Annotated in this window: 37 protein-coding genes and 3 tRNA genes (2 of these 40 only partly in view); 35 read left to right on the forward strand and 5 right to left on the reverse strand. The window is 43.3% G+C overall.

Annotation, left to right across the window (positions count from 1 at the left end; all coding sequences use genetic code 11):
* Positions 1-210, reverse strand: the start of a protein-coding gene (gene aat, locus F8R13_RS02490) for a leucyl/phenylalanyl-tRNA--protein transferase (RefSeq protein WP_152831744.1). Its footprint begins 558 nt before the window's first position; only the first 210 of its 768 coding nucleotides appear in the window; it begins with the start codon at positions 208-210; the stop codon falls past the left edge of the window.
* 137 nt (positions 211-347) lie between these two features.
* Here aat and dnaE point away from each other — a divergent pair, with 137 nt between their 5' ends.
* The 17 genes from dnaE (at position 348) to F8R13_RS02575 (ending at position 24,604) form a co-directional block, all read left to right on the forward strand.
* Positions 348-3,824 (forward strand): DNA polymerase III subunit alpha, encoded by a 3,477-nt coding sequence (dnaE, locus tag F8R13_RS02495; RefSeq protein ID WP_152831745.1) that lies wholly within the window; start codon positions 348-350, stop codon positions 3,822-3,824.
* Positions 3,825-4,054: 230 nt separating this feature from the next.
* Positions 4,055-6,016, forward strand: a complete 1,962-nt coding sequence (acs, locus tag F8R13_RS02500) for an acetate--CoA ligase (protein ID WP_152831746.1) — start codon at positions 4,055-4,057, stop codon at positions 6,014-6,016.
* A gap of 102 nt (positions 6,017-6,118) precedes the next feature.
* A complete protein-coding gene (locus F8R13_RS02505) occupies positions 6,119-6,424 on the forward strand; it encodes a DUF485 domain-containing protein (protein ID WP_152831747.1) in 306 nt (101 codons plus the stop codon).
* Positions 6,425-6,429: 5 nt separating this feature from the next.
* Complete coding sequence (locus F8R13_RS02510; protein WP_152831748.1) at positions 6,430-8,085, forward strand: cation acetate symporter; 1,656 nt, start codon at positions 6,430-6,432, stop codon at positions 8,083-8,085.
* A 118-nt stretch (positions 8,086-8,203) separates the two neighbouring features.
* Positions 8,204-10,099: a putative nucleotidyltransferase substrate binding domain-containing protein gene (locus tag F8R13_RS02515; protein WP_152831749.1), complete on the forward strand. Its 1,896-nt coding sequence runs from the start codon at positions 8,204-8,206 to the stop codon at positions 10,097-10,099.
* Positions 10,100-10,119: 20 nt separating this feature from the next.
* The gene (locus F8R13_RS02520; protein WP_152831750.1) at positions 10,120-10,764 is read left to right on the forward strand and encodes a 3'-5' exonuclease; all 645 of its coding nucleotides are present in this window, start codon (positions 10,120-10,122) and stop codon (positions 10,762-10,764) included.
* Between the two features lie 210 nt (positions 10,765-10,974).
* Positions 10,975-11,427: a ribosome maturation factor RimP gene (rimP, locus tag F8R13_RS02525; protein ID WP_371414878.1), complete on the forward strand. Its 453-nt coding sequence runs from the start codon at positions 10,975-10,977 to the stop codon at positions 11,425-11,427.
* A gap of 84 nt (positions 11,428-11,511) precedes the next feature.
* Complete coding sequence (nusA, locus tag F8R13_RS02530; RefSeq protein ID WP_152831751.1) at positions 11,512-12,999, forward strand: transcription termination factor NusA; 1,488 nt, start codon at positions 11,512-11,514, stop codon at positions 12,997-12,999.
* Positions 13,000-13,021: 22 nt separating this feature from the next.
* Positions 13,022-15,502, forward strand: coding sequence for a translation initiation factor IF-2 (gene infB / locus F8R13_RS02535; protein WP_152831752.1), 2,481 nt, complete (start codon positions 13,022-13,024; stop codon positions 15,500-15,502).
* 82 nt (positions 15,503-15,584) lie between these two features.
* On the forward strand, positions 15,585-15,959 hold the full coding sequence (gene rbfA / locus F8R13_RS02540) for a 30S ribosome-binding factor RbfA (RefSeq protein ID WP_152831753.1): 375 nt from the start codon (positions 15,585-15,587) through the stop codon (positions 15,957-15,959).
* 48 nt (positions 15,960-16,007) lie between these two features.
* Positions 16,008-16,904, forward strand: coding sequence for a tRNA pseudouridine(55) synthase TruB (truB, locus tag F8R13_RS02545; RefSeq protein WP_152831754.1), 897 nt, complete (start codon positions 16,008-16,010; stop codon positions 16,902-16,904).
* Positions 16,905-16,913: 9 nt separating this feature from the next.
* Complete coding sequence (locus F8R13_RS02550) at positions 16,914-17,735, forward strand: methyltransferase domain-containing protein (RefSeq protein ID WP_152831755.1); 822 nt, start codon at positions 16,914-16,916, stop codon at positions 17,733-17,735.
* On the forward strand, positions 17,729-18,220 hold the full coding sequence (locus F8R13_RS02555) for a Crp/Fnr family transcriptional regulator (RefSeq protein ID WP_152831756.1): 492 nt from the start codon (positions 17,729-17,731) through the stop codon (positions 18,218-18,220). The genes F8R13_RS02550 and F8R13_RS02555 overlap by 7 nt, the downstream gene beginning before the upstream one ends.
* A 132-nt stretch (positions 18,221-18,352) precedes the next feature.
* Positions 18,353-18,619 (forward strand): 30S ribosomal protein S15, encoded by a 267-nt coding sequence (gene rpsO, locus F8R13_RS02560; RefSeq protein WP_152831757.1) that lies wholly within the window; start codon positions 18,353-18,355, stop codon positions 18,617-18,619.
* 256 nt (positions 18,620-18,875) lie between these two features.
* A complete protein-coding gene (gene pnp, locus F8R13_RS02565) occupies positions 18,876-20,969 on the forward strand; it encodes a polyribonucleotide nucleotidyltransferase (RefSeq protein ID WP_152831758.1) in 2,094 nt (697 codons plus the stop codon).
* 169 nt (positions 20,970-21,138) lie between these two features.
* Positions 21,139-24,063, forward strand: a complete 2,925-nt coding sequence (locus F8R13_RS02570; protein ID WP_152831759.1) for an insulinase family protein — start codon at positions 21,139-21,141, stop codon at positions 24,061-24,063.
* Between the two features lie 13 nt (positions 24,064-24,076).
* Positions 24,077-24,604 (forward strand): hypothetical protein, encoded by a 528-nt coding sequence (locus F8R13_RS02575; RefSeq protein ID WP_152831760.1) that lies wholly within the window; start codon positions 24,077-24,079, stop codon positions 24,602-24,604.
* A gap of 37 nt (positions 24,605-24,641) precedes the next feature.
* Here F8R13_RS02575 and F8R13_RS02580 read toward each other — a convergent pair whose 3' ends face one another.
* Both F8R13_RS02580 and purB read right to left on the reverse strand, forming a co-directional pair.
* Entirely contained in the window at positions 24,642-25,811 is a 1,170-nt protein-coding gene (locus F8R13_RS02580) for a cupin domain-containing protein (protein ID WP_152831761.1), read from the reverse strand.
* Positions 25,812-26,067: 256 nt separating this feature from the next.
* Positions 26,068-27,465: an adenylosuccinate lyase gene (gene purB, locus F8R13_RS02585; protein WP_152831762.1), complete on the reverse strand. Its 1,398-nt coding sequence runs from the start codon at positions 27,463-27,465 to the stop codon at positions 26,068-26,070.
* A 578-nt stretch (positions 27,466-28,043) separates the two neighbouring features.
* Between purB and F8R13_RS02590 the strand changes: the two genes are divergently transcribed.
* Positions 28,044-29,315, forward strand: coding sequence for an Nramp family divalent metal transporter (locus tag F8R13_RS02590; RefSeq protein ID WP_152831763.1), 1,272 nt, complete (start codon positions 28,044-28,046; stop codon positions 29,313-29,315).
* A 187-nt stretch (positions 29,316-29,502) separates the two neighbouring features.
* Positions 29,503-32,076: a bifunctional aconitate hydratase 2/2-methylisocitrate dehydratase gene (acnB, locus tag F8R13_RS02595; protein ID WP_152832092.1), complete on the forward strand. Its 2,574-nt coding sequence runs from the start codon at positions 29,503-29,505 to the stop codon at positions 32,074-32,076.
* A gap of 71 nt (positions 32,077-32,147) precedes the next feature.
* Here acnB and F8R13_RS02600 read toward each other — a convergent pair whose 3' ends face one another.
* Positions 32,148-33,350 (reverse strand): GGDEF domain-containing protein, encoded by a 1,203-nt coding sequence (locus F8R13_RS02600; RefSeq protein ID WP_152831764.1) that lies wholly within the window; start codon positions 33,348-33,350, stop codon positions 32,148-32,150.
* 184 nt (positions 33,351-33,534) lie between these two features.
* Positions 33,535-34,464 carry a S49 family peptidase gene (locus F8R13_RS02605; protein WP_152831765.1) on the reverse strand — a complete coding sequence of 310 codons (930 nt, stop codon included), beginning with the start codon at positions 34,462-34,464 and terminating at the stop codon, positions 33,535-33,537.
* Between the two features lie 71 nt (positions 34,465-34,535).
* Between F8R13_RS02605 and uvrC the strand changes: the two genes are divergently transcribed.
* From uvrC to F8R13_RS02685, 16 genes are all read left to right on the forward strand, one after another.
* Entirely contained in the window at positions 34,536-36,368 is a 1,833-nt protein-coding gene (gene uvrC, locus F8R13_RS02610) for an excinuclease ABC subunit UvrC (RefSeq protein ID WP_152831766.1), read from the forward strand.
* 151 nt (positions 36,369-36,519) lie between these two features.
* Complete coding sequence (gene pgsA, locus F8R13_RS02615; protein WP_152831767.1) at positions 36,520-37,077, forward strand: CDP-diacylglycerol--glycerol-3-phosphate 3-phosphatidyltransferase; 558 nt, start codon at positions 36,520-36,522, stop codon at positions 37,075-37,077.
* A gap of 119 nt (positions 37,078-37,196) precedes the next feature.
* Positions 37,197-37,271, forward strand: a tRNA-Gly gene (locus tag F8R13_RS02620).
* A 2-nt stretch (positions 37,272-37,273) separates the two neighbouring features.
* Positions 37,274-37,347: transfer RNA gene (locus F8R13_RS02625), tRNA-Cys, on the forward strand.
* A gap of 76 nt (positions 37,348-37,423) precedes the next feature.
* Positions 37,424-37,510 (forward strand) — tRNA-Leu (locus tag F8R13_RS02630).
* Positions 37,511-37,864: 354 nt separating this feature from the next.
* Positions 37,865-39,985: a peptidase domain-containing ABC transporter gene (locus F8R13_RS02635; protein ID WP_152831768.1), complete on the forward strand. Its 2,121-nt coding sequence runs from the start codon at positions 37,865-37,867 to the stop codon at positions 39,983-39,985.
* A gap of 25 nt (positions 39,986-40,010) precedes the next feature.
* Entirely contained in the window at positions 40,011-41,357 is a 1,347-nt protein-coding gene (locus F8R13_RS02640) for an HlyD family type I secretion periplasmic adaptor subunit (RefSeq protein WP_172967674.1), read from the forward strand.
* A gap of 9 nt (positions 41,358-41,366) precedes the next feature.
* A complete protein-coding gene (locus F8R13_RS02645; protein ID WP_152831770.1) occupies positions 41,367-41,831 on the forward strand; it encodes a toxin-activating lysine-acyltransferase in 465 nt (154 codons plus the stop codon).
* Positions 41,806-43,143: a TolC family protein gene (locus tag F8R13_RS02650; RefSeq protein WP_152831771.1), complete on the forward strand. Its 1,338-nt coding sequence runs from the start codon at positions 41,806-41,808 to the stop codon at positions 43,141-43,143. Before F8R13_RS02645 ends, F8R13_RS02650 begins: the two co-directional genes overlap by 26 nt.
* A 107-nt stretch (positions 43,144-43,250) precedes the next feature.
* Complete coding sequence (locus tag F8R13_RS02655; RefSeq protein ID WP_152831772.1) at positions 43,251-43,868, forward strand: hypothetical protein; 618 nt, start codon at positions 43,251-43,253, stop codon at positions 43,866-43,868.
* 158 nt (positions 43,869-44,026) lie between these two features.
* Positions 44,027-44,743, forward strand: a complete 717-nt coding sequence (locus tag F8R13_RS02660) for a transposase (RefSeq protein ID WP_152831773.1) — start codon at positions 44,027-44,029, stop codon at positions 44,741-44,743.
* Positions 44,744-44,946: 203 nt separating this feature from the next.
* On the forward strand, positions 44,947-46,137 hold the full coding sequence (locus F8R13_RS02665; RefSeq protein WP_152831774.1) for a hypothetical protein: 1,191 nt from the start codon (positions 44,947-44,949) through the stop codon (positions 46,135-46,137).
* A gap of 3 nt (positions 46,138-46,140) precedes the next feature.
* Positions 46,141-54,162, forward strand: a complete 8,022-nt coding sequence (locus F8R13_RS11620) for a hypothetical protein (RefSeq protein WP_152831775.1) — start codon at positions 46,141-46,143, stop codon at positions 54,160-54,162.
* 159 nt (positions 54,163-54,321) lie between these two features.
* Positions 54,322-54,693 carry a DUF3302 domain-containing protein gene (locus F8R13_RS02675; protein ID WP_152831776.1) on the forward strand — a complete coding sequence of 124 codons (372 nt, stop codon included), beginning with the start codon at positions 54,322-54,324 and terminating at the stop codon, positions 54,691-54,693.
* Positions 54,693-55,649, forward strand: a complete 957-nt coding sequence (locus tag F8R13_RS02680) for an HlyD family secretion protein (RefSeq protein WP_152831777.1) — start codon at positions 54,693-54,695, stop codon at positions 55,647-55,649. The genes F8R13_RS02675 and F8R13_RS02680 overlap by 1 nt, the downstream gene beginning before the upstream one ends.
* 72 nt (positions 55,650-55,721) lie before the next feature.
* On the forward strand, positions 55,722-57,671 hold the 5' end (the start) of the coding sequence (locus F8R13_RS02685; RefSeq protein WP_152831778.1) for an EAL domain-containing protein. Its footprint extends 2,454 nt past the window's final position; 1,950 of the gene's 4,404 nt are visible here — the first part of the coding sequence; its start codon is at positions 55,722-55,724; the stop codon falls past the right edge of the window.

Genomic DNA, 57,671 nt, shown 5'->3' on the forward strand with positions numbered 1-57,671 from the left:
ATCTTCGCTAAACCAAGGAAATAAACCTTTGCTATAGGCGAGAAGCAACCATTCAGGAGATAGGTCTCCACCGACTGCCAGTAATCCATTCGGATCGGTCATGGCGATGTTTGTAGGTGGAAACATCACAGGAAACGGATCCAACCAAAAAGGTTGGGTGATGGGTTTGCTTCTGGGCTTGGTTTGTGAAGGATTTTGAGGGTCTGTCATATAATGTTGCAGGAAATATTCGCTGTCGCCGTTTTTAAATTCGCTTAAAATATAAAATGATAACCGATATAAAAAATCATTGTTAAGCCTCTCATGTTACGATTTGTTCGTTTTTAATTTTTGTTACTGAAGTATTGATGTCTCAATTTGTCCACCTACACGTTCACTCCGAATACTCTGTTGTTGACGCAACCTTAAGAGTCAAGAGAGCTGTTGCGCTTGCGAAGCAGCACCAGCAGCCTGCTATGGCATTGACCGATCAGCGCAATATGTTTGCTTTGGTCAAGTTCTATACGGCTGCGATAGGTGAGGGCATAAAACCTATTATCGGTGCAGACATTGAAGTGGAAGCTGAAGATGGCAATGTTTTTAAGGTGGTTTGCCTTTGTCAGAATGAACAGGGTTATCTCAATTTATCGCATCTGATTTCGATGGGGTACCTCAAAAACCAGAAGCTGGTAGACAATGATATGAAAGCGCTAGTGAAGCAAGAATGGCTTCAAGAGCGAAACGAAGGCTTGATCATTTTGTCAGGTGGTATACATGGTGATGTCGGTCAAGCCTTATTGGCAGAAAAGCCCAATCTGGCCGCAACCCGAACCACTTGGTGGCAAAAATATTTCCCGGATAGATTCTATCTTGAGTTGACGAGAACAGGACGCCCTCAAGAAGAACAATATGTTGCATTGGCGGTGGAAGTTGCCCATCGATATGACTTACCTGTGGTTGCAACCAATGATGTGTGTTTTGAGTCATCTGACGATTTTGATGCGCATGAAGTTAGGGTTTGTATCCATGACGGCTATGTTTTGGATGATCCGAATCGACCTAAACGTTATTCCGAACAGCAATATTTCCGCAGTTCTGAAGAAATGGTTGCTCTGTTCCAAGATATTCCCGAAGCCATCGAAAACACTGTTGAAATTGCCAAACGTTGCAATGTCGATTTGACCCTAGGAACCTATTTCTTACCAGACTTTCCTGTGCCGGAAGGCATGACGATGGATGAGTATTTTATCCAGTCTTCACAACAAGGTTTGGAAGAGCGTCTACAGTTTTTGTTCGGCCACCTTTCCGCAGATGAATTCAAAGAAAAACGTAAAGAATACGACGAACGCCTTAAGTTCGAGTTGGACATCATTTTGCAAATGGGGTTCCCTGGCTATTTCTTTATCGTTGCCGACTTTATTCAATGGGGTAAAAACCACCAGGTACCGGTAGGGCCAGGGCGAGGATCGGGTGCAGGTTCTTTGGTAGCCTATGCCCTGAAAATCACCGATCTTGATCCGCTCGAATATGACCTGCTTTTCGAACGTTTCCTTAACCCTGAACGTGTTTCCATGCCTGACTTCGACGTCGACTTCTGTATGGATCGCCGGGATGAGGTCATCGACTATGTATCCCGCCAATATGGGCAAGACCATGTTTCGCAAATCGTCACTTTCGGTACCATGGCGGCAAAAGCCGTTGTACGTGATGTTGGGCGTGTACTCGGATTAGGTTATGGGATGGTTGATGGTATCGCCAAGTTGATACCAAACGATCTGGGCATCAAACTGGCGAGCGCACTTGAGCAAGAAGAGATGCTTCAAGCTCGCTACGATGAAGAAGAAGACGTTCAGCAGTTGCTTGATCTGGCTTTGAAGCTTGAAGGAACCGTTCGTAACACCGGTAAACATGCCGGTGGGGTGGTGATTGGTCCCAAACCTTTGGACGAGTTTTGTCCAGTTTTGTGTGAGCCAGATGGCTCAAGTGTGGTTACACAGCTTGATAAAAACGATGTTGAAACTGCAGGACTCGTAAAGTTCGACTTCTTGGGGTTGAGAACCCTCACCATCATTGACTGGGCGTTGCAGTCCATCAATGAAGGCAAGCAGAAAGGCGATGAAGGTTTTGTTGAGATAGAGCGAATTCCGCTGGATGATATGGCTACTTTTGACCTTATCAAAACAGGGCGAACCACTGGAGTATTCCAGTTGGAATCTTCTGGGATGCAAAACTTGATCGTTCGCCTGAAACCGGACTGTTTCGAAGATATTATCGCTTTGGTGGCATTGTTCCGTCCTGGTCCGTTGGAGTCAGGGATGGTGGATAACTTCATCGCGCGTAAGCATGGTCGAGAACAGGTTTCCTACCCGGATGCACAGTACCAACACATGTCGCTTCAGCCAATTCTAGAACCAACCTACGGGGTTATCCTCTATCAGGAGCAAGTCATGCAGATTGCTCAGGTATTGGCGGGTTACACCCTGGGGGGCGCCGATATGCTTCGTCGTGCGATGGGTAAAAAGAAACCCGAAGAAATGGCAAAACAGCGTTCTGTCTTTCAAGAAGGCGCCATCAAGAACGGTGTTGACGGCGATCTTGCCATGAAAATCTTTGACCTGGTAGAGAAATTTGCCGGGTACGGGTTCAACAAATCTCACTCTGCCGCTTATGCCTTGGTTTCTTATCAGTCTGCATGGCTGAAAACGCATTATCCAGCCGAGTTCATGGCTGCCCAGGTTTCTTCTGATATGGATAACACCGATAAAGTCGTTCACATGGTGAACGAGTGTTATCAGATGGGCTTGGAAATTGATGCGCCCGATATTAACTTGGGGCAGATTCACTTCAAAGCGGTTAAAGGCGAGAGAAGGTTGCGCTATGGATTGGGAGCCATCAAAGGCGTCGGAGAATCTGCGCTTGAAGGCATGATTCAGGAAAGAGAGCAAAATGGCCCTTTCAAAGACTTATTTGACTTCTGTATGCGAGTTAACAAAAAGGTCAATAAACGCGTTATTGAAGCCTTGGTGGTTTCAGGTGCATTTGACGGCTTGCACGACAATAGAAATGCGATGTTGGCATCTATTGGCATGGCATTGCAAAAAGCTGAACAAAAGCAAAAAGACGAAGAGGCAGGGCAGGCTGACCTCTTTGGCGATAGTGCGGCTTTTGAAAGTGAAAATGCCTCTGAATTGGTCAAAATAAACGAGATGCCCGAAAAGCAGCGGTTGAAAGCGGAAAAAGATGTTTTGGGGCTTTACCTCTCCGGGCATCCTATTGCTGCCTACCGTGAAGAACTCTCGAAACTGGTCGATGCCAACCTGGCAGATTTAAAGCCTGAAAAATGGGCTAAGAAATGGGTGGCTGGTTTGATCGTTGAGTCGCGAGCCAAGGTGACAAAAAGCGGTAGTAAGATGGGTTTTGTCTCTTTGGATGACCAAACCGCTCGATTGGAAGTGGTGCTAAGGCCTACGGTGTTTGAGTCCAGTAGAGAGATTCTAGAGCCTGACAATATTGTTATGGTGTATGGCGAGATTTCTGAGGATACCTTTAATGGTGGCATCAAGTTGGATGCCGAGCAAGTTGTTACATTGGCAGAATCGCGCATCGAAAAAGCCAGGGCCATTAAAGTGCTTGTTCACAAACCAATGAATGTTTCAGAAATTCATGAATTACAAAGCATTATGTTACCGTCACGTTCTGAACAAGGATTACCGTTGGTGGTGGATTATCAGAATGGAAATGCCAAGGCGCAGCTGATTAGTCAAGAAGGGTTTATTTATTATCCGGATGATGCGCTGTTGGAGGCATTAAAATCTAACGGTTGGCAGGCGGAAATCGTGCTTTAGAAGAAAAAAATCGCTACAATAAGCGCTTTTTATGCACACCCAAGCGCTATGGTGGCTGTTTTTTAATGTCTGAGGCGATATTTTGGGGTTAACAACACCGTATTACCGTATTTGGGTGATAAAGAATTTTAATTTCTAAAGTCATGCTAACCGTGTAGTATGGCTCAAAGCTAAATAACTGGATTACCGAGTCAGGTAAATGCGACTTAGGTAGAGAAAAGGGAGAGGAAATGTCCAACAATATTGAATCCATTTTGCATGAAACACGTGTGTTCTATCCAACTGAAGCATTTAAGGCACAAGCCAATGTGAATGATGAGATTTATGCAGACCTGATGAAAAGAGCAGAAGAAGATCATGATGGTTTCTGGGCAGATATGGCAAGAGAGAAGCTGAGCTGGTCAAAACCTTTTACTGTTACTTTGGATGATTCAAAAGCCCCTTTCTATAAATGGTTCTCTGACGGCGAACTGAACGCTTCTTATAACTGTATTGATCGCCATTTGGCGGAAAAGCAGGACAAGCTAGCGATTATCTTTGAAACAGATGATGGACGTGTTGAACAGTTTACCTATAAAGACTTACATGATGAAGTGAGCCGTTTGGCAAACGCTTTGACCGCGCAAGGCATTCAAAAAGGTGACCGTGTTGTTATCTATATGCCGATGATTCCTCAAGCGGTGTTTGCGATGCAAGCCTGTGCCCGTATCGGCGCGATCCACTCTGTAGTATTCGGTGGCTTCTCGGCAGAAGCTTTGAAGGATCGTATTGAAGATGCTTCTGCACGTATGGTGATTACCGCAAACGTGAGTGTTCGTGGTGGTAAGTCCATTCCTCTTAAAGCATCAGTTGATGAAGCCTTGGAGAAAGGCGCTGATTCTATTCGTAAGGTCATCGTCTATAACCGCACCAAAGATGTAGTTCCTATGAAAGAAGGCCGCGACATCTCTTGGCATGATGCGATTGCCGGTATGAGCAATTATCACGATGCAGTCATGGTGAATGCTGAAGATCCTTTGTTCCTGCTTTACACCTCTGGTTCGACAGGGAAACCAAAAGGTATTCAGCACAGCACAGGTGGTTACTTGTTGAACGCGCACATTACCAACGAGTGGGTGTTTGACCTTAAAGACAGTGACGTTTTCTGGTGTACGGCTGATGTGGGCTGGATTACAGGTCACACCTATGTTGCTTACGGTCCGCTATCGGTTGGCGCAACGATTGTAATGTTTGAAGGCGTGCCAACTTACCCTGACGCTGGACGTTTCTGGCAAGTCTGTCAAGATCACGCGGTAACGGTTTTCTATACAGCGCCGACGGCCATTCGTGCACTGATGAAGTTCGGAGATGACCTGCCAAAACAATATGACTTGTCAAAACTGCGTCTACTGGGAACGGTAGGGGAGCCTATCAACCCTGAAGCTTGGATGTGGTATCACACAATTATCGGTCGTGAAGAATGTCCGATTGTCGATACCTGGTGGCAAACTGAAACAGGTGCGAACATGATTGCACCGCTCCCAGGCATTACACCATTAAAACCTGGTTCATGTACCAAGCCGCTTCCTGGTATCGATGCGAAGATTGTTGATGAAGAGGGGAATCCTTTGACTCATGGCGAAGGGGGTTATTTGGTTATTGATAAGCCTTGGCCTTCTATGTTGAGAACCATCTGGAATGATGATGAGCGTTTTGTCGATACCTATTTCGCCATGTTTAAAAACAAATACTACGTTGTCGGTGACAGTGCTCACTTGGACAATGATGGTAACTACTGGATTATGGGACGTATCGACGATGTTTTGAATGTTTCCGGTCACAGATTGGGAACGATGGAAATCGAGTCGGCATTGGTGTCTCACGAAAACGTTGCGGAAGCAGCGGTTGTTGGTAAGCCTCACGATGTCAAAGGGGAGTCGGTATTCGCATTCGTCGTATTGAATATTGATATTCCAGAAGGCGAAGCTCGCGGTGAGTTAATTCAAACATTGAGAAATCACGTATCAAAAGAAATTGGACCGATTGCAAAACCGGATGATATTCGTTTCGGATCCAACCTGCCAAAAACACGTTCTGGAAAAATCATGCGTCGTCTATTAAGAAGTATCGCCAAAGGTGAAGAAATCACTTCCGATACTTCAACGCTTGAAGACCCAACAATTCTAGATCAATTCATGCAACAGCATAAATAATTGATTTCGATAAGAAGAAATCTGCCGGAATAGAGGAATACCCAACCTGGCAGATTTTTCTGAACCTTGTTCTATAAGTGAATACATCAAAGGAGGGAACTGATGGAACAGTCAAAGATAGAGAAGATTAAAAGTCTTCCGCAATATCACCAACTGGTGAAAGAACGCTCTAGCTTAGCTTGGAAACTATCCATTGCCATGCTGGTCGTCTACTATGGTTACATTTTGTTATTGGCATTCGATCCTGCATTCTTTACGCAAATCGTCAGCGGTCAATATGTGTCAATTGGTTTCCCAGTTGGTGTCGCAATCATCATTTTTTCCTTTTTATTGACAGGTTACTACGTTAAAAAAGCGAACAGCGATTTTGACGAACTAACGGCTCAAATCAAGAAAGAGGTGGAGTAATGACGATGAATCTATGGAAAACTTTCCTTGGCTTAGCAGCACTTTTGTTAATGCCAACCATTGCTTTCGCTGCGGGTGATATGCAGACAGACGGTACCAAGTCTGAAACAAATGTCTCTGCGATTGCCATGTTTGTCGTGTTTGTCGGTTTGACGCTTTACATTACTTATTGGGCGGCGAAACGTACTAAATCTGCAAAAGATTTCTACGCTGCGGGTGGTGGAATTACGGGTCTTCAAAACGGTTTGGCGATTGCCGGTGACTATATGTCCGCCGCGTCTTTCCTCGGGATTACCGGTATGGTTTACCTAAAGGGTTACGATGGTTTGATCTTCGCTATCGGTTTCCTTGTTGGTTGGCCGATCATCCTTTTCTTGATGTCTGAACGTTTAAGAAACTTGGGTAAATATACCTTTACTGACGTTGCAGCTTATCGTTTCCAACAAAAACCAATCCGTATTCTTGCGGCATTCGGTGGGGTAGCGGTTGTTATCCTTTACCTGATCGCGCAAATGGTGGGTGCGGGTAAACTGATTGAACTGTTGTTCGGTTTGGACTTCTCTTATGCTGTTGTTATGGTTGGTGTACTTATCATCGCTTACGTTTCTTTCGGCGGTATGTTGGCAACAACTTGGGTACAAATCATCAAAGCGGTTCTATTGCTTGGTGGTGCGACATTTATTGCATTGATGGTAATGGTCAACATGGGCTTCAGTTTCGAAACTCTGTTTAAAACAGCGGTTGATAACCGTGGTGGTAACATGAATATCCTGTTCTCGGGCGGATTCGTTTCTGATCCGATTAACGCGATTTCATTGGGTATTGCCTTGATGTTCGGTACAGCAGGTCTACCACATATCCTAATGAGATTCTTTACAGTACCTGATGCGAAAGAAGCACGTAAGTCTGTATTCTATGCAACTGGTTTTATCGGTTACTTCTACATTCTTGCGTTCATTATCGGTTTCGGTGCGATTGCATTGGTAACAGCTGATATGTACATGCATGCTGGCAAGTTGATTGGTGGTAACAACATGGCGGCTATCCATTTATCTCACGTATTAGGTGGTGATGCTTTCCTAGGCTTCATTTCTGCGGTTGCTTTCGCAACAATCTTGGCAGTTGTATCTGGTCTAACATTGGCGGGTGCATCAGCAATTTCGCATGATATCTATGCAAACGTTATCAACCCTAATGCAACTGAAGAACAAGAAACAAGAGTAGCGAAAAGAGCCACTTTTGTGATTGGTGCTTTGGCGATTATTTTCGGTATCGGATTTAAAGATCAAAACATTGCTTTCGTTGTAGCACTTGCATTTACAATCGCTGCGTCAGCAAACTTCCCAGTATTGATTATGTCAATGTTCTGGGGGAATATGACAACACGTGGTGCGGTAATCGGTGGATGGTTAGGTCTAATCTCTGCTGTGGTGATGGTTGTTCTTGGGCCTGTTGTATGGACACAAATCCTACACATGGGTGAAGCGATCGTACCTTACAAGTTCCCAGCACTATTCACGGTTGCGATTGCGTTTATCGGTATTTGGTTCTTCTCTATTACTGATAAATCAGAAAGAGCACGTGCTGATAAAGAAGGGTTTGAAGCGCAATTTATTCGCTCTCAAACGGGTATCGGCGCTGAAGGTGCTTCGAGTCACTAACATGTTATCCAGTTTATCTTATGGATTCATGAAAATGACTTAACATTAAGGGAGGCTTTTTAGCCTCCTTTTTTGTATCGCCATTTTTTTGAGAGATTAATGTAATAGGGACAGTGTTATGAATAATAGCCCAGTCGTCAACTTACTCCAGCAGTTAGAGCCGTTTTCTAACTTATCAGAAGATTCACTACAAAAAATGTCATCCACGATGGATGTGGTTTATTTTCCTCAAGATTCAAAATTTAATATTCAATTCAGTGAGAATCCTGAGGAAAATGCATCACTTTACTTTGTTATCAAAGGGCGTATTGCCGAGTTTGATGAAGAAGGTCGTCAAATAGCCTTATATCTCCACCATACTTTTTTTGGAGAGTCGGTTTTACTGAAAAAGATTAAGCAAAGTCATTATGAAGTCAAAGAAGAAGCGATTGCTTACCGATTGCATGGTGATGACTTTATGGAATGGGTCAAGCTGCCTGAGTTGGCTAACTACTTCTTTAACTCCATTACCGATAAGCTGGAGCAGATGCATAAGAGCAGGCAGATGGCATCCTCCAGTGAAGCGTTGATGGGGTTGGTGGTAGATGCGCCTATTAAAGCGCTGAATGTCCTTTCCTCAAGCGCAACAGTCAAAGAAGCTATAGACCAAATGGCCACCACCCAAGTTGATGCTTGTTTGGTGAGTCATGATATGGCAGGCCAACAAACGGCTACCGATGTCATGAGTGCATACGGTATTGTCACGGCGATGGATTTACTTCGTGCAATTTCCAGTGAGTCAGATGCACTTAATCAGCCAGTCTCCAGTTTTACGCGTGCTCCGGTTATCAGCGTGCACCATCATGACTATTTATTCAACGCACTCTTGAAAATGACTCGTTACTACGTGAACCGACTGGTGATTAGAGATGATAAGGGTCCTGTCGCAATGCTTTATCAAAAGGACCTCATGGGCCACTTTGCGACACAATCCGGTCTTGGGATGTTGACTCTTGAGAGTGTTTCCAGCCTTGAAGAAATTGAAAAAGTATTGCAGCAGGTTGATGATTTGATTGTGAATCTGAATACCCGCGGCGTCAAAACACATTACATTGCAAAACTGGCGACAGAGGTTTACCGCAAAGTGTTTCAAAAGGTGTTTGAACTTTTGTCGCCCGATGCCGCTCTGTATGAAGGTTGCTTTATTGTCATGGGTAGTGAAGGGCGAGCTGAACAGGTAATGAAAACCGATCAGGATAATGCGTTTATTCTGCCTGATATTGATGCGGATACCTTAAAAAGAATCAGACCCTTTGCCGAACGCATGACCGAGACCCTGATACAGTTAGGCTTTCCGAAATGTCTGGGCAATGTGATGGTATGCAATCCCATGTGGTTTCAACCCTTGACTGAATTCAAGAAACAACTCAAATCGTGGATGGACGCTCAAGATGAAGCCAGCTTTATGAATTTGTCGATTTTTATTGATGCAGAGGGAGTGTTTGGCGATGAAACACTGTTGAATGACTGCAAGCAATTGGTCTTTGATTGGGCAAACACTTACCCTCAGTTCTTGAGGCACTTCGCGAAACCGGTGCTTCAATTTGAAACCCCCGTTAATTTCTTTGGGCGTTTGGTGTTGGAAAAGCAGGATCAGCAGGATTTGCTGGACTTGAAAAAAGGCGGTATCTTCGCCATCGTTCATGGGGTTCGTTGTTTGGCGCTGGAGTTCGGGATTCCTCAAGCCAATACACACTGGCGAATCAAAGCACTTATGGAAAAGGGGTTCTTTTCAGAAGAGTTCGGTTATGAGTTGGGAGAGACGTTGAACTTTTTCAATACCTTGAGGCTGGAAAATATGATCTCCCTTAAACAGGCGGGCACCAGTGAGCAGGTATTCACGAATAAACAAAATAAAATACAAGTTACGCACTTATCCACGCTTCAGCAAGATTTACTGAAAGATGCTTTTGATGTTGTGAAGCGCTTCAAGAAGATGCTGAACCAACACTATAAATTGGATGCGTTGCTTTAAGCTCGCCAGGATGGTGATGTATGAATCGCTTTAAATCACTCAAACACATACTGGTCCGCCAGTGGCAACAATATCGCCTAAAAGAGTTTGAGTTCGACTTCTTGTTTGATCCGGTTCCGGAAGATGAATATGTTTGTTTTGATTGTGAAACAACCGGGCTGAACCCCAAAAAAGACAAGATACTGACACTCTCGGCGGTCAGAATCAAAGGCAACAATGTACTAGCAGGAGAGTCTTTGGATTTGGTGGTTCAGCATTCCGGGCAGATTCATGAGGACAGTATAAAAGTTCACCAACTCAGACATTTAGATGTGCAGGGTGGTGTCGATGAAATAGAAGCGATGCGGCGATTTCTCTATTTTATCGGCAGTAGACCTTTGGTAGGCTATTACCTTGAGTTCGATATCGAGTTGGTCAACAGGCTGATTAAGCCTTGGTTGGGCATCGCGCTACCTAACCCGCAAATTGAAGTGTCAGAACTGTTTTACGACTACCAACTGAAGTCACAATATCATTCGCCTTATATGCCGAATATTGACCTGTCGTTTGAGCGAATACTTGAGCAATTAGCCTTGCCAAATTTAGGGCAGCATAATGCAAAGAATGATGCAATGATGACGGCCTTGGCTTTTCTTAAGTTGAAATCGCTTTTGGCAAGAGAATAAAACTTAAACAAAATAAGGATTTGCATTGAAAACAGCGGTTGAAGCCCTTATAATGTTGCCAGTTTTTTAAATCTGTTTAACAGAGAAATTTAGAAATTTAGGATCAAGCGGATGGCTTATTTTTTCCGTAAGTTTCTAAGATTTCTGTGCTGATACCATTTAAAAACCCCGTTTTACGGGGTTTTTTGTTTTTAGAAATAAGGAAAGTGTGTGACGTTAGAGGACAAAATCGAGCAACTTCTAAAACCAACGGTTGAAACCATGGGCTTCGACTTTTGGGGATGTGAGTATTTGCCGGCTGGTCAGCATTCGACATTAAGAATCTACATAGACAAGCCTGAAGGGGTGACGGTAGACGATTGTGGCAGTGTTAGCCGACAAGTGAGTGCCATTTTGGATGTTGAAGATCCTATCTCTAGTGCGTATATGCTGGAAGTGTCCTCTCCTGGACTCGACCGTCCACTAATGAAGCCTGAACAGTTTCAGGATTATGTTGATGCAGTGGTTCAGGTTCGCACATCAATGGCGGTCATGGGGCGCAAACGTTTCAAAGGCAAAATGGTTCGGGTTGAACAAGATGGCATTGAAGTAGATGTGGATAACGAAATTTATCCTATTCCTTTCAATATGATTGAAAAGGCCAATGTCGTACCAGAATTTTGATGGGTTTGTGGGTCACAAACGTGTCATGCATTTATTTTAAATTTTAAGGTTGAATATTAACTCCTATTTTTGAGGAAAACTGAAATGAGCAAGGAAGTTTTAGCCGTTGTTGAAATCATGTCTAACGAAAAAGGTGTAGATAAGGAAATTATCTTCGAAGCGATCGAAGCTGCGCTCGCTACTGCCACTCGTAAAAGTCATAATGACGAGTTAGATGCTCGTGTTTCAATTGACCGTCACACAGGAGATTACGAAACCTTCCGTCGTTGGGAAGTTATAGAAGATGATGTACAAATCGAAGAAAACGTCGGTTGGTACATGCGTCAAATGGATGCGGTTGAAATGGAGCCACACATCGAGCCAGGCGAGTTTGTAGAAGAACCAATGGAGTCGATTGAGTTTGGACGTATCGGCGCGCAAACTGCTAAACAAGTTATTATTCAAAAAGTTCGTGAAGCGGAACGTAAGAAGGTTGTTGAAGAATACGTTAAACGTGTTGGTGAAATCCTTACAGGTCAAGTCAAAAGAGTTGATCGTGGCGATGTGATTTTGGATTTGGGTGACAATGTTGATGCAATCATTCCACGTTCTGAGCTGATCAATCGTGAAGTGTTCAAAATGGGTGATCGTGTTCGTGCTTACGTTCAAGAAGTAAGTTACCGTCCGCGCGGACCTCAAATTATCATGTCTCGTGCTGCTAAAGAAATGTTGATCGAGCTGTTCAAAATCGAAGTACCAGAAATTGGTGATGATTTGATCGATATTATGTCTGCAGCGCGTGATGTTGGATTACGTGCAAAAGTCGCTGTTCGAGCTAACGACCCTCGCTTAGATCCGATCGGCGCCTGTGTTGGGATGCGTGGCGGACGTGTTCAAGCAGTGACCAATGAATTGAATGGTGAGCGTATCGATATCGTGCTTTGGGATCCAAATGATGCACAGTTCGTTATCAATGCGATGGCGCCTGCTGAAGTTACTTCAATCATGGTTGATGAAGACAAGCATGTAATGGACTTAGCGGTTGACGATGAGCAATTGTCTCAAGCGATTGGTAAAAACGGTCAAAACATTCGTTTGGCAACTGAATTAACCGGTTGGGAACTGAATGTCATGAGCCAATCTGACATGGCTGCTAAACATGAAAGTGAATCTAAAGATCAAATTGAACTGTTCATGAACGGTTTGGATGTTGATGAAGAGTTGGCTGAAGTTTTGGTTGCGGAAGGATTTACTTCTCTTGAAGAAGTGGCTTATGTTCCAGCGGTAGAAATGTTGGAAATTGAAGGTTTCGATGAAGAAATCGTCACAGCACTGAAAGAAAGAGCAAAAGACGCTCTATTGACTCAGGCTATTGCCGATGAAGAGAAAGCGGCACTTGCTGAGCCAGATGAAGATCTGAAAAGCCTAGATGGTATGACGCCAGAAATGGCAAAAGCATTGGCTTCTAAAGGCATTAAGTCTCAAGAAGATTTGGCTGAGCTTGGCACAGATGAACTGATGGAAATGATTGAGATTGACGAAGAGGCGGCTGGAGAATTGATTCTCAAAGCTCGCGCCCCTTGGTTCGAGTAAAACCCCGGGAGGCAAAATATAGATGTCACAAGTATCCATAAAACAATTTTCAGAAACACTGAACCTTTCTGTAGAAAGATTACTTTCGCAGTTAGAAAATGCAGGTGTATCTGGTAAAAAAGCGTCTGATTCATTATCAGAAGAAGAAAAAATGACGCTTTTAACTTATTTGAAGAGCTTGCACGGTGATTCAACGGAAGCACCAGCGAAAGTAACGCTTAAACGTAAGAAAGTACAAACTTTGAACCTGTCTTCCGGTTCTGGTAAGCGAACGGTGAATGTTGAAGTGCGTAAAAAACGTACTTATGTTAAGAAACCTGAACAAGCTGAAGAAACGGTTGAAGAAGTGGTAGAAGATCTACCGGCAGTTGAAGAAGTGGTTAACGAAACACCTGTTACTGAAGAGGTGGTTGCTGAAACAACTGAAACTAAAGAATCTGAAACGCCTTCAGTTGATGAAGTCGCTGCGCCAGAAGTCGTCGGTGACATTCCTGTTGTGGAAGAAACCGCTGCTGAGAAGAAAGCGAAGCACGACAAGAAGCAAAAGCATGTTGAGCCACATAAGAAAGTGGACACTGCGGATGACTTAAGACATAAGGGCAAGCCAAAAGTCAAAGAAAAACAGCAGAAGAAAAACTTGGCATTTACCGGCGGCGAAGAGCAAGAGTTTGGTCGTAGACGTCATAAAGGGCACCATAAAAAATCTGCACAAAGCAATGAGCACGGGTTCCAAAAACCTGTTGAGAAGCGTGTGCATGAAGTGCCAATCGGCGATTCGATCAAAGTATCTGAACTGGCGGATAAGATGGCGGTTAAGGCAACCGAAGTTATCAAAATGATGATGTCTTTGGGAACCATGGTAACGATTAACCAGGTACTTGACCAAGAAACAGCACAGTTGGTTGTTGAAGAAATGGGACATAAAGCGGTTTTGGTGAACGAAAACCAAATCGAAGACGATGTTATGAACCAGGAATTCAGCGACAAGGTAGTTAAACGTTCTCCGGTAGTGACCATTATGGGTCACGTTGACCATGGTAAGACCTCGTTGTTGGATTACATCCGACAAGCAAAAGTTGCGCATGGTGAATCTGGTGGGATTACTCAGCATATCGGTGCTTACCACGTTGAAACTGGTCACGGCGGGATTACTTTCATCGATACTCCAGGCCATGAAGCGTTCACAGCAATGCGTGCACGTGGTGCGAAGGTTACCGATGTAGTCGTTATCGTTGTGGCGGCTGATGATGGTGTTATGCCGCAAACCAAAGAAGCGATTCAGCATGCTAAAGCAGCTAATCTGACGATGGTTGTTGCAATCAACAAAATCGATAAAGAAGGTGCCAACCCAGATCGCGTAATGCAGGAATTGGTATCTGAAGAAGTTGTCCCAGAAGAGTGGGGTGGAGACGTACAGTTCATCCGTGTTTCTGCTAAAACGGGTCAAGGTGTTGACGATTTGTTGGATGCGATTCTATTGTCATCTGAAATTCTGGAACTTGAAGCACCTGTTGATGGTCCTGCTAAAGGGGTTGTCGTTGAGTCCCGTCTTGACAAAGGACGTGGTCCGGTTGCAACGGTATTGGTACAAGCTGGAACCTTGAAGAAAGGCGATATCGCACTATGTGGTATGGAATACGGTCGTGTTCGTGCCCTAGTGAACGAAAACGGTGAAAACGTTGAAAGCGCAGGTCCTTCTATTCCGGTAGAAGTACTTGGTTTGTCTGCGGTTCCTGTTGCCGGTGACGATATGATTACCGTTGAATCTGAACGTAAAGCACGTGAAGTCGCGATGTTCAGACAGTCTAAGTACAAAGAGAAAAAGATTGCACGTCAGCAGAAATCTAAGTTGGATAACATGTTCAACAAGATGGCGGAAGGTGAGGTTCAAAACGTTAACATCATTCTTAAAGCCGACGTTCAAGGTTCGATTGAAGCAATCGTTGACGCTTTGTTGAAGCTGTCTAACGAAGAAGTTAAAGTCTCTGTCGTATCTTCTGGTGTGGGTGGTATTTCCGAAACCGATGCCAACTTGGCTCTGGCTTCTGATGCATTGATCTTTGGTTTCAACGTGCGTGCTGATGCAAAAGCGAAGCGTATCATCGATAACGAAGGGGTCTTCTTGAAGTACTACAGCGTTATCTATGAAATCGTTGATGAAGTGAAACGCGCAATTGAAGGTAAGCTTGCGCCAGACTTCAAAGAAGAGATCATTGGTGTTGCGGACGTACGTGATGTCTTTAAGGCGCCTAAGATTGGCTTGATTGCCGGTTGTATGGTTACCGAAGGTGTTGTTAAGCGTAACAACCCGATTCGTGTCTTGAGAGATAACATCGTTATCTATGAAGGTGCACTTGAATCCCTAAGACGTTTCAAAGACGATGTGAACGAAGTTCGTCAAGGTATGGAATGTGGTATCGGGGTTAAAGACTACAACGATGTTAAAGTCGGCGACCAAATCGAGGTTTACGAGCGCATTCAAATCAAACGAACGATTGACTAAACTGCGCTGAAAGCCGTGTAACCTCTGTTTTTAGGAAGACGTTTTCTGAAAATAGAGGTTTTTTTGTTTAAAAGGAATAAAAATGAATCAAGAAGTGAGTCGAACAAAAAGAGTCGCGCTTGAAGTTCGAAAAACCTTGTCTGAGATTCTGCATCGAGAAACCAAAGACCCACGCTTATCAAAAGTAAATATTACCGAGTGTAAGATTTCAAAAGATTTGAGTGTGGTGACGGTGTATTTCACCATCATAGGTCAGAATGAAGCGGATCAAGCAGCGCAAGATGCTATCAGGGCGTTGGAAAAAGCCAAAGGTTTTTTCAGAACCGAGATCGGTAAGCGCATGAACTTACGCATCACCCCAGAAGTTCGTTTTTTCTACGATACGGTTGCAGAAAATGCGAGCCATATAGAAGAGCTTATTTTTCAAGCGCTTCATAAGAAAGACGAATACAAATAATCACCTATCCGGTCGTATTCGGCGGTCGGAAAACCTACCTGAAATCTCATGACAAAAAAACAATGGCAACGAGTGGACGGCATTGTCCTGATCGATAAACCGGAAGGAATGACTTCCAATGATCTGTTGCAAAAAGTAAGACGAATTTATCAGGCTAAGAAAGCAGGGCACACTGGTGCGTTGGATCCGTTTGCTACCGGATTGTTACCGATATGCTTTGGTGAGGCCACCAAGATTTCTGGCCTGCTTCTGGACTCGGACAAACGTTATCAAGCAACCCTAAAGCTAGGTGTGGCAACCGATACTGGGGATAGGGATGGCGAAGTGGCACAACAAGAACCCATTCCCGAATTGTCTCAGGAAAAGATAGAAGCTGTACTGCATAGTTTTATTGGTGAGGTAGCACAAGTGCCACCTATGTATTCAGCACTCAAGCATAAGGGAAAGCCGCTCTACGAATATGCAAGACAAGGTATTGAGATAGAAAGACCGGCACGAAACATTCAAGTGTTGGAAATCAAGTTACTCGGCTTTGAAGCAGATGAAATTCGTTTTGAGGTTTTCTGCTCGAAAGGAACCTATGTCCGTACCCTTGGAGAAGATATTGCCAAAGCGTTAGGAACAGTCGGCCACTTGACCGCATTACGTCGCTTACAAACTGGTTCCTTGACTGCGGATGATATGCATACAATGGAAGTAGTGTCGGAAACGCCGCAAGATTATCTGGAAGCGCTGGATTTGCCGCTGGAGCATCTTCAGGCAATGCATTTAAACGAGCAAGATACTCAAACTATTCAGCACGGCGGCAAGCTGGCCGTTGAAAAACCGCAAACGGATTTGGTTCGTTTTTATGACGATAAAGGGCGTTTTTTCGGTGTAGGCGAGTGGCAGTATGAAAAGAATCTGTTGAAACCCAAGCGTCTGTTTAATCTGGCGGACGATTAAGAGACAATCATGTTTGACGATAAGCTCCCCATTCTGGATTTACGACAAGAGGATGTTTATCGTGAAGGTCATCTTATCGGCGCTAGCCACTTTCCTTGGCCAAGCTTGCTTGAAAGACTTAACGAGTTGCCGGCAAGACCTGCCAAGCTTCAACTAGTGGGGGAAGCGGCCATTTTGAACGACGCGGTCGACTTTTTAGTCGACAAGGGTTATGAGGTCGTGCAATTTCTGACCTCAGAAAACGTAGCCGATTTGTTGTCACAGAACCCTAAAATCTGCCAGGTTGGGTCTGACTCCCGAATTTTATGGCAGCCATGCAAGCTTCTCAAACAAACTGTTGAAAACAATTTGTCGCCGGGCAGAGCGTTGGATATAGGTTGCGGTGGCGGCAGAGATGCGGTTTACCTGTCTCAACAAGGTTGGCGCGTTACTGCAATAGATAAGCAAGAAGCGGTTTTGAACCGAGCACGTCAGCTTGCAGATAATCATCATCAAACCATAGATTTTCGCAGTTGTGACTTGGCTGAACGGTCATGTCTACCCGATGAAACATTTGATTTGATTGTCATGGTTCGGTATTTGAATCGTGATCTGTACTCATGGATACGGCAGCATTTAGCACCCGGCGGCACGTTGGTGATGCAAACCTTTACCGAGGGCGTTGAAGCATTCGGCTCCCCAAAAAATCCAAATTTCATACTGCGGGCAGGGGAGCTCACCAAAACATTTTCGGATTTTGAAATAATTGTTGATAAAATAGAGCCACTCAAAGATGGACGTCCTGTTGCGTCCTTTGTAGCCAAGAACAAGGAAGAACCAGAAACATGCTAGAAATGACACCTGCAGAATTATTTGAATATTTTCAAGAGAATAAAATATGCGAATCCCTGACGCGTGACGACGTTGAGGTGATGGCGCAGTTTTTGCAAGAGAAGACTTTAAAAAGTGGTGACATCATTTCCGATATGGGGGATATCGGTGATTCCATGTTTTTTATCGTTGAAGGGAGAGTGGCGTTTACAGCAACGGACGGTCAGGATGAAGCTGAGATTGGTCAGCAAGGCCCAGGAAATTTGATTGGCGAAATGTCTTTCTTCGACAACGTACCTAGAATGATGAGAATGTCCGCTTACTCTAAGAAGGTTAAGTTACTACAGCTAACTCGCCCAATGTACCAACGTTTGAAAGTTGAGCATCCGTATATTGCGGTAAACATCATTGAAAATGCCGTGGTCAGTCTTGACCGTTTGATTCGCGCACTGAGCAATGATGTTTCTCAGTTTGAGCATTACATGAAAGGTTTTGGCCGCCACTAATAAAAAATAACGGAATTTCAAGTTATTAGGCTTGTTATTGGCTAATAACTCTGTATAATTCCGTTTTTTGTTTCTGTCATCGGTTACGGAAACAAACTCTACGATAAACCGATTATCAAAGGATAAAAAAATATGTTAACAGCTCAAGATAAAGCTGCTATCGTTGCTGAATATGCGACTGCTGCAGGCGATACTGGTTCTCCAGAAGTTCAGGTTGCGTTACTAACTAACCGCATCCAATATCTAACAGAACACTTCAAATCACACAAACAAGATAACCATTCACGTACTGGTTTGTTGCGTATGGTTAGTCGTCGTCGTAAATTGTTGGATTACTTGCACAAGAAAGACGCGCAAAGATATTTCACGCTAATCAAAAAGCTTGGATTGCGTAAGTAATAAGCTTATTTGGAACGATAAAAAAGCCCGCATTTACGCGGGCTTTTTTGTTTCAAAAAATGATTTATCACATATTGTTAAACCGTCTCTTTGCTGTAAAATGGACGAGTTTTATTTTGTAGAAAATTAATAATAAGACTTTAACTGTAAACCAAAATAAGCCTGAATCCCAAGTGTTCTGACGATTGTCGTGCTGATTAAGTCAGGTCACTCGGGATTCAGGTTTCGGTTAAAGCCAACTTGAAAAGGAAATGACATGGCAAAGCACGTAAAGACTTTCCAATACGGTAAACACCAAGTTACCTTTGAAACAGGTGAAATCGCACGTCAGGCAGATGGCGCGGTAATGGTTTCAATGGGTGACACTCAGCTTTTGGTCACTGTTGTCGGTGCGAAGAGTGCAAAAGAAGGACAAGACTTCTTTCCTCTAACCGTTCAGTATCAAGAGAAAGCTTATGCAGCAGGGAAAATTCCTGGTGGCTTCTTGAAGCGTGAAGGGCGACCTTCAGAAAAGGAAACGTTGACTTCACGTTTGATTGACCGTCCAATCCGTCCTTTATTCCCTAAAGGCTTCATGAATGAAGTGCAAATCATCGCAACGGTTGTGTCTTTGGATGAAGCAGTAGGGACAGAAGTTCCTGCGATGCTAGGAACTTCAGCAGCACTAGCTATTTCCGGTATCCCATTCGATGGACCAATCGGTGCGGCAATCGTTGGTTATAACGAAGAAGTGGGTTATATGTTGAACCCATCTGAGTTTGAATTGGAAGAATCAGACTTGGAATTGAGTGTTGCGGGTACTTCAGAAGCGGTATTGATGGTTGAGTCAGAAGCGGCTGAGTTGTCGGAAGAAATCATGTTGGGCGCGGTTATGTTCGGTCATGAGCAATTCCAAGTGGCGATCAATGCGATTAACGAATTCAAAGCTGAAGCAGGTAAACCAGCATGGGATTGGGCGCCAGCAGTAGAAAACACTGAGCTGAAAGAAAAAGTGTATTCAGTGGTTCGTTCTGATGTTGAAGCGGCTTATAGCATTGCTGACAAAATGGAACGTTATGCAGCGATTGATGCCGCAAAAGAAAAAGTTATGGCAGCTTTGGTTGCGACAGAAGAAAATCCTGACGGAGCAGATGCTGGCGAAATCGAAAAATTGTTCGGTAAGCTACAAAAAGACATCGTTCGTGGTCGTATTATCGCCGGTGAACCACGTATTGACGGTCGTGATACCAAAACGATTCGTCCTATTGCGTGTAAAGTCGGCGTTCTACCTAAAGTTCACGGCTCTGCTTTATTTACACGTGGTGAAACACAAGCATTGGTTGTCACGACACTTGGAACGGAAAAAGACGCTAAGATCGTTGATGAACTAACGGGTTCATACCATGACCGTTTTATGCTGCACTATAACTTCCCTCCTTATTCTGTTGGTGAATGTGGTCGTGTTGGTTCTCCTGGACGTCGTGAAATCGGTCACGGTATGTTGGCGCGTCGTGGTGTGTCTGCCTTGTTGCCGACAGCGGATGAATTCCCTTATACCATTCGTGTGGTTTCTGAAATTACCGAATCCAATGGTTCTTCTTCAATGGCGACCGTTTGCGGTACTTCTATGTCATTGATGCACGCAGGTGTTCCAATTGCAGCACCTATCGCGGGGATTGCGATGGGCTTGGTAAAAGAAGAATCTGGTTTTGCGGTTCTGTCTGACATCCTTGGTGACGAAGATCACCTTGGTGATATGGACTTTAAAGTGGCTGGTACGGATCAAGGTGTAACAGCCCTTCAAATGGATATCAAGATTTCCGGTATTACCGAAGAGATCATGAAAATCGCTTTGGATCAGGCAAAAGACGGGCGTCTACACATCCTGAAAGAAATGTCTGGTGCAATCAATCACTCTAACCAAGATGTTGCCAGCACTGCACCTCGTTTCACATTGGTGAAAGTGAAGCCTGAAAAAGTACGTGAAATTATCGGTAAGGGGGGGGCGACGATTCGTGCTCTGACTGAAGAAACTGGAACGGTTATCGAAATCGATGATGATGGAAACGTTAAAATCGCTGCAACAGATCAAGAATCTGCTGATTTGGCGAAAGCGCGTATTGCGGAAATTACGGCTGAACCAGAAATTGGTAAAACTTATGATGCGACTGTCGTTAAGTTGGTTGATTTCGGTGCTTTCGTTAGCTATATGCCAGGTAGAGAAGGTTTGGTTCATGTTTCTCAAATCGCTGAAGAGCGCGTTGAAAACGTCGCGGACTACTTGTCTGAAGGACAGCAAATCCGTGTGAAATTGACGGATATCGATAAGCAAGGACGCGTTAAGTTATCGATGAAGGATGCAGACAAGTAATTGTCAGACGTCTATTGAGATAATTTAATCTTCTTGTCAGGTTTCCTCACCTAGAAAAAGGGGAAACTTGCTATAATAAAACGGTCTAAATGGCCGTTTTTTTATGTCCGAATTTTACGGTAAAGATTCGGAAATTCAGCATAAATCTAATCAATATTAAGAGAGCACTATGTCGAAAACTATCGAGTGTCATTCTGCGTTTGAATTTATCCGTCAGCACAGCATCGAATCCTTAAATATCAATGTTCAGCACTTTAAACACAAAGTGACGGGAGCAGAGCATTATCATTTGGCTGCTGACGATCCGCAAAATGTCTTCATGGTAGCCCTACGTACTGTGCCAATGGATTCGACAGGTGTCGCACATATTCTTGAACATACCGTGTTGTGCGGTAGCGAAAAATATCCGGTAAGAGATCCTTTTTTCATGATGATTCGCCGTTCGCTGAACACCTTCATGAATGCATTCACCTCTAGTGATTGGACGGCCTATCCTTTTGCGACAGAAAATAGAAAAGACTTTCAAAACCTTTTGCAAGTCTATATGGATGCAGTGTTTTTTCCAAATTTGGATGCATTAGATTTTGCTCAGGAAGGACATCGTTTCGAGTTTGCTGAACCGGAAAACCCAGAGTCGGATTTAACCTATAAAGGTGTTGTCTTCAACGAAATGAAAGGGGCGATGAGTTCTCCAGTATCGACGCTATGGCAGACATTCACAACGGAACTTTATCCAACCTCTACTTATCATTACAACAGCGGCGGTGAGCCAAAAGATATTCCAGATTTAACGCATCAACAGTTGGTGGATTTTCATAAACTGCATTACCACCCATCCAATGCCGTGTTCATGACTTATGGCGATATTACGGCCGATGAACATCAAACACAGTTTGAAACGCTGGGCTTATCGCGTTTTAAAGACAATGTTAATGTTATTAAAGTGCCTTCAGAGCAGCGTTTGACTCAGCCGAAAAAAGTGGTTGAGCAGTATGCGCTGGACGAAGAGTCTTTAGACAAGAAAACCCATATCGTCCTTGGCTGGTTGTTGGGCGAAAACAAAAACGAACTGGATGTTTTAAAAGGACATTTACTGGAGGCCGTTTTACTCGACAATAGCGCGTCTCCACTGCGTAAAGTGTTGGAAGAGACGGATCTGGCTTCTGCGCCCTCGCCATTATGTGGCTTGGAAGATTCCAATAAAGAAATGGTATTTGCTGTGGGGGTGCAAGGCAGTGAAGCTGAACATACCGATGCAGTTGAGGCTTTGATTGTGAATGAATTGCAACGCATTGCCAAAGAGGGGGTTGATGCCGACCAAGTAGAAGCGATGTTGCACCAATTGGAATTGTCTCAGCGTGAAATTGGTGGCGATAGTTATCCTTATGGATTGCAATTGATTCTCCAATCATTGGCCGGTGCGATGCACGATGGTGATCCTATTGCATTACTGGATACGGATAAAGCCCTATTGACGTTGGGTGAAGCTGTCAAGCATCCAAGATTTATTCCAGACTTGGTTCAAGAGTGGTTGCTGGACAACCCTCACCGCATCTGTCTGACGCTCGTGCCTGATGCGGAGTTGTCCGCGAAACAGGATGCCGATGAAAAAGCCAAATTGGCAAACATCAAGGCCGGTTTGACGGACGCCCAAGCCCAGGCGATTGTTGACCTGGCAGCGGCGCTGAAAGCGCGCCAAGAGCAAGAGGATGATCCTTCTATTTTGCCGGAAGTGACGAAAGAGGATGTTCCAGCGGATATTAAAGTGGTTCCCGCTAAGGTTTCGGCAAGCGATAGTCTGCCTTACAGCGTTTATGAAGCGGGTACCAACGGCATTGTATACGAACAGTTATTGATTGATTTACCAGACCTGACGGATGAAGAAAAAGCGGTGTTACCGGTCTTTCATAGTTGTTTGCCTGAGTTGGGTTCTGGTGGCAGAGACTACCTGCAAACGCAATCATTGCAGGCGGCGGTTACCGGCGGTTTAAGTGCTAAGTCATCCGTTCGAGCCAATATCCATGATGTAGACAGTTATCACAGCCACACCATTTTGTCGGGTAAAGCACTTAACCGTAACCATGCAGGTTTGGCAGATTTAATGCAGGAAACGTTGCAAACAGCACGTTTTGATGAAACCGATCGCATCAAGGATTTGCTCGACCAAATCCGCAGCTCCATCGACCATGGTGTGACTGGAAGCGGACACAGCCATGCAATGAGAGCAGCGATGCAGAACTTTTCACCGGTTGCTAAATGGCAGTTTGATCGTACCGGCTTTGAAGGCATTAAGGCAATCAAAGCACTGCATAAATCTGTAGAGGACGGTACTGGTTTGGAAAAAATGATTGAGCATTTTGAGTCCATTCGCAGCAAATTGATGTCGGCATCTAAGCAAGCGTTATTGGTATCGGATGAAACGGTTTTGGATGAAGCTTATTCCACCATGCAATCATCTTGGGATGGCTTAATGAATAATGCTGCAAGCAGCGCGTTCCAATTGACGGCGTCACACCAAAAAATCAAACAAGCTTGGATTACCAGTACGCAAGTTAACTTTTGTGCAAAAGCCTATCCAGCAGTAACGTCTGCGCATCCCGATGCGCCGAAGCTGTCGGTATTGGGCGCTTGCCTGCGCAATGGCTTCCTGCATTCAGCGGTACGTGAAAAGGGTGGCGCTTATGGCGGTGGGGCGGCCTTTAACGCGGAAAGTGCTTCCTTCTGCTTCTACTCCTATCGTGACCCTCGTCTATTGGAAACCTATGAAGATTTTGACAGGGCATTGGGTTGGCTGCTTTCAAACGAAGCGACTCAGGCACAGGTTGAAGAAGCGATTTTGAATGTCATCAGTGCCATGGACAAACCCGGCTCGCCAGCAGGGGAAGCGAAAAAGGCCTTTTACCAGCAGTTATATGGTCGAAGCCATGATATGTTGATGGCGTACCGTGAAGGGGTATTGTCAACCACCTTGGCGGACTTGCGCGATGTTGCTCAGAAATATCTTATTCCAGAGAAAGCTTCTTTGGCGGTATTGACTTCAGATGCGAAAAAAGAACTGTTACAAGAGCATGCGTTTGATATTTTCAAACTTTAATTGAGTCAGTGTGATGAAAAGAAGATCATTCATTAAATTATTGGCAGGGTTGAGTGCTGCCGGAGGAGCATTGACCTTATCGGGGTGTGGTGAAACCTTGATTCGCCCGGACGATAAGCAAATGTTGGCGATGCTACAATTTGAAATGCCGGACTATGAGCCGACCAACGAAAATGTGCTTAAGAAAGTGCGTCAATGGATGACTTCGCAGGGTGTTAAGGGCGAAAACACCTTGAAGTTTGTCTCGATGGATAATGCGCATTTGCAGGCAAAAGGTGTCGTGACGGTTCATATCAAGAACAAAGAACTGAAAGTGTCGTTCAATGCTGAGATTACGGTTGTGAATGCCAATTTGATTCGTTTTAGCGCGACGCACTTCAAGGACATGCCTGGACCATTGGCAGGCGAGTCTGACAGCACGCAGGTGTTTTTCAATCAAGTGAAGGATCAGGTTCTGACGCTGTGTGACCGATTGGAAAATTATCTGGATGCAGATGTTGGAAGTTCAATAGCGAACTTCCAAAAGAAAGATTTAATTTAAAGATTTAATTTAAAGCCTTTGTCTGAAGGGTGGTCGATTAGGCATCCAGAATCTCAAAAAACTGTAACTGCCATAAGTCGGCAAGCAGCTCTTGATTGCCTTTATGATTAAGGTGCGGTGTCAACGCATCTTTCAGGATACGTCGCTGATTAGCGAGTAGGCGTAAAAACTCAGGTGTTGCGCCAAAATCCTGCCAAATTGCACTGTTGATATAGAAAGTCACGCCTTCTTCCGTTTGTAGATAAGCGAAACGACAAACCGGATCGCGCACAATACCTTCAGCTTCATGCAAAACATCAATCAAAGTTTCCATGTCTGACTGTTCTTCTTCCGTCAAAGGTTCAGGCAGTTGTTGTGACGCACTTTGGTCCAGCTGGGTGGCAAAGCGCCCAAACCATTGCTTCAATGCGGCTTCATCCTGCAAAGCAGATTGTAAAAGAATCTTGGCTTGCTGCCAGCTGCCTTCAGTGATTTCACCCGGAGCAGAACCTTGCCAATTCGGGTCTTGGTACAGCGTTTGGAAAGCATTGTTTTCCGCTAGGTAATCGCCAAAACTGTCCCAAAGCTCAAGTCCTTTATAGGTTCGGTAGCCGATAGACCACGTCATGCAGTCATCCGACAAACCCACGCCATGATGTCCCCATTTGGGAGGCACATAAAGCAAGTCGCCCGGTTCACAGATATAGTCATCTTCTACGACAAAACGTTGCATCAAGCGTAAATCAACACCTTCAATATAGTTGGAAAGCTCGCAGTCCTGAGACGTCAGCTTCCAGTTACGTTGACCTTGTGCTTGAAGCAGGAAAACATCATAGTGGTCAAAGTGCGGACCAACGTTGCCGCCGGTGGCTGCATAACTGATCATGATGTCGTCTAAACGCCATTGCGGGATGAAATCAAATTGTTCCAGTAGTCCGCCTACCTCGGGAATCAAACGATCCATTCCTTGAACGAGGAGCGTCCAGTTCTGTTCCGGCAACTCACTATAGACAGTCTCTTCAAAAGGGCCGCGCTTAAGTTCATAGTCTTGTTCGCCATGTTGGATGACGATGCGACTTTCCACTTCTTCTTCCAGTGATAAGCCGGCCAGCTCCTCGGCGGAAATAGGGGGGACGAAGTTCGGAAAAGCGTTTTTGATCAGCAAAGGTTTCTTTTGCCAATAGTCTTTTAGGAAAACCTCTAGAGTAATGTCGCCGAAGTTAAGCATGGTTTTATCCTGTATGAGAGGGGTTTACGCGAGTTGAAACACTATTAAAAATGGTTAAAACTTCCCTGTTTTTCGTTGATAAACTCGCCAATAGCTAGCTATTAGCAGCGTTTACGGCCTAAAACAGGAAAGTTTTTCCACATTTTTTCTAAGCGTTTCACTCGTGTAAAACCCTCTAAATTAAAAAATCTGCCAGGTTGGGGTTTTATGGTGACCCCAACCTGGCAGATTTTAATTGCGAAAAGTGTGTTTAAGCTTAACGACCTTTAAGCATGGTTAGCGCTAATTCAATGTTAGCAGCTTGCTGTTTTGCATTACCAATGTAAGAAGCAGGGGTCATGTCTTTCAATGCTTGCTTGGCTTCTTCTGGAAGTTCCAAGGTATCAACGAAATCTTGCATGATTTGCTTGTTGACACGACGACCACGCGTTAGGTCTTTTAGTTTTTCGTATGGTTTTTCGATACCGTAGCGACGCATTACAGTTTGAATCGCTTCCGCCAGGACTTCCCAGTTTTGATCCAAGTCAGCAGCCATGGCTTCGGCATTCACTTCAAGCTTGTTTAGACCTTTTAGCGTAGCTTGCAGTGAAATCATAGTGTGTGCAACACCTACACCCAAGTTACGCAATACGGTAGAGTCTGTTAGATCACGCTGCCAACGGGAAATCGGTAGTTTTTGGCCAAGGTGGTCGAAAATAGCATTGGCGATTCCCAAGTTCCCCTCAGAGTTTTCAAAGTCGATAGGGTTAACTTTATGTGGCATCGTAGAAGAACCGATTTCGCCTGCAACGGTTTTTTGCTTGAAGAAACCGATTGAAATATAGCCCCAAACGTCACGGTCAAAATCAATCAAAATCGTGTTGAAACGTTGCATTGCGTGGAAGTATTCAGCAATGTAATCATGCGGTTCGATTTGGATGGTATATGGGTTCCAAGCTAAACCTAGGCTTTGCACGAACTGTTCTGACAACTCATACCAGTTGATAGCAGGGTAGGCTGCCAAATGCGCGTTGTAGTTACCCGTCGCACCATTGATTTTACCCATGATTTGCACGTTCATCAGTTGTTTGACTTGACGTTGTAAACGGTAAGCGACGTTAGCGAACTCTTTACCGGCTGTTGTTGGAGAAGCTGGCTGGCCGTGTGTGCGTGACATCATTGGGATATCAGCCATATCGCTTGCCATGCCGGCAATCTTGTCGATGACGGTCTGCATTTCTGGCACGATGACATTGGCGCGAGCATCTTTCAACATCAAAGCGTAAGCCAGGTTGTTGATGTCTTCTGAAGTACAGGCAAAGTGAACGAATTCACCAATAGCATTCAACTCGGCATTGTCACCGAAGTGTTCTTTGATTAGGTATTCAACCGCTTTAACATCGTGGTTGGTCGTGCGTTCGATTTCTTTGACGCGTTGCGCCATTTCCAAAGAAAATTCGTCAACCAGTTTCATCAAGTGGTTTTCGGCATCGCTGCTCAATGCCGGAACTTCTGGAATTCCAGGGTGGTTTGCCAACATTCTCAACCAAGAGACTTCAACCTTAACACGGTTTTTAATCAAACCGTATTCGCTGAAAATTTCTTTTAAATTCGATAAACGCGCGCCGTAACGGCCGTCAACAGGTGAGATAGCGGTCAATTCCGAAAGTTGCATGCTCTAGTTCCTTACTTCAATCAATTCATTATTTTTAATGCCGCGTATTATAGCGCAAAACAACTTATCTTTGCGCGTGAGCTTTATGGGCACCTCGATTAACCCATGATATTTTCTGGCAACGCCAAATTGTTCAGATAAGGCGTGACGTTGCAGCAATGTCTAGACTTTGCAAAAGGTCGCAACACAGCGCTGGATAATTTGGCTATGCCCCTTCGGGCGGGGCTTAAAGTCGCCTTCTTCGTTGTTGTGTCGCTTGGCCATAGAATGACTAAGACCGGCGCGACACGCCTATAATAAGGCGACTTTAAGACCCGCAGAAACTTATCACGGGTTAATCGAGGTGCCCTTATGTTGAATGTAGGGTGGTTAAAGAGTTGGTTTTATAGGTGTTTTAAAACTAGCGGTTTGCGAAAATTTACTGCGAAGATTAAAAAAATTTGCTATAGTTTATTCAAAAGTTAGTCATGGCTAAATATTTTGATTTTTGAGCAAAAACTTAAAGCAATAAATGAATCAGCCAGTCAAACAAAATAGAGATTAATGACAATAAATATAGTGAATAAAAACAATAGATTATGAGTGCTTCTGTAAAAGAAACTTTAGATTCAAAACGGTCGTTTTGGCTTTTTATCGGTCCGGCGTTCTTGGTGTCGGTCGGTTACATGGACCCCGGGAATTGGGCAACCTCTTTGGAAGCGGGATCGCGTTATGGTTACGCATTGCTATGGGTTATTACCCTGGCTTCGTTGATTGCGGTTTTGATGCAATTATTGAGCGCAAAACTGGGTATTGCCTCCGGTAAGAATCTGGCGCAAATGATCCGTGCTGAACACCCGGGAAAGGGCGGTACATTTTTACTTTCGACGGCAGCCTTGGCAATGGTGGCAACCGACTTGGCAGAGTTTCTCGGCGTTGCTGTGGCACTCAATCTGTTGTTCGATATTCCATTGGTGGTGGCGATTTTTCTGACGATTTTCGATGTGTTGCTGATTTTATGGCTGGAGCGTTTTGGTTTCCGCTGGGTGGAAATGACCATTCTCGCGTTCGTTGCCACCATTGGTTTGGGGTATGTCGTCGAACTTTGGTTGGCGCAACCTGAGTGGGCGGATGTAGCAAAAGCCATGGTCGTGCCGAATGCCACTATCATGGACACCACTGCGTTATTTATTGCAATGGGGATATTGGGGGCAACGGTTATGCCGCATAATCTCTATCTCCATTCCCATCAAGTCATGACGCGTCAAGAAGTCGCTGGCAATGCCGTAGGCGCACAACATCGTTTTTACAAGATGATGAAGTGGGATACCGTGCTTGCTTTGACAGCGGCTTGGTTGGTGAACTCAGCGATTTTGATTATGGCATCCGCAGCTTTCCATGAAAAAGGCTTGCTGATTACCGATATAGACGAGGCGTATAAAACACTGGGGCCATTATTTGGTGAGGCGGCCGCCTTGACATTCGGTATTGCGTTATTGGCTTCGGGTATTGCCAGTTCAACAACTGGAACGCTGGCTGGGCAAATCGTTTTTGAATCTTTCTTCAAAAAGCGTCCGATTAACATTTTGAAGATACGTTTGTTTATTCGCCTAGGAACGATGATTCCGGCGGCGATTGCCATTCTGTTAAGCACGACGCCTTTACAACTATTGGTTTTGTCGCAGGTTATCTTATCTATGCAGTTGCCTTTTGCCGTGATTCCTTTGGTAAGAATGACTTCCAATCCAATGATTATGGGCGACTTGGTGAATGATGCAAAAACCAAAATCACGGCTTGGTCTGCAACGGCGTTGATCGTCGGGTTGAACCTCTGGCTATTGGTTATGTTGGCAATGGATGCGTTTAAATGATTGATTAGCATTTATACCAAAAGAACTATTGATAGACCCAACCTGGTAGTTTTTGTTGAAAATCTGCCAGGTTGGGTTTTTTATTGGCTGAAATGCCGTATTCATGCGTCTTGGTTCTCGCCATTAGCGATGGCTGTGGTAAAATAAGCTAAATTTATTTTTCGAGGAACCTACTATGTCACAATCCATGTTAGAAGCCTATCGTCAACACGTCACAGAACGCGAAGCACAAGGAATTCCACCGCTACCATTAGATGCCAAGCAAACCGCTGAGTTGGTTGAGCTGATTAAAAACCCACCTGCGGGAGAGGAAGCGTTCGTTGTAGATTTGTTGACCAACCGTGTACCGCCTGGGGTGGATGAAGCTTCTTATGTAAAAGCCAGTTTTTTGGCGGATGTGGCGAAAGGAACCATCTCTGTTGATTTGATTTCTGCTGAACAAGCAACTTTCCTACTAGGCACCATGCTAGGTGGCTACAACGTGCTGCCTTTGATCGAGTTGTTGGATTCAAATGATAAAGCTGTTGCCGAAGCGGCTGTGGCTGCACTTTCTAAAACCTTGTTGGTTTATGATGCGTATCACGATGTGGTTGAGAAATCGAAAACCAACGATTACGCCATGCAAGTGGTTAAAGCTTGGGCAGATGCCGAGTGGTTTACTTCTAAACCTAAAATGCCTGAAAGCATCACTGTCACAGTATTCAAAGTGGAAGGGGAAACCAATACCGATGATCTTTCTCCTGCCACTGCGGCATGGTCACGTCCTGATATTCCGTTACATGCAAAAGAAATGCTGGCGGCGAGAATGGATGATGTTGACGGTACGATTGAATCATTAAAAGCAAAAGGTCACCCGGTTGCTTATGTTGGTGACGTGGTTGGGACGGGTTCTTCGCGTAAATCTGCGATGAACTCGGTCATGTGGTTTTTCGGTGATGACATTCCTTATGTTCCAAACAAGCGTCAAGGTGGTGTTGTATTGGGCGGTAAAATCGCGCCGATTTTCTTCAACACTGCGGAAGATTCCGGTTCACTACCGATTGAGTGTGATGTTGAGCAAATGAATATGGGGGATGTGATTACCATTTACCCATACGAAGGTAAGATCACCAACGAAGCAGGTGAGACCATCTCAACGTTTGAATTGGCACCTGATACCATGCCGGATGAAGTCCGTGCCGGTGGTCGTGTGCCATTGATTATCGGACGCGGTTTGACAGACAAAGCGCGTCGTGCGTTAGGAATGGAACCTTCGGATGTATTCATCCGTCCTCAAGACAAATCTCAAGCTGCGCATGGTTATTCTTTAGCGCAGAAAATGGTGGGTAAAGCTTGTGGTATCGAAGGGGTTCGCCCTGGGATGTACTGTGAGCCTCACATGACAACTGTTGGCTCTCAAGACACCACAGGTGCAATGACGCGTGATGAAATGAAAGAACTGGCATGTCTTGGTTTCTCTGCGGATTTGGTGATGCAGTCTTTCTGTCATACAGCGGCCTATCCAAAACCAGTTGATATTAAACTACAACACAGCTTACCAGACTTTATGACAAGTCGCGGTGGGGTGGCTTTGCGTCCTGGTGACGGGGTTATCCACTCTTGGTTGAACCGTTTGTTGTTGCCGGATACCGTCGGTACAGGTGGTGACTCTCATACTCGTTTCCCGATTGGTATTTCTTTCCCTGCAGGTTCAGGATTGGTTGCGTTTGGCGCGACGTTGGGTGTCATGCCTTTGAATATGCCTGAATCGGTTTTGGTTCGTTTTAAAGGGGAGATGCAACCAGGTATCACACTACGTGATTTGGTGAACGCCATTCCTTACCAAGCAATCCAAGACGGTTTGCTGACGGTTGAGAAAAAAGGCAAGAAAAACATCTTCAACGGTCGTGTATTGGAAATTGAAGGTTTGGATCATCTAAAAGTCGAACAAGCGTTTGAATTGTCTGATGCTTCTGCTGAACGCTCAGCAAACGGTTGTGTGGTCAAGTTGGCTAAAGAGCCGATTATCGAATACTTAAAATCAAACATGGCTTTGATTGATTGGATGGTGGAAAATGGTTATCAGGATGCACGTACGCTATTGCGTCGTCGTGATGAAATGCAAGCATGGATTGATGCGCCAGAGTTGTTGGAAGCGGATGCCGATGCAGACTATGCCGCCGTGATTGAAATCGACCTGAATACGATCAAAGAGCCGATTGTGGCGTGCCCGAACGATCCTGATGATGTCAAACTATTGTCTGCAGTGTCTGGCGACAAAATCGATGAAGTCTTTATCGGTTCTTGTATGACCAACATTGGTCACTACCGCGCGGCAGGTAAAGTTTTGGAGAACATGAAAAATGTTCCAACCCGTTTGTGGATTGCACCTCCAACCAAAATGGATGAACGCCAGCTGATTGAAGAGGGTTACTACAGCATTTACGGTAAAGTCGGTGCGCGTACTGAAATGCCGGGCTGTTCTTTGTGTATGGGTAACCAAGCGCGTGTTTCCGATGGTGCAACGGTGTTCTCAACCTCAACCCGTAACTTCCCGAACCGTTTGGGGAATGGCGCGAACGTTTACCTTGGTTCTGCCGAGTTGGCCGCAGTGTGTGCAGCCGAAGGGCATATCCCAACGCTTGAGGAATATCTTGAAGCGGTTGCCATGCTGGATACCATGGCGAATGACGTTTATCGTTATCTGCAATTTGATGAAATGGCGGATTACGAAGTTGAGTCGCCTAAAAAACTTTCCGATATTGGTGTCGCAGTCGCTTAAGCCTACTGAGCATCAAAGTAAAAGAGAGCCCGCATTAGCGGGCTTTTTTATGGCTAGGGAATTTTCAATTATTATTTGCCTTTTTCGAGAGGCAATTCTGAAGAATAACAGTAGAAAACCTGATCGCCACCGTGTTTTTTGGCTTGGTACATTGCTTTGTCAGCCAAACGTAGCAGGCCGCTCACATCCTGCGCTTGTCTTGGCGCCTCTGAGATGCCGATACTGACCAAAGGGTAAATAACTTTACCAGCCACTTCAATCGGCTGATGAATCTTGTCAAGCAGTTTCCCCGCAATGCTTTTAATATCAAATTCTTCATCCAGTACCACAAAACTGATGATGAATTCGTCACCCCCCAACCTGGCAGATTCTGCAATTTGTCCTTGCTCATAAAGCGGATTCCGGTTGAAGTTTTCTACGCATTCCTTCAAGCAGTCGGCTATGTGTTTAAGAACGCTGTCGCCGGTTTCATGACCGTAATGATCATTGATATGTTTAAACTTGTCAGCATCCACTAAGAAGAAGTATAGACGAGCATTTTTTCGATAGATGTTTTCCAGAGCCAGTTCCGAGGAGACGGTGAAATAACGGCGGTTGTTCAGTTCTGTTAGTGGCTCAACATAGGCTAAATTCTCAAGTTGTATTTGGCGCTCTTGCAGGGCGTTTACCAAAGCGATATTTTCGAGGTTCATCGCAAAGCTGTCTTTGATTCGATTGTAGAAGCGGAAAGATGCGGTATACACAAAAAAGGTATAAAACAAAGTCATGATAAAAAAGGTAAAAGAATACTCTGGAGTTTTGAATAGTGCCCAATAGTTGAGTGCCACCATAGCGGGTAAAGAAAACAAAATATGGGAAACGATCATATTGCCGTGCGTTGACAGCGAAATAAGCGGTATGCCGCCCATTACCATCAGTAGCATGAGCTGTAATGCCAAAGGGTGATCCAAGTTGTAAAAGCAAGCCAAACTTGCCCACACCATACCCGAAATAAACGTCACAGCATAACTGTATGGAATTAAGGTGTTTGGCGGAAATATGCCACGATTATGTAGCATTAAAACAAAAAAACGTAGCCCAGCAATCATCAAGCTTGCAACTAACCATCCCCAGGACCATATATTTTTTTCAACATTGATTAAGACATAAGAAATAATTGACACGACCAAAAGTGAAAAACCAAGCGTCAACCACATTCCGCGCATCATTTCGCTGAAAAGGCGTGCGTTCAACTCAGCTTTTATTTCCCTTGGGTTAGGTTTGAAGTTATCCATAACCACTCCTTTTCTTTCAGTATAGGTCGTGAAGAAATTGAGCAAAATTGGTTTTGAATTAGATTTTGATATAAGGCAATTTACGAACGAATTGCTTAAAAAAGAAAAGAAAAAGCCTCTTATACACTTGGTATAAGAGGCTAGGAAGTGTAATATTAATAGTTACTAATACTTAAAATATCTATTAATGAAGCTGGTTTAAGTACAACGACAGCTTGCTGGCGGTTTCGGTAGAAATATCACCCATCATCTGTTCAATCAATGACTTACGACCTTCGTAGTTTTTCTCGTTAGTATTCTTGATGATATTGCGCTCGACATAGCCGGCATCGCCCAATCCGTCGATTAAGCCGTTTTTCACCGCAGCATCTCCCAGCCAAACCAAACCTGTAAAGGTGTCTTTATTGATTTTCAAACGGTCACCGCGACCTTTTTTAACGGTTTCAATAAACTGATCATGGCTTCTATCCAAAATGTTTTTCTGGAAAAACGCACGCCCGGTTTTGTCTTCTGCCGAGAAAGGATCAATAAATGTTTTGTGCTCGCCGGCATGCATGGAACGGTTCTCGATGCCCAATTTGTCCATCAAGCCGGTAAAACCGAAAGTGTCCATGCGCACGCCGATAGAGCCGACGATAGAACCCTTGTTGGCGAAAATTTTATCTGCCGCAACCGCAACATAGTAGCAGCCGGAAGCACACAGGTCTTGCACCACAACGTAAACCGGCTTTTTATACTTTTCTTTTAAACGCGTGATCTCGTCATTAATCATTGCCGACTGAACAGGGCTGCCGCCAGGAGAGTTGGCTTTAATGATGACCGCCTGCGTTTTTGGGTCTGAAAACGCTTCTCTTAGTAGCGGGTTGATAGCATCAGCACTGGTTTTAGAACCTGGCATGATCGCACCTTGCAAGCTCACGATACCGACATGTTTTGAAGCCGTTGACAGTTCATCAGAAGGAGAGATTTGCTTAACCAGCATGCCAAGAGAAATCAAGATATACAGCACAATCACGATTTTAAGTAAGTTGCTCCAGCGGCGGCTCCAACGCTCTTGTTTGATGAAGTTCTCCGCTGCGGTAGCGAGCCTGTCGAATGCCTTGTTTTGTTCCATAGTAAAATCCCTGTTCGCTAATTTCGATATAATACGAATAATTTAATAAGTTCAACTATTCTACTGGAAACATGTCTCAAAACGAAAACTTTGACCTGACCCTCTTTTTGAAAAACCTCACCGAACGTCCCGGGGTTTATCAAATGCTGAATGCCGAAGGCGAAGTCATCTATGTTGGTAAAGCAAAAAATCTAAAGCGACGAGTCTCCAGCTACTTCAATAAAAACCATCAAGAAATCAAAACACGCGCTTTGGTGGAGCAAGTTGCCAGTATCGAAGTGACACTTACCGACACGGAATCCGAAGCGCTGATTCTTGAGAACACGCTCATTAAACGCTACAAGCCGCGTTACAACATTTTGTTCCGCGATGATAAGTCTTATCCCTATATTTTCGTTTCAACCTCCAAGCAGTTCCCGTCGCTGAGTTATCACCGTGGCGCTAAGCGAAGAGTAGGGCGTTACTTCGGTCCTTTCCCTAACGCATCTGCCGTGCATCAAACGCTTGACAGCTTGCAAAAGATCTTCCCTGTAAGACAATGTAATGAGTCTGTTTTCAACCATCGTTCGCGACCTTGTTTGCAATATCAAATCAAGCGTTGTACCGGGCCTTGTGTCGACGGTTTGGTTACGAAGGAAGCCTATGACGAAGACGTGCAACATACCATTGCCTTTTTGGAAGGAAAAAGTTTTGAGTTGATCGATGAATTCGCCGATAAAATGCAGCAGGCATCTGAAGAACTCGAGTTTGAAAAGGCAGCTTCTTACCGGGACAAGATTTCGGCTTTACGAGCCATTCAAAGTCAGCATCTCATTAACCAACCCGGCAGTCAGGACTCGGATGTAATTGCGCTCGAAAGACAAGCAGGGCAAACCTGTGTTTCTCTGATGATGTACCGAGGCGGCAACCTGTGGGGAAGTCAGAATCATTTCCCGAAAATGGATGCGGATTCAACCGAAGAAGAAATACTCTCCGCATTTATCAGTCAGCATTATTTGGATTTGCCGTTGCCCAAAGTGATTCTGTTAGAGCACAAAATGGAAGAACAGGCCAACCTGGCAGATTTATTGTCTCAACAAGGTATGGGCAAAGTCGAAATCAAACAGCCGACGAACAAGGTCACCAAAGGCTTAATGTCGTTGGCGAAAACCAATGCGGCCTCCGGTTTGAAACAACATATTACCCAAAAAGCCTCGCAGATGGACCGTGTCAAAGCGCTTCAAGAAGTATTGTTGCTTGCACACTTACCCAACCATATCGAGTGTTTTGACATCAGCCACACCCAAGGTAATCAGACGGTTGCCAGTTGCGTGGTTTTCGGTGAAGGCGTGCCTAATACCAATGCCTATCGCAAGTTCAATATAGAAGGTATCCAACCCGGAGATGACTACGCGGCAATGCGCCAGGTCATCAGCAGGCGTTACAGCCGTTTGAAAAAAGAAAACAAGCCACTTCCCGATTTGGTGTTGGTCGATGGCGGTAAAGGGCAGTTGAATCAAGCCATTGAAGTCTTTAAAGAACTGGATCTGGAAAGTGTGCCTTTGGTTTCCGTTGCCAAAGGAGAAGGGCGTAAAGCCGGGTTGGAAATACTCTACACGCCAGAGAACTTTGAAGGCATTGATCTTGAAGCGGATGACATCGCGTTACATCTGATTAATCATGTTCGAGATGAAGCTCATCGTTTTGCCATCACCAGCCACCGTGCCCGTAGGCAAAAAGCACAGACACACTCCAGAATTGAAGACATCCCTGGCGTTGGCGCCAAAACCCGCCAAAAACTATTGCTGCATTTTGGTGGTATTACCGATGTTAAAAATGCAGCGGTGTCAGAGCTGCAAAAAGTACCGGGCATCAGTGGCAATATGGCGCAAACCATTTACGATTTTTTCCATGGAGATATTTAAGGACAGGGGCAAAACGCGCCTCTTATTGTTGAATGGTTTGTTATTCGTCCAAAAAGCTAAGTTTCCCCTCTGTAAGCGGGATGACTATGATAAGATTCCTTAAAATTCACAACTTCAAAACAAAAGAATGCAATATTTAAGATCACTCCCTATGTTAATGACCTGGACAAGAGTTGCCTTGATTCCGGTTTTTTTAATCTGCTATTTTTCTCCTATTCCTGACGCACGTTTCTGGGCCGGGCTGGCATTTATGATTGCCGCTATTACCGATTGGTTTGACGGTTTCTTTGCAAGAAAGCTTAATGTCAGCAGTAAACTAGGCGCGTTTCTTGACCCAGTCGCAGACAAGTTGATTGTCTCGGCAGCGCTGATTGTCGTTTCGGTGGAGTATCAAAACCTATGGGTAACCTTGTCCGCTATCGTTATCATGATGCGAGAAATCAGTATCTCCGCACTACGTGAATGGATGGCAGAAAACAATGCACGCGAAGTGGTCGCGGTTTCCAAGCTAGGAAAGATAAAGACAGCTTCCCAATTAGCGGCTTTGACGTGGTTGATTTATGGCGGCAGCTTGTGGGGCATTAACTGGGGTGAACTCGGCTTTCCAATGCTTTATTTTGCCGCAGCCTTAACGATTATTACTTGGTGGCAATATTCCGTGGCCGCACTTCCCGTTTTAAGGGATGCAGCTCAAGACGAAAATCACTAAAACGTCTAGTGCAAACGAGCGGTGAAAGCCGCTCTATTTGCCGGATAGCGCCCCTCAAAATTTCTGAAAAAAAGCTTGTAATTTTTCTGACACATCCTATAATACGCCCTCATTACGAAGCGGGAATAGCTCAGCGGTAGAGCACAACCTTGCCAAGGTTGGGGTCGCGAGTTCGATCCTCGTTTCCCGCTCCAATGGCGCGATAGCAAAGAGGTTATGCAGTGGATTGCAAATCCATCTAGCCCGGTTCGATTCCGGGTCGCGCCTCCATTTTTTATAAAGTCTTTATAAAAAACAAATCAAGCATTCGTAATACAAATCCAACGCTTCGGCGAACCACCTATCAGCCCAGGTGGCGAAATTGGTAGACGCAAGGGACTTAAAATCCCTCGGTGGCAACACCGTGCCGGTTCGATTCCGGCCCTGGGCACCATTTGTATTTTCCCGTGTTTATGCCTAAATAATCTTTTTAGACATGCTTTGTGTTTTTACGGTCATTTAAGAATTCCCATACTTCGCTTTAAAACTTAAGGCTCTCTTTAAGTAACCTAGCTTTAATCTCTCTTTCATAAAAAACACATAAATATTGTGTGTAATTCAATTCTCTTTTGTAGGGCGATAACTTATTTTTGTTGTAAAAAGTTGCCTCAATTTAAGATAATCGTGGCGCGTTTTAGTAAATGCTTTTATATTATCCCGTAAAAAATAACTAGTTTTATGGCTGTTAAGCTGAATGAAAACAACTTTTTCTATAACAAGCTTTTAGCTTGGCAAAAGGCCGCCTGTGATGAGTAAACCCGATAATACATTTCAAAGTTTTATACTGCTTTTAAAGCTGATTAACGTTCCAGTTGATGCAAAGCTGCTACGACAAGATTATGGAAAACAAGATGACTGGGATACTTCAGATTTATTGTATGTCGCCAAAAATCTTCTTGATCTTAAAGCCAGTCGTAAAGAAGTTACGCAAAAGCATTTAATGAAATTGCCAACACCTTTCTTGCTTGAAACCAAGCAGGGAGGCGTTTTATTGGTTGCTCAATGGTTAGGTGATGGTAAAGCCTTAGTGCAAGATGCTTCATTGCCTTCGCCTCATGAGCTTGATAAAGATGAGTTGTGGGAGCAAATCACAGGCGTTAGTTTGTCATTCAAAGTTAAGACAGTCAAAGACTCTTCAGTTGAACAAAAATTTGGCTATGCTTGGTTTTTACGGGCTATGCTTGAGCAAAGAATGATTTTTTCTCAAGTTATTCTTGCCGCAATCTTTATTCAGATATTTGCTCTTGTTGCGCCTTTGTTCTCGATGGTGGTAATGGATAAGGTTTTCAGCGCAAGCAGTGTAAACACGCTTAATGTCCTATTTATCGGTGTAGTCATTCTGACTATTTTTGAGTTTGTACTGTCTCTTATGAGAAAACATATACTCAGCCATGCAACAACCAAATTAGACATTATCTTATCCACCAAGGTTTTTAGAAAGCTCACACATTTGCCAATTGGTTTTTTTACCAAACGCCAAACTGGAGATACTGTAGTTCGTATTAAAGAGCTTGAGTCCATTCGTAGTTTTGTTAGTGGCTACGGTTTAACTGTGTTGATTGATTTTCCGTTCAGTCTGATCATTCTTGCAGTCATGTTCATGTTTAGTGCAGAAATTACGTTAATTGCCATTCTTGGCATCATCATGTTTTTTGTTGTTTATGGGGTTGTTAATCCATTTTTGAAGGAACGCTTACATCAGAAGCATAAAATGACCGTCGATAATCAGTCTTATCTTGTGGAAGCTGTAAGAGGAATGGATACTCTGAAATCAATGGCACTTGAAGCCCAAATGCAGCGACGTTGGGAGAGGCAAGTAGCCGACCACAGTCATTTTGCAGAAAAGTCAGAAGGCCTGTCTGGAAATGTTTCTCAAGTTGGACAGTTTATTTCAAAAGGTACTGTTGCGCTGACAATGTATTTTGGTGCTATGGGGGTTTTAAACGGCACGCTAACTCCAGGGCAAATGATTGCGATGAATATGCTAGTGGGTCGTGTTATGGCACCGGCACAACGTATTGCCCAAATGTTGATGCAAATGCATCAAGTTTCCATTTCTGTTAAGAGACTTGGTGAAATTTTGGATGCGCATGAAGAGCCTAATTTAAAAAAGCATAGACAACATATGCCAGCTATTCAAGGGGCGGTTAAGTTTGAAAATGTGACGTTCAAGTACGCTGAGAACAGCCCTGTGGTGTTAGATGACATTAGCTTTGATGTCAAAGCGGGCGAAGTGGTTGGTATTGTTGGTGCATCTGGTGCTGGCAAGTCGACATTGGTCAGGATGCTTTTAAAGCTTTATCAGCCAAATTCTGGAAAAATTTACGTCGATGGGTTGCCTTTAACGCAGTACGACCCAATTTGGCTTAGACGCAATATAGGCGTTGTATTGCAAGATAATTTGCTTTTTAATCTCTCTGTTAGGGATAACATAGCCATTACCGATACAACCGTTCCGAATGAAAAAATAGAGCAAGTTGCAAAATTAGCCGGTGTCGATGAGTTTGTTCATCATCTTGAGCATGGCTATGACACTTTAGTTGGAGAGCAAGGCTCTCTTTTATCAGCAGGACAACGTCAAAGAGTCGCTATTGCGCGTGCGTTAATCACTGATCCTCATATTCTGATTTTAGATGAAGCAACCAGTGATCTGGACTCAAAGTCAGAACACATTATCCAAACGCATATGCAAGAGATGACTGAAGGGCGAACCACATTTATTGTGGCACATCGTTTATCGACATTAAAAATGGTGGACAAAATTATCGTTTTGGAAAATGGGCACATCGTAGAGTCTGGAACGCATCAGGAATTGTTGGAGAAAAAAGGTCATTTTTATGACTATTACCAACTACAGAAAGTTGCCTAAGTTAACCCAAAAACAAGTAAAAAGCATGATGCAAACAAAAAACACCGAAACAACAGCTTTAACCAGTGCAGAAGCAATTTTGCACGAAAAACTTCCAACGATTGTTTGGTTAATTCCGACAAGCATTATTTTGCTAACCACTATTTTGATCATTTGGGCAAGCGTTTCGACAGTGGATATCATTAACCATGCAACCGGTGAAGTAGTAACGGACGAGAGGGTTAAAAAGATACAACCCAAGGCATTGGGTACCATTGATGAGATTTTGGTTCACAACGGACAGCACGTTAAGAAAGGTGATCTGCTAATACAGCTTGATACCAAAGTCGCATCTGCTTCTTACACCCAATCTGCGCTAGAGTTTTCGTCATTGAGAGAAAAGTATTTACGGTTGAATACTATCTCACTATGTCTTCAAAACAAAATGAAGGGCAAGGACTGTATTGCAAGTTTTGTGGCGCCACAAGATATGAAGCCAAGCCAAGTTAAAAAGGCATATTTGGTTTTTACCGCTCAGTGGTCGCATTACCAAGAAAAATTAGATCTGCTTGAAAGCAAGGTCGAGGTCGCGGAAAAAAGCGCACAAAACTACTCCGATGAGATGAATGAAAATGAAAAACTAATTCCCATGTATGAGGAACACTTGACTCGCCTTAAAGAGCTAAAGAAACATAATATGGCCAGCCAAAGACAGCTTGATGAAATGCAGGAAAAGTACCTGATACAGATGCAAAAAGTAAACAGACAAAAGCGTTTTCAGGCTAAAGCAGTCGCGGATCTACTAGTGGCAAAAACCGAGTTACTTGTTTACAAAAAAGAGTTTAACGAGCAAATAGAAACAGAGCTCAGCGACACAGAAAAGAAGCTGAACGTACAGCGTAATGAGTCTAGTAAATTAAAACGCGAGTTGGATGAAAAATCTCTATATAGCCCGATTGATGGGGTTGTCAATAACCTAAAAGTCACCACTATTGGTGGAGTTGTCCAGCCAGCAGAAGAGTTAATGGAAATCATCCCAAAAGACACGCCGCTTGATGTCAAATTAAAAGTACTCAATAAAGATATTGGCTTTGTGTATGTCGGGCAAAAAGTCAGAGTTAAATTGGACACCTTTAATTTCACTAAATATGGTGCGCTCAATGGGCATATTATCAGAGTGTCTGATGCGGCAACGCTTGATGACAAAAAAGGGTTGGTGTATGAGGCTTATGTCAGGCTGGATAAAGATAGTATTCGTGTAGGGCAGAAGGATGTTAAGTTAATTCCTGGAATGACTGCGGTGGCAGATATTTTAACAGGCGAACGTAAGTTGATTGAATACATTTTAACGCCAATCATGCGCTATAAAGATGAAGTAATGAGAGAGAGGTAAGGAAACAGCATGGAAAACACAGAACAGCAAACTCCTGAGCAACAACATCAAGATACTTTTGGGCAAATGCTTGGGGAGATTGTTTGGCTGATGTCGCAATCGCCATATCATAAAGGTCTTTTTATTTATGAACTTGAAGCTATGGTTTTTCTACCGCTCTCATTAAAACAGTTTCGTATCTATCGTATGGAAGACCGACCAGCCGCCGCCATTTTTTGGGCAAAGGTTTCTGATGACGTAGAAGAAAGACTTAAAGAAGGCAATGTTCGCATGAAGCCGGCAGATTGGCAAAGTGGCGAAAAGTACTGGGTGGTGGATGTCATTGCACCTTATGGACAGGCTGAAAAATTAGTTGAAGACCTTCATAAAAAAATAAACCCAGAAGGAAGTTTGTTTTATTTGAAAACCTCTGCTCAAGGGGAAAAAGAAGTAGTAGAAGTTAAGGCAGATGATGAAGCTCAACCTAGTCAATAAAGGCATTAAAGCCAGTGTTCTTGCTTGCTTGAGCTTTTGTTCGGGCAGCGCGATGGCAGAAAACCTATATCAAATTTTTTCCGATGTAGCGCAGAACCATCCTAAGTTACAAATGGCGATAGATGATGTGCAAATAGCCCGTTTTCAGAAAGAGCAAGCCTTCGGTAACTTCATGCCATCTGTTGACATGATCACCACTGCAAATCGCTCTCAAAATAATCTGGATTACGAAAAGTATGAGCTAGATGTGCGCCAGCCTCTGTTTGACTTGAACAGTTGGTACACCAACGACCGTCAATATTACAACCAGCAAAAAGTTGCGCTGCAACAACGACTCACACGTGACCAACTGATTTTGAATGTTGCAGGTATATTCACGGAAGGGCTCATTGCCAAACAAAATATACAACTTTCACAAGAACAAGTGTCGCAGTCTAAGATGCTTCTAGAAAAAGCTGAGTTAAGTGCCAAGCTTGGCTCTGGTTCCGAGTTGGATATACAAAGAGCAAAGTCCGATCTCTATGCCAATATTGCAGATGCGATTGAAGCCAAAAACCGTTACCAGCTATCGCTTCTCAATCTAAGCAGACTAGCTCATCAACAGATTAATTCATTGGATGTTAAAACGACGGATGACAGTAATATAGATATTGCTCCTAAAGACTCCGAAATTAATGCCACTTTTAACCACTATTGGCAGCAAACTCTTGATAACAACCATGAGATCAAAAAAGAGCAAGCAGAACTCAATATGAATCAAAGTGACATCAAGTCACGACGTTCGCAATATTGGCCTAAGATAGATTTGGTAGGTTCTGTGATTCGCCAAGAAAACCATGGTGTCGTGACAGATCAACTCAAACATAGTGAAGACACAAATGTTGCCATTGAGTTTACCTGGAATCTATTTCAAGGGTTTAAAACCAATGCCGCCGTTGATGAACAAAAAAAGACATATGAAAAAACCGAGTCTAGTCATGAAGACAAGAGGCTCGACTTGCAACAGCATATCCAACAGTTGGTATCAGAAATCTACAACAACCAACAGCAATACCTGGCACTAAAAAACTCTATTCGCTATCGCGAAAAGTCTTACGAACAAGCCCATAAAAAATGGGAACTGGGTATGGAAGAGTTTATTAATGTTCAAAAAGAAAAAGTAGATTTGTTTAAGGCTAAACGACAAGCGGTAGAACTTAACTATAAAACATGGTTAAGATATTTAGAGTTAAAAAGTACCGTTGGAACCCTTGAGTTGGATGACCTCAAATCCATGACATCCAGTCTCACGGATATTACGCTCGGTGTTTAAAAGAGTTAAGTAGAATTCTATGAAACAAGCGATGTTATTAGGTAAGCAAAAGACATTAAAAATCTGCCAGGTTGGGGTAGTGTTTGAGATTGGCATGGAATGCATTAATGAGTAATCAAAAGATATTGAATAAAAAAAACGAAAGGATGCAAACAGCTATTGTATTAGCGCCGTTTGTACTCTTGCTGGTTTGGAATGTCGTGTTTTTTTATACTGATTGGTGGGAAGTGTATTTAAAACCTATTGGTTTACATACATGGTTTGAACATCAGCAATGGCTACAGTCAACCTATAATGGACTTGAAACAAGAATTTATCAGCATGATGTTGATGCTCAAAAATATATGGTACTGATTTGTTGGGGGGTATTGTGGGCGATTGTGCTTGGTCTATTTTTATTAGCTATGTCCATAAAGTGGATTTTGTATGGAAATTCAAAGCCAGTCATACAAACCAATGTTAAAACAGGTGTTTCTACGTACGTATTGTTTTTTGTCGTTCTTATGATGCTTGTGGCTACTCCATATATTTATATAGTAAATTACGGTGAATTTACTACATCATATGTAGGGAAGTTTGTAACGACACCAGGTTTGGCAAGTTTAATTTTTTGGCAATTTATGAATATAGGTATGTTGTGGTTTGTTCCGATATTGGTATTTCTTACAGTGTACCTGCTAATTTCCGATTGTAAAAAGATGTTGAAGAAAGTCATTAAGAGTTGATATGAATAACTTCAACAAAGGGGAAAGTAATGAGCACTAATGAAACAACTAAGTTAGATCCAATTTATGTAGTTGCTGACCCTGAGAGAAACAACCTATCCGAGAGCGAAATCAATGGGGTCAGACTCGATTGATTTTGGGTTTTATGTAAATTAATTATGGCAAGGCTTCCACGTTTCAATATTCCAGGCCAAACACAACACGTTATAGTGCGTGGAAATAACCGTGAGCCGATTTTCTATGCAAATGAAGATTACGGGTTTTATTTGGAAAAACTGGAAGAAGCATGCAAAAAACACCAATGTGATTTACATGCCTATGTGCTTATGACAAACCATGTCCATCTACTCATGACACCACAAAATAAGGACAGTCTATCCAAAGCCATGCAAATGATAGGGCGCTACTATGTTCAATACTTCAATTACAGTTACAAAAGGACAGGCACCCTATGGGAAGGGCGTTATAAAGCAACCTTAATTGACAGTGAACACTATGCACTTATCTGCTATCGCTATATAGAACTCAATCCTGTTAGAGCAAACATGGTAGAACATCCCTCAGAATATCCTTGGTCAAGTTATATGCACAATGCCACTGGAGATGAAAACAAACTCATTACGCCACACCCTCTATACAATGAACTAGGCAAAGACACAGAACAACGAACACAAGCCTATAGAGGATTGTTCAACACTATGATAGAAGAAAAATCTATAGAAGAAATACGGCGTTCAACAAACAAAGCCTGGGTTTTAGGAAGTGACTACTTTAAAGAAAAGATCGAAAAACAAATTAACCGTCCTGCAACACCCAGAGCAAGAGGAGGTGACAGGAAGTCAAAGAAATATAGAGATGAAATCAATCGAGTCTGACCCCATTGATAAACCGTCCTGCAACACCCAGAGCAAGAGGTGGTGACAGGAAGTCAAAGAAATATAGAGATGAAATCAATCGAGTCTGACCCCATTGATACATTGATAGCGTTTAACAGGTTGAAAAGAGTGTTTATGAAACAAGCGGCGATATTATTAGGCACACAAAAGACATTGAAAATCTGCCAGGTTGGGGTGTGTATGTGGAAACATGGATTCAAGAGCTGATTATGAAGAAAAGTATTGTGAATCAAAGAAAAACACCATCATTGTTATTCCAATTTTTATCTATACGAGAAAAGAAAATTATCGGTTTAGCATTTGTTATTTTCTTTGGTGGTGTTATTTTTTATCTTGGCAATACCTATGCAAATCCAGAGCCAAAAAGAACGATTGTGGATTCTTATGGTCGCTGTAAGTTACAACCGGGAACTTTGGTGAATATTGATCCAAGTTCCGTTAAATATCCAACTCCTGTTTATGTTTGGAAAAAAGATGGGCATAAAGAGATTGTTGAAAACTGTATTCCTGATTTAGATCAAAAATTAGTAAAGTCTCTTTCCAAAAAGCGAAAGGAGCAACTCGTTACCAACTTCTTTGCTATTTATCGAATGACGGAACAAGGTAATACGGATCCTAATCTTTATTCTAAAGATGTTGATAGTAGTAAAGACAACAGAGTTAGTACTGCTTTTCTATTAATGCAAAAAGAAGTTATGAAAGGATCGGTTTTGGCCTATTTGGATATGCATTTACACGATTACTATAATCTTGACCTTGGGAATTACCGGCTAAAATTTACGGAAGACAATCCTTATTATCAGCGCCTAAAAAAATTGGCTTACAGTGGTGATGCAGATGCCATGTGTTTATTTAGCCAGAGGATTCCAACTCCATTTCCTGGCTATAAAGACCTAACTTGGGAACATGAACATTTTAGAGATAAAAACATGTTAATTAAGCGGTTTCAAAATGGCCCTAATGATAAATGGGAAAAGGGTATGGTGAAAGCCGCAAAAATGGGTTCAGGAAGTTGTATGAGGGCCTATTCAAGTTTCTTACTTACAGGTAGCCACCCGCATGTAATTCCAAGAAATGAGATACTTGGCAAGAAGTACTTAATAGAAGCCGGTAGAAAAAACGATCAGAGTGCGATGTGGGGACTTGCATATGATTATGCTCATGGAGAGGACGGTTTTCCTTTTGACTTAGGAAAAGCTAAATGTTGGACAGATAAGCTATCAAAGGTAACTTCTGACTTAAAGTATCGTATTTTTGGCTTAAATTACAACGTAAAAGCTGATATATATTTGGCGAAAAGAAAGGGCATTACTTTAAAGCAGTTTAATGTCTATGATCCTGATAATAATTGTGACTTGATAAAAGGGCGTTAAATCATGGCAGATACATTAACAACTAAGTTACAAGATTGGCAACAAACTTACTCGAACCTAGGACTGCAAAAAAAAATGGTTGAACGGCAGTTACAGGTAAGAGGAGAAACTTTATCTGAGTCAGACATTAATGCTTTAAATGTTAAATTGGTCGTAATACAACGAGAAATGTATAAACAAGAAAATCTTCTCAATGATTATTACGACCAAACGACTAAGCTTGCGGGTGATGTTCAAAGTCTCAAATCAGGAGATTACAGTCATCTAAATAATCCGAATTTTGCCTACTATCCCGATAAGGTTGGAGAATTAGAGCAAAGTCTTGGAACTTCTTCACAAGAATATCAGAATGCCCTAGAGTTGAAACAAACTCTTAGCTCGAACCCCGTTCATACCACTACAATCAATGGGATATCTTATTCTCCTGATCCAAGCACAGCATTTAGTTCATATGATCTTAATACTTCAGAGGGTTTTCTAAAGTTCGCTAAATCTCAACCGGATACGTTAATAGACCAAGTTGAAGACTTTGCTATAAACATGGTCGGGGCCAAAGGAGTTGAGAAATTAATTGAACAACTACCAAAAGAGTATACAAAGTTTGCAACTCAATTATTTGACTCGATTAATTTAGAAAATCTTGAGGTATCTCCTGCAAAAATACTTCGATTGGCGAAAGAGATAAATACCCCAGATATATTAAACCCAGACCAAAGTAAATTCGATTTTACCGTTTCTCAAGAGCCTGATTTAAAAAAACACGATGTGGAGTTAGATGTAAAGGCCGATAATCATGATGCGATTGAGACTTCTACAAGTTATATCGCTCCAACGGTTAACGGATCCTCTCCCGATGTAAATGAGATTTCTGTTTCAAGTAATCAAACAAACTCAACCAGCAATAATAAGTCTGAAACGCAACAACCGCAGTCCCAACAAGCAACAACTACCTCGCAATCTCAAGCCGAAAACGCTGCATTAGACAAGCAACTAGATGCTGCTAGTGAGCAAGAACAATACAATAACCAGCTTGCAGATGAAAACGCCTTTATAAAAGACTCGCTAGCTTCTATTAATGCCGAAGAAAATACACAGCTTGATGCTCAATTAGATTCAGCTTCTCAAGAAGAAGACTACTTAAATCAACTCGATGAAGAAAATGACTTCATTAAAGAATCACTTGATTCAATCAATGCCGAGGAAAAATCCAATAAAACCATAATGGACGCCTCGTCAACAACATCACAGGGCTTCAAGCAATGGATGAGCCTTACCACCCACGAAGATTGGAATGACGAGCAGTGGGAGCAACAACTGATTGGTTCTGCAATAGATACCACTAGCTTTGCTATAGGAGAGTCATTCACCACAGATGGTATGCAGTGGACAAAGGTTAATGAAGCGTTTAATAACAACTTAGAGGGAGCAGGAACCTCTTTAGTCGCCAGCCAAATTATAAATGAAGGTTTAGGGTTAAAATTTGGCTCTGGATTAGATGGGCAGATTGCTAATGCAGTCACTACCCAAGTAGTGACTAAGACAGTTGATGCTGCTTATCAAGCAATTCAAGCAGGGCAAACATTGAGTGAGTTTGGATCAAGTGTCTCCACCAATATCGGCAACATGTTCTATAACGCCGAAGCGGCCTCTCAAGTATCACAAGCTGGTAACTTAAAGGAACTTGGCAACGTTTCTCAGATAGGAAATCTTGTAGGTGGCATTGTTGGTAGCTACGCTGCCCAACAGGTTTTGAATTCAGGAACTGAAGCGGAAGTTATTGGTTCGGCTATAGGCTCAACAGTGGGAACTATATTAGGTTCTACATTCCTTTGCTTTCTGGGGCCATTAGGTGCTGCGATAGGAAGCTATCTGGGGGCAGCGATAGGCGATACGCTTGGCGAAAAATTCAACGAATACTCTGAAATGGACGTTGGAGAAATCGCACTTGATCTTATCAACCCCATTAGTGCTGTTAACTTGGTTGGCAACTTTGTCTCCGCTGTGTTTGGTATGGACGAAAAGCCACCAGAGCCAGAAGCAGGGGTTACACTTGAGTACAACCCTTACACTGGTGTGTATGAAGTCGTCTCTACTTACGAAAAAAATGGAGGAAAAACGGAAGGAATTGAAGGCGCTTCTCACAGCTTATCCTCCTCTATTCAAGATACTCTCAATCAAATTGCCGGTTCCGGCCAAATCGCAAATCGCTACGACCTCCCTAAAATAGAAGTTGGTTATATTGGTAAGCACCAATATATAAAAGTCAACGGACAAGATGTCGGTAAAATTGATTCACAAGGCATGAAAAACACCATTGGCACCGTGCTCAAAGACACCGTTATCGAAGGTGGCGATACCTATGTGAATCGCATGGTTCATAATGACCAAGTGTCGGCAAGCGATATTCTTAGCTTAGTCAGTAGTGCCAAACATTTAGAAGCCTACGATCAAGATCCCGGCATCAAAATTGCCGTCGACCAGATGATGAGCGCCAATCTGAACGATCTCAACAGCTACAACGCCAATACCGCCGAACTCAATGCGATCAATCAACAGATCAGCGACCTGCAACTAAAACTCCAAGATGAAAAACCGGGTTTTTTAGAACAAAGTGTCTCGACTGCCGAAGTCGGTTCTACGCATAAGCTGACGCCTTACGAACAAGACCAACAACAATTATCTGTCTTACAGAGCAAGCAAGCCCAGTTGCAATCCAATCTCGATGATCTGTTAAATACTGATGCCGCCAACAGGGAGGGCGGGCTGAAACAAGCCATTGAATGGCAAAGCTATTTTAACGACACCCAATCACTCAATCTGCAAAATCCTAGCGCTCTGGACGATGCTACGCGCCTTGAATATGAAATACTCCACCATAACCAGTTGAATGCCAATAACCCGGATCAACAATTCTCTCTGGCACAGAGCGATCTGTCCGATCTTGCCTTTAAACAAGAAAACGGCGAACTCACCATCTACAATCGTCGTGGACAAAGTGCCGACACGCCGTTGGAAGACGTTCCCCACATGATCATCTCAGACTGGAACAACTGGTCAACCACCGACTCTAATATGAACCTCGATTTCACCAATCGGGACACCAACGAACCGGTGGAAATTAAATCCAACCTGCACCAACTGATGGTGCAAATGAACGGTCTTGATAAAAGCCTCAATGGCGAAACACCAGATACAACTCTCACTCTGGACAATGTCGCCGACCAAAACCTGACGGTCAACATCGCCAAAACCGTTGCCAATATGAGCAATGCCTCCGGCATGGAAATGGATGAACAACAAGCGCTGGATAAACAATTCAGCGGCTTCGGCCAGCAAATAGATAGCAAACTTTCAGGGTTGAACGGTGATGATATTTTGTTGACTAACGATGCCACAGCACAAGTCGATGCAGGGTCTGGTGATGACTTGATTGTAGAGTCAGTCGCAGTTACCGACAATATAGGTGGTGCAGGAAGCGACACGGCTAGCTATATATTAAGTGATGAAGGTGTGTCTGTTGACCTAACAACAGGACAAGGCCATGGCGGTTATGCTGAAGGCGACACTTTTGACAGTATAGAAAATGCAGTAGGTTCGCACTATAACGATCAACTCATTGGTAGTGACGACGATAACACCCTATCCGGCTTAGAAGGAAATGACCTTTTATCTGGTGGTGCCGGTAACGATATCCTGCTGGGTGGTGAAGGTGATGATGTTCTTGATGGAGGTGCAGGTAAAGATCATATTGATGGTGGTTGTGGAACGGATACACTGACCTTCTCAGATCAAGAAGCCGATGGCGTACATGTTTCTCTTAACCAGACGTCCGTAAACGGAGGTGAAGCGGATGGCTTTGCCAACGATGGAAAAAATAGCGACAGCCTAGGGGGCTTAGAAAACGTACTGGGTACAGATGGCAATGACCGAGTGGTTGGTAATGAAGCTAATAATACATTGGTTGGAAAAGCCGGTGATGACCGATTAGATGGAATGGAAGGAGACGACATTCTTTCTGGTGGGGAAGGTGATGATATTCTCTCCGGTGGAAGCGGAAACGACACGCTTTATGGTGATGCCGGAGATGATATTCTGATCGGTGGTGAAGGTGACGACACCCTTTATGCAGGAGAAGGTTCCGATACACTAATAGGTGGGCAAGGAAACGATACTGCCATTTTACAGGGTTCAGTAGAAGACTATGCTCTGTTAAACACTATCAATGGTTCAGTGACTCTGCAAGGACCTGATAACGAAATCACCAGGCTTGACGGTATTGAACAGGTTGCCTTCCAGCAAGAAGATGGTACAGCTGTTGTAACCGACATGGACACCTTGCTTGAACGACTAGCACAAATCGACAAAGAAGCCCGTGAAGAGCAGGAAGATGGAGGCGGAGTACGTACAGGTATAAATGCTGCTGCATCCGCAGCCTTTGCAACCTCAATGGTCGCAGCCCTGAGTGCTCAGGCGCAAGAGCTATCTAATAGTGAGCAGGTGTCTGAACAACAAAATCAATTGTTTGAAGATAATACACTATTTCAAACAGAAAGCTCTGGCTTAGAAAATACCACGTCAACTAGTCAGCAGATTGACCAGATGAATGCATTATTAGGCACAGAAGAAGCTTATGAGCCAGTAAACAATCAAATTAGTCAAACGGTCGCGACAACGAGTGCTACAAATACGACTGCCACGGCGTCGACTGAAGTAACTGGTGATGGAGTTGCGGCTGATACGGATACTGTATCTACAGCTCAAATTGGAGTTGAGACAGAAGCAAGCAGTGTTGAGGGGCAAGCGGGCAGTAGTGTAACACCTTCTTCAAGTTCTGAAGAACAAGGCCAATCGGTAGTAGATGCTCAAACTAACACTGATGCCGTTAGTCAAGATACATCGTTAGACTTAGATAATACGGCTTCAGGCTCAGATGTAATAACTCCTTTTTTGGTACCTTTGTTGACTGTACAGCCAGCTACGACGTTAGAAGATAACAGCGTGTCTTTGGTCATCAATCTTACGGGGCAAAACCCCAATGATGAAACCTTAGAAGTCTATATTGATGGCGTGCCGTCTGGGGCTAAGCTATCTGCTGGAACTTTATTGAACGATGGACGTTATCTGCTTCAACCAAAAGAGCTTTCTGGGTTGATATTTTACCCAGCAGAAAATAGTGGTGTTGATGTTTCATTAGACGTTACGGTATTGGCTAAGTCTATCTCAACAGGTTTTGCCCAAAGTAGCAGGGCTACTTTACCTGTACATGTTGAACCAGTTGTTGATCAACCGATTCTTGATGCGAATGCTCAATTACCGATCGAAAACGTTGTTTTAGGGGGTGTGGTCAATGGTTCTGGAGTTTATGCAGGATCTCGTGGTAGCGATACAATCCAAACCGGTGACGAAGACGATACTATCTATGGAAACACCTATACACATTATCCTCTAACGTTAACGACAGGGTTAACGGATCTTGATGGCTCAGAGTCTCTTACCACTAGACTGGTTGGGTTGCCAACAGGCACGGTTATTTTGGATAGTAACAATATTCCGTTGAATGTTAAAAATGGGCAATATTTAACGGATTTTGATGTGCAGTCATACCTACCAGTCAGCATTGCTGTGCCAACGGATACTGGAGCTTTTAGTTTTGATGTTGTGACGAAAAGCGAAGAGGCTCTTAATGGTGATGAAACTGAAGTTTCAAAAACATTATCGCTGAATACTTTTGATCAAACTATTGGCGGTGACACGATTATGGCCGGCGGTGGAAATGATGAAGTTCATGCCTCTATTGGTAATGATGTTGTTAAAGGTGAGCTAGGTGATGACACTCTCTATGGTAACAAGGGCAATGACACGCTTTACGGTGATGCTGGCAATGATTTAGTTTACGGTGAAGATGGTAATGATTCATTGGTTGGTGGAGCGGGTAACAACAAACTTTATGGTGGGGCAGGTAATGACACGCTTTATACAGAAGGTTCGGATAGTGTTCTGGATGGTGGAGATGGTGAAGATACGTTGGCGTTGTCCGCTACTCAAGCCAGTCAGGACTTGAGTGGAATTAAAGATATTGAACATATACAGTTAAACGATAATGTTCAAGAACTGAAGTTCCAAGGTGAAATGGATGAGAGCCTTTTTATTGGACAGCAAACAGGTGCAAGTCACAAGGTTAAATTAATCGGCACAGGTACTGGAAGCGAAAATGTATTGAAGCTTGATATAGGGTTACAAGACTTCTTAACTCAACTTCATTCAGGCAGTAGCGCCTACCAACTAACCAAAAATGCAAATGGCAATGATGAGTTGGTATACGAAGGTAAATACTATGAGCTTGAAGATGTAGCTAGATTACAGTTTAGTTCAGGATATCAAGGGACGGATAGCTTGTACTTGGATAGCAGGAATAATAATCCCTTCATACTGGATACCGACGCTGCGGCATCCGGCAACTATTATGAAGATGGCACGTCTGGTTTTCAGAACAATAACACTTTTAACATGATTGACTTATCAGGAGTGCTTAAGTCCAAAGTCTACGATATTGAAGATGGTACAAACGTAAATGTGACAAACTTTTCTGGAAACCATCTGGACACCAACTATGGGAACGGTGCTTTTTATGCAGAGCATAACTACAACGGAAAAATAGATTTTAGTTATTCAATACAAGATTCAAATGGCGGTAGCACTTCAAATAGTACCTATATAAACCTACAAAGTGTCGATGATGCACCCATCATTGATGTTACTACTCAAGATTATATTAGAAAATATACCGCAGGTTTTGATCCTTCAGATACGTCATATACGATGTATAACTTCAATATTATTGACCCAGATACAAGCTGGGAAAATATGCAAATACATGTTGACATAGCATCAGGCGGTGCTACCAAATTAAAGAGCCATTTATCGGCCAACAAAGAATATGTTTCAGGGTTAATTGGATATGACGAATTTAACGATGAATTTGACTACAATCATCAGAATTATTGGGTAACTGCAACCGATCAATCTAATAATACATATACAGCGCAAGGTCAACTTGATTATATTCGATATGGTTACAACCACAACTATGTAGAATATGATGACAATTATCAGCCCACGTATGTTTCCGATTATATTGGAGTAAATATGTACAGTGCACAAACAGCGCTTAACTTCATCACAAGTGGTGGTGTTCCAGTAAGTAGGGTTAATGATGTTGATACTTGGAATAACACCAAAAATTCAAGATCTTTGTATGATTTTTCTTTTAATTATCTATTTAATGGTGAATTTAAATTTGGCGTGCAAGGCTATCATGATAAAGGAAATCTGGGGTCGGCTACACCTGTCATTTTAGATTTAAATGAAAACGGTTTTGACCTAGGCTCTCAAGTTGACTTTGATTTTGATGCCGATGGTCAACAAGAAACAGGGAACTGGCTAAATGACTCCGGCGATGCGATTCTCGCCTATGACTGGAATCATGATGGTCTGGTAAACGATGCATCAGAAATTGCATTTTCTGAATATGATCCAAACGCCAAAACAGACCTAGAAGGTTTGGCACTAGCGTTTGATAGCAACCATGATGGTGTTTTTGATGCTCAAGATGAAAAATGGAAAGACTTTGGTTTATGGAAGGACGCTAATCTAAATGGTCAAACAGAGGAAGGAGAGTTTGTTTCCATGGAGCAAGCGGGGATTTCTTCTATTCAGCTAACGTCAGATCATCAGCAAGAAGACGGTAATGGATACACCATATTCGGTAAAGGAGCCTTTACCTATCAAGATGGCTCTGAAGGAAGTTTCGCTGACGTTGCACTAAGTTATGAAAAACCTGCTGCTTCAGTATCAGGTGAACCACAGCAAGCAACAGATAGTGTGAACCAAGATCAGTTAGATGCTCAGTTGAATCAATTAGTGAGTGCAATGGCATCAAACGCGTTGTCAGCCAACGAAGACGTGCCTTTGCCTGTTGAAGAAACGCAAAACCACGATGAGTTGCTGGATACTGCTCATGCTTGATGTGTTGGGAAATAGAGTCCGCGTTAGCGCCGGCTCTATTCGATTCATTGGCACCAATTCTTTGACAATCCTTTTGTCTTAATACGTAAAACTCCAATAAGTTAATGACTCACACCAGAATTACGCTAGAATAAATTCAATCGATTTTAGGAGGCGTTTATGCTGGATTACTTTGCGTTGTTTATGCTGTTTTTTGTTGGCATTACTTTGTTCTACGGCATCATTGCCATTCATGACATTCCCTATGAAATCGCAAAACGTCGCAATCACCCTCAGCAGGATGCAATTCACGTAGCTGGCTGGATCAGTTTATTTACCTTACACCTTCTTTGGCCTTTTTTATGGATATGGGCAACCTTGTATCGAGAAGATAGAGGGTGGGGCTTTTCTCAAAATGGCTCGTCTCAAGGTGCGAAAACCGAACACCTCATTAACTTGGAAAAACAAGTTGCTGATTTACAAGCTGAATTAACTATTCTGAAAGAGCAATTGCGTCACGAACGTCAGGTTTCGCAAGAAGGAGATCAATAATGGATATGTTATTGATTGCGACCTATGTGGCTATTGCGGTAGCGGTTTTCAAGATATTTAAAATCCCTCTTAATAAATGGACGGTGCCAACAGCCTTTTTGGGGGGCGTTCTTTTGATTGGGGGTTTGTTGACGCTGATGAACTATAGCCATCCGTATTCATCGCAGGCAAGAGAGTATTTTTATACGACGCCGATTTCACCATCAGTTAAGGGGCGCGTGGTTGAGGTGTATGCTAAGGCAAACCAGTTCATGAAGCAGGGTACGCCTTTGTTTAAATTGGATTCCGAGCCTTATGAAGATAAGGTAAAAGAGCTTGAGGCAAAGTTGATTGTTGCGAAGAAAAACCAAAAACGAGCGCAGGAAATGATGCGTAAAGGGCTTGGTAGACAATTTTCAGTAGATGAAACAACCGCGACTGTGGACTCTTTGACTGGTGCACTGAAAAAAGCGCAGTTTGATTTGGCACAAACAACGGTCTATGCGCCAACAGATGGTTATGTTTCTCAGCTGTTTTTAAAACCAGGAATGTATGCAGTGCCAATGCCGCTAAGACCGGTAATGGTGTTTGTAAACGCTGATGCACATTTGTTGGTCGCCTGGTTCAGACAGAACAGCATGATGAGGCTGCAGCCAGGGTTTGATGCCGAAGTGGCTTTTGATGGCTTACCGGGAGAAGTTTTTAAAGGAAAAGTGTCGCATGTCTTGCGTGTTTTGGCGGAAGGTCAGCTTCAGGCGAATGGTTATTTGCTGTCGGATACCAATCATCGTCCAGGGTTGATACCGGTGCAAATCACCATTACGGATCCTCGTTTTGAAAAGTACAAGGACAGGGTGTTAGGCGGGGCTTATGGGCAGGCCGCAGTCTATTCTGATCATTTTCATCATTTGTCAGTCATTCGCAAAGTTTTATTACGCATGAGCTCTTGGATGAATTATGTATTTCCGATGCATTAGCAAGTGTTTTGCTGGTAATGCCGAATGATTAAGCGTTAAACTGTTGTCAGTTATATAGAAAATAAAAGAGCAATGACGAAACGTAATAACTTTTTAGCTCGTGTAAAAAATACAATGCAGCGTCAGAATATCTGGTTGGTTTTTTTGCTGTTGTTTTTGATGGTGCCTGCGTTGGCAATCACGATTATCAAAAACCATGGTCCGGAAATGGAAGACCAGTCTTTTAATAATCTATTTTCCGTTGCCGAATTAAGAGCTTATCAAGTACAAAATTGGTTGGAAGAGCAGAACAAAGTAGCTAACGTTGTTTCAAGCAATAATGTCCTAATGGACTATGTCCAACAGCTTTCCAAAAAACCTGACGATGAAACGGTAAAAAATAATATTTTGGCGTTGTTTGGGGCGTTGAAAGAATTTTATGGTTATGAGTCTATCGAGCTTGTTTCGCCTGATAGAAAGCTGTTGTTAAAGCTGGAAGATGGCGATAACAATCATTTAAATAATGCTGGCATAGCTGAACTGTTAAGCAAAAGCATTAAAAATATGCGTCTTGTCCGAAGTGATATTTTGCAAGATAAGGATGGTACTTTTGACATCTGTGCTGTTGTTCCTTTAATTCACACGATTGACGGCAAATCGTCTGTTGTCGCGCTTGTAGCGTTATTTTCTGACTTGTCTCACCATCTTTTTTCCCATATCCAAAAATGGCCTACCGTCAGTGCTACAAGTGAAAGCTTATTGGTTCGCAAAGAGGGAAGTCATATCGACTATCTTTCGCCACTCAAGTTTGCTGGCGAGACACTTTTTTCTCAGCAGAAGTTTTCGGTCAATGACCAGAATATCGTGTCTGCGATTGCATTAAGATCAGGTGTTGCCGGTAAAACAAAAGGCATAGATTATCGTGGCAAGGCTGTCATAGCCGCTTATTATCCAATAAAGGGTACAAATTGGATGGTGGTGTCTAAAGTGGATGTTAAAGAAGCACATGCATCTTTAGACGACTTGGTTTTCTGGATTAGTGTAGTTTCGTTCATTGCCTTATTGATTATCGCAGTTGCATTTTGGGTGGTTTTATCCAAGCAAAGGCATCTTGATAATTATCGACTGCTAGCGCAAAAAACTGAAAACGAGCGCGTACTACAACAGTTTTATGACTTACCGTTTATTGGGATGGCAATTTTATCTGCTGAAGATTTGCGTTGGACACGCTTTAATCAGCGCTTTAAGTTGATGTTAGGTTACTCCGATGAGGAACTGACCGCGTTATCCTTTTTTGATTTATTGCCTTATGGAGAAGTAGCTCACTTTAAACAGCGTTTTGAGGCGGTGGCCAGTCATAAATTGGATGGGTTTACTCAAGAAACGCGTTTTGTAGGTGGGAATCAAGACTTGGTTTACGTGATTGCCAGTGTTCAGTGTACTCGCCGTACCAATGGTGATGTTCAGCACTTTTTGCTGACTGTCCAGGATATGACCGAGATTAAGCAGCTTGGTGATCGTTACCTAGAGCGTCAAAATCATTTGAACATATTGATTAACACCATCCCCGATTTGATTTGGCTTAAAGATATTAACGGTGTTTACTTAAGTTGTAACTCCCGCTTTGAATCTCTGTATGGCGTGAAAGAAAATGACATTGTCGGAAAAACGGACTATGACTTTGTTGACAAGGAGGTAGCAGATTCCTTTAGGGAACATGATAACAAAGCGATGCAAGCAGGTCGTTCAACAGAAAATGAGGAATGGCTAACTTTGGCAGAGGATGGTTATAGAGGATTGTTCTCGACAGTTAAAACGCCCGTGCTTGATAGCCGAGGACGTGTAATTGGCGTACTTGGCGTTGCCCGAGATATCACCAAACGTAAAGAAGACGAGCTTAGGTTGGAAAGGCTTGCAAAAATCCACTCTGCGTTGAGCCAAACCAATGAAGCCATTATCCAGTGTCATACCGAACAGGGGTTATATGACAGAGTATGTGAGGTTATCGTTAATAATGGCGATATGAAAATGGCTTGGATAGGC

The sequence above is a fragment of the Hydrogenovibrio sp. JE_KL2 genome (assembly GCF_009296185.1).
Classification (GTDB): Bacteria; Pseudomonadota; Gammaproteobacteria; order Thiomicrospirales; family Thiomicrospiraceae; genus Hydrogenovibrio.

Bases quoted from the DNA above. Each gene is read 5' to 3' on its own strand.
- rbfA (WP_152831753.1), top strand. From the start codon at position 15,585: ATGAATCAAGAAGTGAGTCGAACAAAAAGAGTCGCGCTTGAAGTTCGA.
- F8R13_RS02590 (WP_152831763.1), top strand. From the start codon at position 28,044: ATGAGTGCTTCTGTAAAAGAAACTTTAGATTCAAAACGGTCGTTTTGG.
- pnp (WP_152831758.1), top strand. From the start codon at position 18,876: ATGGCAAAGCACGTAAAGACTTTCCAATACGGTAAACACCAAGTTACC.
- nusA (WP_152831751.1), top strand. From the start codon at position 11,512: ATGAGCAAGGAAGTTTTAGCCGTTGTTGAAATCATGTCTAACGAAAAA.
- F8R13_RS02515 (WP_152831749.1), top strand. From the start codon at position 8,204: ATGAATAATAGCCCAGTCGTCAACTTACTCCAGCAGTTAGAGCCGTTT.
- truB (WP_152831754.1), top strand. From the start codon at position 16,008: ATGACAAAAAAACAATGGCAACGAGTGGACGGCATTGTCCTGATCGAT.
- acs (WP_152831746.1), top strand. From the start codon at position 4,055: ATGTCCAACAATATTGAATCCATTTTGCATGAAACACGTGTGTTCTAT.
- F8R13_RS02675 (WP_152831776.1), top strand. From the start codon at position 54,322: ATGCTGGATTACTTTGCGTTGTTTATGCTGTTTTTTGTTGGCATTACT.
- F8R13_RS02650 (WP_152831771.1), top strand. From the start codon at position 41,806: ATGATGAAGCTCAACCTAGTCAATAAAGGCATTAAAGCCAGTGTTCTT.
- pgsA (WP_152831767.1), top strand. From the start codon at position 36,520: ATGTTAATGACCTGGACAAGAGTTGCCTTGATTCCGGTTTTTTTAATC.
- F8R13_RS02575 (WP_152831760.1), top strand. From the start codon at position 24,077: ATGAAAAGAAGATCATTCATTAAATTATTGGCAGGGTTGAGTGCTGCC.
- uvrC (WP_152831766.1), top strand. From the start codon at position 34,536: ATGTCTCAAAACGAAAACTTTGACCTGACCCTCTTTTTGAAAAACCTC.
- F8R13_RS02520 (WP_152831750.1), top strand. From the start codon at position 10,120: ATGAATCGCTTTAAATCACTCAAACACATACTGGTCCGCCAGTGGCAA.
- rpsO (WP_152831757.1), top strand. From the start codon at position 18,353: ATGTTAACAGCTCAAGATAAAGCTGCTATCGTTGCTGAATATGCGACT.
- F8R13_RS02680 (WP_152831777.1), top strand. From the start codon at position 54,693: ATGGATATGTTATTGATTGCGACCTATGTGGCTATTGCGGTAGCGGTT.
- F8R13_RS02640 (WP_172967674.1), top strand. From the start codon at position 40,011: ATGATGCAAACAAAAAACACCGAAACAACAGCTTTAACCAGTGCAGAA.
- infB (WP_152831752.1), top strand. From the start codon at position 13,022: ATGTCACAAGTATCCATAAAACAATTTTCAGAAACACTGAACCTTTCT.
- F8R13_RS02510 (WP_152831748.1), top strand. From the start codon at position 6,430: ATGAATCTATGGAAAACTTTCCTTGGCTTAGCAGCACTTTTGTTAATG.
- purB (WP_152831762.1), bottom strand. From the start codon at position 27,465: ATGCAACTTTCGGAATTGACCGCTATCTCACCTGTTGACGGCCGTTAC.
- F8R13_RS02655 (WP_152831772.1), top strand. From the start codon at position 43,251: ATGAGTAATCAAAAGATATTGAATAAAAAAAACGAAAGGATGCAAACA.
- F8R13_RS02635 (WP_152831768.1), top strand. From the start codon at position 37,865: ATGAGTAAACCCGATAATACATTTCAAAGTTTTATACTGCTTTTAAAG.
- F8R13_RS02605 (WP_152831765.1), bottom strand. From the start codon at position 34,464: ATGGAACAAAACAAGGCATTCGACAGGCTCGCTACCGCAGCGGAGAAC.
- dnaE (WP_152831745.1), top strand. From the start codon at position 348: ATGTCTCAATTTGTCCACCTACACGTTCACTCCGAATACTCTGTTGTT.
- F8R13_RS02600 (WP_152831764.1), bottom strand. From the start codon at position 33,350: ATGGATAACTTCAAACCTAACCCAAGGGAAATAAAAGCTGAGTTGAAC.
- F8R13_RS02505 (WP_152831747.1), top strand. From the start codon at position 6,119: ATGGAACAGTCAAAGATAGAGAAGATTAAAAGTCTTCCGCAATATCAC.
- F8R13_RS02660 (WP_152831773.1), top strand. From the start codon at position 44,027: ATGGCAAGGCTTCCACGTTTCAATATTCCAGGCCAAACACAACACGTT.
- F8R13_RS02570 (WP_152831759.1), top strand. From the start codon at position 21,139: ATGTCGAAAACTATCGAGTGTCATTCTGCGTTTGAATTTATCCGTCAG.
- F8R13_RS02550 (WP_152831755.1), top strand. From the start codon at position 16,914: ATGTTTGACGATAAGCTCCCCATTCTGGATTTACGACAAGAGGATGTT.
- F8R13_RS02555 (WP_152831756.1), top strand. From the start codon at position 17,729: ATGCTAGAAATGACACCTGCAGAATTATTTGAATATTTTCAAGAGAAT.
- F8R13_RS11620 (WP_152831775.1), top strand. From the start codon at position 46,141: ATGGCAGATACATTAACAACTAAGTTACAAGATTGGCAACAAACTTAC.
- F8R13_RS02580 (WP_152831761.1), bottom strand. From the start codon at position 25,811: ATGCTTAACTTCGGCGACATTACTCTAGAGGTTTTCCTAAAAGACTAT.
- F8R13_RS02645 (WP_152831770.1), top strand. From the start codon at position 41,367: ATGGAAAACACAGAACAGCAAACTCCTGAGCAACAACATCAAGATACT.
- acnB (WP_152832092.1), top strand. From the start codon at position 29,503: ATGTTAGAAGCCTATCGTCAACACGTCACAGAACGCGAAGCACAAGGA.